We start from the raw sequence: 55873 nt of genomic DNA, 5'->3' as shown, positions 1-55873 counted from the left end.
TTCGGAACGAGGGGGTCGATCAACGTCAAGGCGGCCGGTTGGAGCGTCTCAGCAGGCGGCCTCGGCGTGATCGTCGTCGCAGCGATCAGGGAGGGATCGCGCCTGCTGGCGTTTGCCGGGCAGGTCCCCGCGGGAAGGACGCTTCTGTCCTATGCCGATCCTTCGACCATCGCAGGAGCGGGCGCAGCACTGCTCGTGACACTCTTCGCGCTGCGTGTTGCGAGAATGGGCAATGCCGCGTTTACACGAAGCGAGCCGCGACGCATTCGTGGCAAGCGCGCCTTGCACGGCGAGGCAGACTGGATGACGATGCAGGAGGCGGAGAAGCTCTTTGCCCGTACGGGCGGTATCGTCATCGGCGAGCGTTATCGTGTCGACCGGGACGATCCGGCGGCGACGTCGTTTCGACCGGGCGAGCCGACGACCTGGGGCAAGGGTGGCTCCGCGCCGCTCTTGTGTTTCGACGGCTCGTTCGGCTCGTCGCACGGGATCGTCTTCGCCGGTTCGGGTGGTTTCAAGACGACGTCGGTGACAGTCCCGACCGCTCTCAAATGGGGCGGCTCGCTCATCGTGCTTGATCCGTCCAATGAGGTGGCGCCGATGGTGGTGGAGCACCGGCGCAAAGCGCGCCGGCACGTCATCGTCCTCGACCCGAAGAACGCTGGTTCTGGCTTCAACGCCCTCGACTGGATCGGTCGTCATGGCGCCACCAAAGAAGAGGACATCGCGGCCGTCGCATCATGGATCATGAGCGATAGCGGTCGTGCGACCGGCGTCCGCGATGACTTTTTTCGTTCATCCGGTCTACAGCTACTGACCGCGATGATCGCCGACGTTTGCCTCTCCGGCCACACGGACGCTAAACACCAGACTTTAAGGCAGGTTCGCGCGAACCTGTCGGAGCCAGAGCCAAAGCTTCGCGCGCGCCTGCAGGAGATCTACGACAACTCCGCGTCCGCCTTCGTGAAGGAGAATGTCGCCGCCTTCGTCAACATGACGCCGGAGACATTCTCCGGCGTCTACGCCAATGCGATCAAGGAAACGCATTGGCTAAGCTATGCGAACTACGGCGCCCTGGTGTCGGGCTCGAGCTTCTCCACCGAAGCGCTGGCCGACGGCGAGACCGACGTCTTCATCAACATCGACCTCAAGACATTGGAGACGCATTCCGGCCTCGCGCGCGTCATCATCGGCTCCTTCCTCAACGCAATCTACAATCGGGATGGAGCGATCAAAGGCCGTGCACTGTTTCTCCTCGACGAGGTCGCAAGACTTGGCTACATGCGGGTGCTGGAGACGGCGCGTGATGCCGGACGAAAATATGGCATCACGCTGACGATGATCTACCAGTCAATCGGCCAGCTGCGGGAAACCTATGGCGGACGTGATGCGTCCAGCAAATGGTTCGAGAGCGCCAGCTGGATCTCTTTTGCCGCCATCAACGACCCGGAAACCGCCGACTATATCTCGCGTCGATGCGGCACGACGACGGTCGAAATCGACCAGGTCAGCCGCAGTTTTCAATCGCGCGGATCGTCTCGGACACGTTCGAAACAGCTTGCCTCGAGGCAGCTCATCCAGCCGCATGAAGTCCTGCGCATGCGCGCCGACGAGCAGATCGTCTTCACGGCGGGCAATGCGCCATTGCGATGCGGCCGCGCGATCTGGTTTCGTCGGCCGGATATGACCTCTTGCGTCGGGCAAAACAGGTTTCAACAGCGTGGTGAGGGTGCTGAAGTTCCGGCTTCGCCTGAACCGAACTAGAAGCGGGAGGATCGATCAAATGCGATATTGGGAAGCGTGTGAGGCGCAGGTTACAACTGAAGACGCGATCGAGGTATGCCGGATCCACAAAGTCACGGCCACCGTCCGTGAAGATGACAGGGCATTGTTTGACGAAGCTACCGGCGAGGTCATCGCGCATGCCGACGAGGAGGGGGAATATTATGGCGCGCGGATATCCTGGGCTATCTCGGATACTGATCAATGCCTCCGCGCAGCGAGAGGATCGTGACCCGAATGGGCGGAGACCGTTTGCGGGCTTCGTTCGCCGTGGCGAATAGAGCCGTACGCCGAAGGCGGATCGCCCAAGACCTGACATTTCGAACGCTTCACCAGATTGAATCGATCACGCCAAACCGATTCATATTTGTCGTTGGACCGAGGACTTCGCACGCGCGATTCTCAGTCATGATCGCTCAGCCCTACCAGCTCTACGTCGAACGCACTGACCGCGCCAAGAATATGGCTCGCTACTATGCGATGTCGATCGACAGCAATCTGTTTGGTGAACTTTGCCTGACGCGACGATGGGGACGGATCGGCAGCAAGGGCCAGACATTGATCCACCACTTCGATCGGGAGAAAGATGCGGTATCCCTCTTCCTTGAACTGACCCGACAGAAGAGGGCGCGAGGCTACCGAACGAGGCCCGCGATCTCAGGCGAATCCGATAGATGCGCTCCATCTACCCGCATCGAGCTTGGAGCAATCCGCTGAAATCAATTCTGACAGGCGTCATATCCGCCGCTGTTCTGCTAGGGGCCATCTCCCCTGTTTCGTACGGTGAAGCCGCGCAATCCGCACAAACCTTGAGCTATCCCAAATGTGCATCTGGGGCTCGTTACAACTGCGTTGTCGATGGTGATACGCTTTGGATCAACGGTCAGAAGGTGAGGGTTGCTGATATCGATGCCCCCGAGATCAGCACGCCGAAATGCGGGTCGGAACTGGCACTTGGCAACAAGGCAACAGAGCGGCTGATCGAGCTCGTCAATGAGGGGCCATTCCAACTCCAGGCTTGGCCAGGCCGTGATACGGATCGTTACGGCCGCAAGCTCCGGGTACTCGTCCGAGACGGAAGAAGCCTCGGCGATCGGCTGGTCTCCGAGGGTCTGGCGCGGACCTGGTCGGGCCGGCGCGAACCCTGGTGCTGAGGAACCGGCCCGCTGGAGCGGGCCAGCTCCACTTTTCCGGGCGCCTTACGGGCGCCGGTTCCAGTCGGTCTCGAGGTTGACCTCGATGTCGACGAAGAAGGGGATCTTGATCGCGACCTTCAGACGGAGCTTTCCTTTGCGCAAGAAGTGACCGATGACCTTGCCGAGAGTGCGCAGGCGGCGGCCGGTGGCGGTGAGGTATTTTGCGACCTGTTGCATGATGGTTCTCCTGTGATTGCGTTTCATCGCGGGGATGAGATGCTGATCGGGAAGGAGTGCTGCATCGAAACGACCGCAGCGAAGCGGAGGCCTGAGGACGGCTGAATTTTGGCTGGCGAGGAAGCCGAAGGCTAAGGAAAATTCTGACGGCATCAGGTTGCGGCACGACGCTCGAGACGCACCATCCCTGATGTCGATGAATGGGATCACAGGAGCACCGCGACAGTCGACAATGGCGCCGCGCTATCGATTGCTCCTCAGTAAGGAGGCTCCCGATCAACGATCTCGTTCCGCAAGGCGACGGCCGCAAGCTCCGCCCGGGCGACTTCCAGTTCGGCCTGGATCTGGCGACGCTCGCCGGCGTCGCACGCGTTACGAAGTTCGGCCCGCAGTTCCTCGATCTGGATTTCAATGTTGTAGGTCATCGTCTGAGCTCCTTGAGTGTGAAAGACGACGACAGCGGCCGGGAGGGGATGGCGGGGTCAGGGATCGCGCAAGCGACCGGCAGGGCCGGGGAGTGGGGGAGCCGATTTGCGGAGGGCGCCATCGGCGGCCGGAGAAAATTGGGGGAACCGCCCATCCTTGAGGCCGGCATGCGCGAGCGGCACACTCCCGGTTTCTGAGCAGCTATCCCTCCCTCTCGTGTGCCACCAAAAAAGCCGGGCCAGGCTGGAAGCCTGATCCGGCTTTAGGTTTTTCGGGGATCATATGGCCCCGCCCTTTCGGGCGGGGCTTGGTTCCTCAGTCTCGGTTCGGGCGGGACCAGATCAGCTGGAGTTCCTTTTCGCCTTCGACTTCCGTCAGCGTTGCGTAGATGGGGGCGGGGAAGCTCGGGTCATCGAGCTTGACCGAGAGGTAGTCGCGGCCCGTCTGCTCCGAGTGCTTCTGCCAGGCGGCGCCGAGTTCGACGGCTCCGGCTGCGTAGATCCGGAAGTGCGGGCCCTTGTCGGAGGGGTTTTCGACGCGGTTAGAGGTGAAGGTGCCGATGGTAGCCATTGTCGTATTCCTTTTCGCTGTTTCGGGCCGCTCCATTGCGGCCTCGATGGCAGTCGCAAAGGCCGGGGACRRTCGGACCGCACCCCCCGGGGTCCCCGTTGCGCCTGCGCAATGGGGTGGGCCTCAGGGCCGGAACACAGTGGAGGGCGGCGTGGAGATGCTTTCTTGTTTCGCGAGGAATGACGGCGTAGCCGGCAGGGGATGAAAGTCTCGGAACGCCGTTGCGGGAATACGAGCGAGGCGTAGCCGTTCTCCGGCCAGACATGCCTCATCGAGCCCGCGGATGGAGCCCTGTCGGCAAGGGAAAGGGATATGGCAATGGCGGCCCGCACCGGGGAACACTATGAACGGCCGCAGCTGATCAGCAATCTGCCAGGGCCACGTCAAAGATACGCACAATACTCGACGACATCCGACCAAGGTCCGCTTACGAGAGAAACTCGCCGCGATAGAGTTGCCCCGCGAATCATCGCCTGGAGGACATATGGCAACGCAGACGAAACCGTTTATCGTCGAAATCAAGCAGTCCCGGAAGCTGAAGCCTTCCGCTCCTAAGCCTTCGATCTGGGCAAAGTTGGATTTGAGCAGCCCGGAAGATCTGGCCCAACTGACATGTTGGCAGAGCCGGCCACCGCCAAGAGCGGCGACCAACCATAAGCTCCCTGAACATTCAAGCGCTCAAGCAGCGTCCCGCCTACCGGCTGCCTCCGGCTGAAGCCCGTGAAGGAATGCCGTTGCGCGCTGCGCATGCGCGGCCGCCTGGAAAATTGCCCGCTTGTCGTCGGCCAATATCTTCAGCCACGACTGAAGGTACGACGCGTGGTCAGGCCTCGGTTCAAGTTCGGGGGCGATCCCAAGATCTGCGCACAGGAAACAACTGCCAAGCTCGGCAATGAGTTCTTCGCGAGCACGTTCGCTTCTATCCTTGGCATAGCGTGACAGGTCGCGGCCGACGCGGTTCTCATCTGCGGTCCAGTGGGTCGCTTCATGGCTTAGCGTGGCATAGTAGCTTGCCGCGTCCTTGAAGGTCTCGAAGGGTGGCATCTGGATGACGTCAGGACCGGGTGCATAAAAAGCCTGATTTCCGCCGTGGCGGATCACCGCGCCGGTGTTGCGGAAAAACCGATCCGCCTGCTCGATCCGTGCGACGGGATCGAGCACGATCTCTGGCCGGCTATAGTAATGCTCGGGCAATCCGTCGATCTGCTCGGCGTTGAACACGGAATAGGCTTTGAGGAACGGGATCTCTCGATCGACCTCCCCACCGTTTCCGTCCGCTTCGGATTTGGTGAACCGGCTTGCGAATACGACCGTCGATCCAGTCTCGCCCTTTCGAACAGCGGCGCCGAGTTCCAACGCCTGTTTGAAGGTCATCCACATCGATGAAGCGAAGCCACGCGACATCTGCTCTGACCAGAGCAGGAGAACGTTCATGCCGGAATACGGCTGGCCGTTGTGGCGGAGCGGGCGAGTGATCCGGCCATTGATATTCGTTGCGTTCCAGGGCTTCATCCACGGGCGGACCCCGCCGGCGAGTTCCTCGATGATCCGATCAGTGATCCGGGAATAGATGTCGATGCGCCGGCTTTCGGTCTTCCTGCTCATTTTTCTTCTCCACTATTTGGAGCCGCGCCAATCGCGGCCCCGTCGCGGAGGCCAAGGGTAGGAGCCATGAGCCAACGACTTGCACCGGAACGGCCGAAACGACGTGGAGGACGGCGAAGCCGTTGCCTGACGTGGGCGGCTCCTGCAGGTCCAACGCCCGAGACGGGCTGCAATGGCCCGATCGGTTTTCTTCTCCCCGTTCTCTCCAGCAAAGCCGGCATGAAAAAAGCCGCCCCAGGGAGGCGGCCCGTAAAGATGAAAGGCGGGGCGAGCCCCGCAGCAGTGTGTCAGTCGAACGCGGACATCTGGACCGCGGCCGCTTTGCGGTCGACGGAATGGCCGGGATTGTCGATCGGGCGATCGAACGGCTTCCAGTTCTCGCCGACGATCTGCTTGTAGGCAGCGACAGCACCTTCAGCTGCCATCCGTAGTGCGTGGGCCTGAATGCCCATGTCGGCGGCGAACTCCCGCTTGCGGTGGGCGGCGCTATCGTAGCCGACGGGACCGTCAAGATCTTCGTCTCGGGCGTCGTTTGCCGCCTTAGCGGTAGCATCGCGTGCCTGGGTGACGGCATTGCTGTAGAATTGACCTGCGCCGTGGGCGGAGCCGACATAGGCGCCGACGATCCGTTGCAGGTGGATCTGCATGGCCCGTTCGCCAAGGCCTTCGCTGAGCGCATCCGCGGTCTCGATGATGAGCCGTTCGTGAAGATCTCGGATCCCGTCGCTGTCGACAACAGCGTTCCCGAAGCTTTCGGCGATCTTGATCGCCTGGGCGCTGTCTGGGCAGGTAAGGCGGACCATTTCGACGGTGGCGCCCTTGCGGAGCTGAACGACCCGGGCGGTCTGGCGAGGATTGTTTGTGGGCTTGGCCATGTCTCTTCCTTTCGAGCCGAAGCGGTTCCGGCCCCGTGCCGGCTTGCCCTTCGGTGCGGTCGCCACGAACCGGCGGCAGACGGGCGCTTCAAGGCCCGGTCACGCCAGGCCAAGCGGAGCCGATCTGCGAGCGAGCAGGGAAATTGCCCTGCGAAGCCGAGCGGAGCTGCTCCGTGCAGGACGGCGGGTTCCGGCCGCCCCGCGGCGCGAGAGCGGCCTTGAAGCGGACGGACGCTGGTTCAGACCGCAGCAAAACCGAAGGACAAACCGTCACGGTGCCATCACCGGACACGATAGGAATATGGCTCCAGCCCGCTCTACTCCTCGCATTCGCCGGCGCCCAGGCGTGAGACCGCCGCGATACCGTCGGACTGGCCCCAGTGCTGCTTTCGGCAACCGGTAGGATTGAAGCCATGTGGGACCATGGGTGTTACGGAGACCGCGCAAGATCCCGCCATCGTCATGAGGCGGCACACCCATCCAGACTTCACTGAGGATGCTCTTCCAGCGTCGGCCATCCCTGTCGGCATATGCTTGTAAAGCAGCCTTCTGATCGTCGCTCAGAGCCGGCCATCGCTGACGCCGGGATTCGCCAGTACGCAACTCGGTCCCGTCGCGTTCTGTGATCATCCGCTTGAGCTCGGCCACGCCCGCATCGAGGCATGCTTTCCCGTCGAGATGATGAAACCGCAGCCAACACGCAGAACGGTCAGCATCGGCAGATCCAATCCCGGCCTTTTGCTCGAGGTCGCCTATCGTCGCCATCTCATCAGCCCTCCTGGCTCGCGTGTGGGCCGGCAGAAGACAAGCGATCGCGCAGCGCGGCTATCGCCGCGTCCTGTCGAGCAAGCTTCCTCGATAGCGCTTCGGCCTCCGGCTGACGCTCTGCGGTGAGCCCGGCACGGTTGACGCGATAGCGCTCCAGCAAGGTGCGGCCATCCGACGCCTTACCGCGATGGTATCCGGTCTGGCGCCGCGCAAGCTGCGGCAAGATTGCCGTCATCCGGCGGGTAATCTGCCTGTCAATGAGTTCGAGCTGCCTCTGGGTCTGACGGCGAGCGTCTTCCATGCGAGAGAGCTGGCTTTCGGGTGACATTGCCGGTGCCATCATGCCGCCCTCGTGCTCCAACCCACGAAACTCGACGGACCGTCATAAGCGGCGTGGCGCGCGAGATCGATGACAAATCCAAAACGCCCGCGTCCGCCGTACTCGTCATGACTGACGAGAAAACGGCGTTCCTCAATTTGGAAATCGCGATTGCCGCCTTTGGTGGCCACGACCTCGGTCATGCCAAAATGCTGAGTGGAGATGATCGCAGAGATGACGACCCAGTCGTCGGCATGTACGCGCTCGAACTCCGTTCGATCCTTCGACCAGGATTCGCCGACAATGAGCAGACGGCCGCGAAGCTTCTCCCAATAGTCCGGAAAGCTGTTGCGAGCAGCCTCGTCAGCACATCGGCGCTCGTAGCCTGTGAAGATATCCGGGAACGTCAAGGCGACGATCGCCCATTCGCAATCTTCCTCGTACCAACCGCCCGCCCTTCGAACCGATGCATCGACCTGACGATTTCTGACAGGTGATAGATGAAAGCCCCCATGCCCTGAGGTCGAGTGGCTAACTATTCCCTCGGCATAGACCGTCGCCAGCTGTGAGCCGCCCCATGGCGTGCTGGCAGACATGCGTGTCTGGACGCGAGCCAAGGCTGAAAGTTCCTGCATGTGCTCCGCGGTTTCGATCGCCCTCAGACGGAAGGCAGCTTCGTCCGCAACGCGACCATCATGGCCATAGAAATGGTGATGTCGCACCTCAGCGAGCGGTTTGGTGATGCGCCAAACACTGGCCAGAAAGAAGGCGCCGCCTTCGTTGGAAATCATACCGAGGAGGACTTCGCCGATGCGCGCGACGGGAAATCCGTCGGCGCCAACCCCGAATTCGACTCCATCGGTGGCTGGGGACATGGACACTGGATCTGTGGCGGTAGGAATTGTGGGTCCGTTCATGGCCGGGCTCCGTGTTTGAGGGTCCTGAAAAGCAAACCGCCGCCGGGATGACCGGCGGCGGTTTTGAAAATCTGGAAGGGTTGGTACAATTATTCGGCCGCGATACCGTAAGTCGTTTCGTGATCGTCGAGGGTGCCGGGCTCCTCATCGGAGCCGACTACATCGGAGGCGTCGACCTCCACATGCGCGCCATCAGAAACCGCCTCCTCTGTTTCGACTTCGTCTTGCTGGCCGGTGTCGTGATCAAGGTGCTTGAGGAGGGCGAGAACCTCTGTTTGCTCCGGCGCAAACAGACCAGATGCATGGACGAGGTTCGCATCGCCTTCGAAGTGGGTGACAAGAGCCGAGCGGGTCTCGCGAACGCGTGCTCGCGGCTCGAGACCGGCATCCTTGGCAACGCTTTCAAGCGCCTGACGCGACAGGGATGCGAGGAACTCCTCCCTGCCCATGTTCGGCAGGTACCTGTCCGCGCCGATTGCCTCGCCGGCGATACGCGACACGACGCCGCTGTTCGACATGCCGCGCCGGCACGAGAGCACATCGATCAGGGCCGCTCGCGCGGCGACGCGAACCGTATCCATGTCGAAGGACAGCCTGCCGTCCTCAGTAACGAGACGAGCCGCATGGCGGCCGAAGCGCGCTCCGCCATAGAGACCACCTTCTGCACCGGAGTCGACGCGAACATTCTGGCCGGCGAACGCCAGCACAAGCAGTGCCATCAGCATGTCGTCTTCGATTGGAGCACGACCGAGGGCATCGTGCAGGGCGTCGGTGCGGAAGTCGCCAATCATATCCTGACCCTTCTGCGTGACGTCAGGACGCGCCTTCGGTGTCGACCCGGTATCACTGTCGACGACACCGTCGGCACCAATCGCACCGCTGCTTTTCGGGTTGTCCGCTTCGGGCATGCGATAGTGAACAGTCTGAACCTTGCCGTCGCGATCGAGATAGAGGCCGGCTTGATCGGATTTCGAGGGCTTGCCGTAGACTTGGCTGGCCTTCTTCGGCAGCTCCGGTTGGCCCCAGTTGTTGACCTCGACGATCGCGCCGCGCTTCGGCAGATTGTTGGTCATCCATTCATGCTGGGCGCCGAGAAAGCCCTCAACGTTGGTTGTGTAGCGGCTGTCCTGATCAGCCGGTGCGAACAGATCCTCTGCCCACTCGATGCCGTAGGCCTCGCGCAGATCGTCGCCGAAACTCGCATCCTTGGCGTACATGCGCTTCTTGGTCAGCGCATTGGCGATCGTCCACCAAACTGCAGTGTCGCCCTTCTTCGGCTTATTGGCCTTCCAGACCTCCTTCTGCTCGCCTTCGCCGGCGGCTGCGATGATACGAAGCTGTTGCTCGGACGGCATGTCGCCCAGTGCCATCTGTTCCAGCATCGCCGGCAGGACGTTTGCAAGCAGCCGCAGCTTGCGAATCTGGCGAACGGGAAGTGCCAGCGCGACGGCGATCGCTTCTTCGGTCCAGCCGAGTGCGACCAGCCGCTCGATACCGCGCCATTGGTCGACCGGGTTCAGCGCTTCGCGCACACTGTTTTCGACCATCGAGCGCATGGCCCCATTGTCGTTTGCCGCATCCGCCACCAAGATCTCGATTTCCTCGAGGCCCGCGGCGATCGCGAGGCGCACCCGGCGATGGCCGGCATCGATGATGTAGCCATTGCCACCATCCGCTTCGGGCGCAACGATCGGCGGCTGGACGATACCGACGGCCTTGATCGTCGCCAGCATCAGCGCATCGGCCTGCGGCGATGATTTCGTCTGACGCATGCGGTCGGGGTTTTCCTTCAGAGCGCGGGGATCGATCGTCTTGATCTGCATGGGACTGTCCTTTCGGGAGATTTGCGAACCGGCGCCTTGCCAGCCTTTCCTGTCTTCATTCTTCTCGAAGACACCTCCAGGACCGCGGGGTCGGCCGGACTGCCGCAACTGCGGCCGAGCATCCCTGCTGGGCAGGACGAGCGGGGCATCTGCCCTGCGAAGGACAACCGGCCGGGATCGCGCAGGCGGCGGTTGAGCGAAAGCGGCGGCGGAGGACCGATCTGCGACCGGTTCCATTTCCACTTCCCTTACTTCACCATTCTCTACTATATTTTGCGGCGACTACCTGGCCAAATGGCGCGTAGGTTCATTATCGACCGCCAGAACCGCATATAGACGTGGCCCGATTCAAAGACTTAGACGCGCCGCTTCAGAAGCGAGAACGCATCGGCCATTATCCTCTTCAACGTCGCCTTTCGATCGGTCTCGGCGACGGACAATGGGGCAGGGGAAGTGGCCGGAATCTGCCCACTGGCATCAGGATGAGCAACCGGAGCTACGATAGAAATAGCCTGCTTCGCAGGAACGACGATGTGCGAGACGGTCGTTTCGTCGGACTTAACAGTGACGGCGACTTTGCTCCCGGATCGGATCTGGTCGACCGCAGTTTGAGCAGCGGCCTGCTCGTCGTCGGCTTCAATCAGAGAGGTTTGGGTTACAAGATAAAAAGGCATGGGTTCCCGCAATGTTTTTTCTTTAGATCTCATCGCGCTCGAGCACCGGTCAAGGTGTCGGAAGCGAAAAGGGCGCTCGACCCGTGAGGGGAGCGCCCTTCTCTTTGATCCCGGACGCTGTCGAAAGCCCCGGCGGTTGCCGGCGGCAGGACATCATCGAAACGGGAAGTGATGCTCAGATATTGTTGAAAGCGTCAGATTTCAAGTCGCGGCGCAAGCGACCCCCTGATAGATGTCGCCGCCCGTCCGATCACTTCCAAGTCGAGGCAAGATGAGTACGGACCCCACCACCCGGAAATTCATCCCGCAGCGGGCCATAGACAGGGCGAAGGCCCATGGCGTGCCCATCGATGAAGATCCAGCCTTCGTCGCGCTTCTCGACGAATGGGTTCGCGGCGAGATCGATATGAAGCAGATCCGCGAGCGCTACCTCGAAAGGCTCGCGCTGCAGGAGGCGGAGCAACGCGACCGCCTCGCGCGCAGGCGAGCACGACCGGAACCAGGCGGGACCTGACGGCCTCCGGTTCCGGCCGGACATTTAAGCGGCCTCCTGCGCGGCGTCCTCGACGGCGGCGGTCGCCAATTCGTCTTCGATCCCACGGAGAAGTCGGCGCTTCTCGGAGAGCTCATCGGCGAACTGGAAGGTTCCGCCCGTGCGGGATCGATAGGACGTCAGGCGGTGCTCGGCGTCGTCCAGGCGCTGGCGATAGCGGCGCTGTTCCTCCTCGAACCCATCAAGCCCATGCTCCAACCGTGATATCGCGCCGAGAGGGGTGACAGTGATGGCAAGCTCGATCTCGTAGTCGGCGCCGGTGCGCCGGATCACGGTCTCGTGGCGATAGCCATCACCCTTGCCGATCCGCTCGCCCTCATAGACAAGATCAAACCCGCCGATCGTCGCCAGATGAACCTCACCCTCTTGTTGCAGCTGCAGAAGTGTGAGGATCTCCTTCATCAGTGCGCGTCCGGCCTCTTTGCGCTCGGTATAGTCCTCACCCAGCACCGTCATGGTAAAGGCATCGCCTGACGTGGGCTGGAGCCGCTCGATGTCCTGGCCGATCTCACCGATGCGCCGGGTTGAGACTTCGATCTCACGCTCCGCGTCTCGCATCTGCCTGCGGATAGCGTACTGATCGTCCTCATGCGCGGCCCGGAGCCGTTCGAGACGGGCGATGTCGGCCTCCAGCCCAGCCTTCTGCATCAGCCGTTCGTCGCCGGACGCGATGGCCTTGGCCATGGCGAACTGGCTAGCAGCACCTTCGCCGACATCTTCGAGCCTGCGGATCGACGTGTCGCCTGAAAGGGCAGCGGCGATAAACCGCGCCTTGCGTTCGTTGTTCTGCCACATGGAAGCGTCGAGACTTCCCTCGGTTGCATAGGCGAAGATATCGACCTCGTCATGCTGGTTTCCCTGGCGAACGATGCGTCCCTCACGCTGTTCGATCTGCGATGGCAGCCACGGGACATCGAGGTGGTGGAGCGCTTTCAGCCGGAGCTGGGCATTCACGCCGGTGCCCATTGTTTCGGAGGACCCGATCAGGAAACGCACCTTGCCAGCCCTGATATCACCGAACAGCCGTTGCTTGGCTTCGGTCTTCTTGTAGTCCTGCATGAAGGCGATTTCCGCCGCGGGCACGCCGAGCCGGATCAGCTCGTCGCGGATGAACCGGTAGGCCGAGAAGCCCCGGGTCTTCTCGACATTGATCGTGCCGAGATCGGAGAAGATCATCTGCGCGGCCCCCGGCAGATCGAAGTCCTTGCCGTCAGGGCGGCGATAGATTGCCTTGCCGGTTTCCTTCCAGATCCGGTGCGCATTGAGAACCAGCAGATTGAGCTTGTTGTCTTCCTCATTGCCAGCCGCCGGCACAACGAAGCGCAAGTCGATCGCCGCGTGGCGGCCGTCGGTGATGACGGACAACAGGATGTCGTCGCCGGGTTTGGCCGGACCCTCGCGTTGTTCGATCAACTTGATCCTGCTGCCGAGGGTCTGCTGGTAGGTCTTGAACAGCGCCGTCGGCTTGGCGGTCAGGATCTGCCGCCGGCCAGTCGAGATCTCGGGCACCCTCACATACTGCCGAAGGTCATCCGGCATGACCACGTCGGCAAACGAGCGGAACATGGCGATCAATTCAGGCACATTCACGAAGGAGGCAAGGCGGCTGACCGGCTTGTATTTGCCCGATGGCTGGATTTCGAGTTCGGTTGTCGTATCGCCGAAGCACGATGCCCAGGCATCGAACTCGTGCAGTCCGCGCTCGGAAAGCGCCGCATGGCCGAGCAGGCGCTGGATCGAGAACATTTCGCCCAGCGTATTGGTGATTGGCGTGCCCGAAGCAAGCACCAGCGCCCGGCCCGGGTTCTTCGTCTCGATATAGCGAGACTTCACATAAAGATCCCAGGCCCGCTGCGAGCCATTCGGATCGATGCCCTTCAGCGTCGACATGTTGGTGGCGAAGGAGAGCTTGCGAAACTCCTGCGCCTCGTCGACGACGATCTGGTCGACGCCAATCTCCGAGATAGTCAGCAGATCGTCCTTGCGGGTCGCGAGCCCTTCGAGCCGTTCCTTCAATCCTTCCTTCAACCGCTCGAGCCGCTTGCGCGAAACGCGGTCCTCGCTATCGACCTTGGTCAGCAGCTCCTCGTAGAGCTGCAATTCGTCCTGGATCATCTGCTGTTCGAAGGCCGACGGCACGGCGATGAACCGAAACGCGGGATGGGTGATGATGATCGCATCCCAGGTGGCGGTGGCCGCCCGTGATAGGAGCCTCGCGCGCTTGTCCTTGGTGAAGTTCGTTTCGTCGGCGGCGAGAATGCGGGCGTTCGGATAGAGCGCCAGGAACTCGCGCGCGGCCTGGGCCAGGCAATGACCGGGCACGACCAGCATCGCCTTGGCGATCAGCCCGAGCCGGCGCTGTTCCATAATCGCGGCGGCCATCGTCATCGTCTTGCCGGCGCCGACGGCGTGGGCGAGGTAGGTCGAGCCATCGGCGATAATCCGCCAGATGCCGCGCTTCTGGTGCCCATAAAGAACAAAGGCGCCAGAGGCGCCGGGAAGTTTGAGATGAGAGCCGTCGAATTTGCGCGGAGCGATATTGTTGAAGCGGTCATTATAGTCCCGCGCCAAGCGGTCTGTGCGATTGGGGTCGGTCCAGACCCAGTCCTGAAACGCTTGTTTCATCCTCTGCAGCTTGTCGCGCGCCGCCTCTGTGTCGACGACATTGAGCACCCGCCGCTCGCCATCGCAGTCTTTGATGACGTCGAAGATCTGCGGGACGCGGCTGTTGAGCGCATCGGCGAGCAGCTCGCCGGCATGCCGGCGGCTCGTGCCCCATTTGGATGTGCCGGCGGCGGAATAGCCGAGTTGCCGCGCCTCCACCGTCCAGGAGCCAAGTTCCGGCATGTGATGGATCCGGATGTCGGCCTCCATCCTTTCCTTGACGAAGGCAACAACGTCGGCCGCCGGGATCCAAGGGGCGCCGAGACGTGCCGTGATATCCGACGGCCGCAGATCGGCCGGCTGGACCTCCTGAAGGGAACGGACATTGCGCTCGTAGACCGGATCAAGCTCCGCCGCTGCCTGTGCGGCCGCAAGCTTGGTGCGGACCGATCCGGAGAGATAGGCATCGGCAGTCTGCCAGGAACCATCAGTCGGATCCTGAAACACCGTGTCACCGAGCTCATCGATGACTGTGGAGATACCGCAATGCAGGAGCTCGGCGATATGTTCGAGATCGACATGGCCACGCTCGTTGAGTACGACGGCCAGCGCATCAGCCGCATTGGTGATGACAGGCGACATCGGCGGAGCGATTACACGGGTGGCGAAGATCGGACCCGGCTTCGCCGTGTCGGTCTCCAGATCATAATCCTCGATCAAGGCGACGAGCCAGCAATCGGGATCGTCGCGGAAGGGTAAGAGGTTCGGCTGGCGATGCGTCTCCTTCACTTCGCCGGTCTCCGGATCCTCCTGGACCGAAACGGTCGTGTGGTTGATCGGACCGAAGTCGCGCACGAATGCCGACCATGCGAGACGCAGATGCACCTGCAAATCGCGCCACGGCCTGTCTGTCTCTTGCGCCTTCAGCACCTCGCGAACAGCATCGCGGATCGGGATTAGCTTCGAGATGATCCGCATATGCTTCTCAGGAATCCCTTCACCGGTGCGGCCCTTGCGGACGCTCACGGGCACCGCCGCACCATCGAGCAGCTGCATCAGCCCCTTGGCCCTGTCGATGAAGAAGCTGCCTTCGCGAACCGGGCTGTCCTTGGGCCTGAGATCGACGATCTCTGCGAGCTCGTCTTCCAGATCGATATCAACGGGAGTGGGCTCGCCGTCATAGAGGCCGGTCGGAAGGAGATCGATCGCCGCGGCGAGGGCACCTTCGAGATCTACACCGACGCATGGCCGGCACGTATAGGTCTCGCCGAACGGGCCGGAGGCGAGCGCATGGGTGCCGAGCACAAAACGAGGATGGCGAGCGAACCAGCGGTTCACGCGGATCGCACCCTCGTCGCCGGCGGCGGCTTGCACCTGATCAACATCTAGCCAGGTCTGATCGCCTTCCGGCTCTCCCACCTTGCGTTTGCGGAAGAACAGGATGTCGACGACGACCTCGGTGCCGGCGTCACGGCGGAAGCTGCCTTCGGGCAGGCGGATCGCCGCGATCAGATCGGCGGATTTGGCGATATGCTCACGCGCGGTGATGTCGGCTTTGTCCATCGTCCCATGCGAGGTGACGAAGGCGGCCAGAGCGCCCGGCTTCAAAAGATCGATCGAGCGGGCAATGAAATAGTCGTGCAGGCGCAAGGCCAGCGATCGGTAGGCGCGGTCCGAGCGGACAGTGCGGTCGGAGAAGGGCGGGTTGCCGATGGCGAGATCGTAGATCGGCGCCAGATCCGTGCGGGCGAAGTCGCCCTCGATGATGCGAGACCGCGGCTGCAGCAGACGAACGATGCGCGATGTGACCGGATCTAGCTCAATCCCGGTGACATAGGCGCTGTCGCGGAAATCCTCCGGCATCAGCGCGGGAAATAGGCCGGTTCCGATACCCGGCTCAAGCACGCGACCACCTCGCCAGCCAAGACGCTGGATCCCGGCCCAGATCGCACGGATGATGAACTCCGGTGTGAAATGGGCATACTGGGTGCAGCGGGCCAGCGAGGCGTAGTCGGCCTCCGAGACGGAGCTTTCGAGTGAAGAGCCAAGGGCGTCCCATCCGTCGCGGAAATCGACCTCGCCCGGCCGGCGGAACATGCCATTGGCAAGCTCTCCGGCGCCGAAGCCCGTAAAGCGGATCAGCTGGGCCTGCTCCGCAGGCGTTGCGGGCCTCTCCTGCTTCGCGATGCAGTCGGCGACCAGGATCGCCGCGACATTGGCACGAGCCCGGTCCTTCCACGAAGCGCCGAGGTCGCGGTCGCCATCTAGATAGAAATTCTGGCGCTGTCCCCGCCGGCCCGTCGGGGCCACCGCGGCCGGCAACGCCGGGGCGAGGGGCGGCGGCGTGGGATCCGGTTCATCGTCATTGGCTGCTGTGGCGTCGAAACCGCCAAAGGCGGTAACGCCGAGGCCGAGACCAGAAGACAGTGTAGAGCTGCCGAACATGTCGAGCGTGAATGGATCGTTGCTCATCGGGAGTGTTCCTTTTTGGATGCGCGCCATCGCTCGCCCGCCGCGATAGCGGGCTGGAAGCGCTTGGAAGATTCGATGGGGTGGCGACGCCTAGGCCGCGATGTCAGGCAGATGCCGCATGTGAACGGGGAGTTTTGCGGCGATCTCATCATCGGTGAGATCGTCCAGCAGCTTCAGGAGCGTGCCGTCGGTGCCACTCCACAGCATGACCGTGCGCCTTCCCTGCATCGCCAGTGGAAAGCGATCGCCGGCATAGCCTCGATAGGCATCGGCGGTGCTGCTCCAGATATGCTCGAGACGTTCTTCGCGGGTCATGGTGCGCACCGGCTGTGTTTCGCGCTCGAAGAGCGCTGCTCGCATCTCCTCGACCGAGTTGTGATTGGAGAGGTCGCAGTAACCGTGAAAGTACCTGACTTGGCCGTCGATCCGCAGCGCGAAGAAGATGCTTGTGACCGAGTCGGTCAGGAATTCGCGCAGCGCGAAGATCGGTCCGCGCATCCACAATGGCGGCAGTATATCGAGCATGTAGTCGTAGAGAGCCTCGTCAATCTCGAACCACTCGCCGCTATAGAGAGGGGCAGCATCAGTCTGCCATGGGTTGGGGCGCTGGTTATGGCGGTCGAACAAGCGAAACATTTGCGGGCGCGTTGCGACGCCTTCGAAAATCTTGGAGATAGGGGCAGGGGTGTTCATCTCTGGCTCCTTCAGGGTTTGGGGACTTGGGTGTGGCCACTCCATCACCCTCGTTCAGTCCCTCATCACACCTTCCGGGCCGCCGGCATCCCGAACCGGCCGTGTCAAGGGCCGGCTTTAGCCGGGCGAAGCTTCCCTTGATGCGGTCGGTGGCGATGCGGCACGCCTCTCTCTTCCCTCGCTCTTCAATTTTTCTCTCCTTCTCTCCTGCAGGACTTCATTCCAATCCTCCGCCGGCGGCCGGAGACGGACCGAAGGACGATCGACCTGCGCGGCCAGTGCCTGAAGACGACGAGCGAAAGCATCGCCTTGGCTATTGGCATCGGTGGCACAGACCAGGTGAGTGCCGGGGCAAGCGAGAAGGTCGACCAGCGCGGCCTCGGTTCTGGGCGACCATCCGCCACCGGTACTGAGGTAAAGACTTCCGTCCTGCAGATCTTCGATCGCAGCCAGGCTCATTGCGTCGACCGCCGCCTCCGTCACGCAGAGACGAAGAGCATCCCTCGCACCCAAGCGAAACAGGATTTTGCTGCCCCCTGTGGAGAAGCCGCGCCAGTCGGGTCCGCGTTCTTCCCATCCGACCAGCAGCCCGGCGCCATCGGTGTGGCCGGCCCACATGCTGCCGAATGGCCCTTCTCGTACGATCCCTTGATTGATTGCCGAGCGCAGGATGGAGGCCGGGACCGCTCGCGTCCAGCAAAGATACCGCCAAGCACCGGATCCTGTGTTTGGAAGACGGCGGGCTTGCCATCGTGTCAGAATGTCCGCAGGCTCGACCTTGGACGAGGGCTTCTTCCAGAGGATAGTCTCAGCTTTGTAACCGATGAGAGCGCCGACACGGTCGACGGCGTCCGAAAACGCCAACTGTTCGAGCAGAGCGACAAGGGCGAAAATGTCACCTTTATCTTCGCTCAAAGGATCAAACCACCCACGGCCTTCATGAGTGACGATGATGATTTCCGCTCCTTTGCGAAACTTCACTGCCCGGCGCGTGCTCTCTTTGATATCGACCGCAAATCCAGCCTGCTCGAGGACGGCAGCGCAACTCACCGCTTCGCGTATTTTCTCGATTTCTTCTCTTTTCATGATTCTCCCGATCGCCTGCGATCGCTCCTTAATTTAACTCCCCGCATAAACGGGGGACATCTTCCGGCCGCCGCGAAGAGCAGAGGGGGCAAGGGCGCGGGAAGCAACGTGCAAGGTTGCACCGCCCGCGGCGAAGCTTCCCTTGCCGCCGACAGGTCGCCAGCGGCACGGCAATTGCCGGCTCAGTGAGCCGGCCAGGGATTGAATTCATGGATGACCGAAAGGTCATCGTCGGCGTCGATCTCGTCAGAGGGAAGCACGCCGTATTCACCGTCGACCTCGAAGACGGTAACCGGGACCATCAGGTCGCGGGAGAGTTGGAAGGCGTGGGACTGTGCGAGGGAAAGATCGTGCGACATGTGCGAGGCTCCATAAGGGAGCGGGCCAATTCCCGCTGATGGTTCCTCAAAAAGACCAGAGACGGTCGCGATCACCGCGCCGGCATAGCCAAGCGGCCGCAGCTTGCTAGCGGACCCCCTTGCGGGTTGATCGTGGAAGGCCCGGCTTTGGTCTAGGACACCATCACAGAAAGCGGGATTGGCATGCTTCCGATCGGAAGCCGACCAGCCGCAACCGAATTCGAACAGAGTTGGACGTTCCGCCGCGCACAAGGCAGGCATTCAGCCCGGTCGCAGATGTCCTTCACAGACGAAAGGGAGGGGCCTGCACGCCCACTCATGTGTTTGCAAACCGCTCGACGATAGGCCATGTCATGGAGGAGGTGAGAGCGAACAATGCTGGCATTCGGAAACTTGTTGAACCTGGCGGAGCGCGGTCCGGCTGCTTCGACATCAGGACAATCGGCATAGGGGGTTCCCGACACCGTTTGCTTATGGCATGACCATCGCGAACGCGAGGCATATCAGGCGACCCAGTCCTTTTCGAGCGAGCCGAAACTGGGCGACATTTGGGCCTCCTTCGTCGGAGGCCAGATGATGAGGCCACATCTTCACCGCAGGTAGACCAAGCCATTGGAGTCAAGCATGACACGAACACCACGCCGCCCCGCCAATCCGCTCGACGCCGCGGAGGCCTTATTCAAGCCGGCAAAGAAGGTGGCACCGCCCCCTGCTGTCGAACGGCGAGCGCTGCCGAATGTCAAGGAGCAGGTCTCCCTGAAACTCGACAGCGAGGTACTCGCCTATTTTCAGGCGGAGGGTCCAGGCTGGCAGGAGCGTATCAACGATGCGCTGCGTGCCGCCATGAAGGACGATGGTTGAACCTGGCTGCTCACGCGGCCGCCCGTTTAGGAACAGCGGTTCGACGAAGCAATTAGGCTATCGCACCACAGAAAAAGTTTCCCAACAACGAGCTAGTCAAAACGCGTCAACCCGAGGATATGCTGCCGGGTTCACTCAGCGCCGAAGCGGCGCAACATCATTCGAAGCTGCAGATTCTGTTGGCGAAGGCGATCAGCCAAAAGCGTCTTCAATAGCAGATTTTCGGCTTCGAGAGCGGGTAATTCATCAATGGGAGCTTCACTCGGAGCCAAGAGGGAAGATACGGAAATTCCGACCTTATCGCCGCCTTTGCGCATAGTTGTCGACTGACGGCCGATCAATCCCGATCGAGAGGGCTTTCCTTTCGCGACCACGGCTTTTGCAACGACTTCGACAGCGGGCAGATCTTGAGGCTCTGACCGCTCTTCTACCGTAGAAACGGAAGTCGCGACGATGGCATCGGAAGTCCGGGCCACCGGCGCGAGAACCGGCTCTTCGACTGGCGCATTTTCTACAGCAGGTGCTACGATAATGTCTTCGACCGTCGATTCAGCTTGCTGCCCGTCCTCTAACAGCTGCGGCGCCACGCTGGCTGCCTGAAGGGCAAATACCTTCAGATCTGTGCTGCCCCAGATGGATCCCTGCCGGACTGCCGATCGGCGGCCCTTCGACTTGATCTCGACAACGAAATTTCTCTGCGGGGTCTTCATGTCATTCCAATCATAACAGCCTGACCGGCAGGCTAGCGAATATCAAAGCGCTCGAGCATCTTTTTTAGTTGAGCGTTCTGCAGCTTCAGCTTGAGCGCCAGGCCGGCCTTCAGCGCCACGATTTCTTTGTCGAGAACCACAACCTCCTCAAGAAATGTCAGAGGCTGCGGCGGAGGAGATACGGCCCGTGGGTCATCGCTCGGCTTGGATCGAGACTGCGTCACGACTTGAACCGAACCGGGCTTTATACGCTTCGAGCGATTTTTGCCAGGGCTCGACAGTGCTTCCGCTTCGCCAAGGTTTGCCGGTGCTATTGTCACCGGAGTTGGATCTGGTCGCTCGATCGCGACTTCCGGGTCAACGTTGTCAACCGTTGGCTCCGACGTTAAACGGGAGTTGACTTCGCTCGCTTCGACTACAGTACCGGCCACCGATGATGACGTAACCGGCGAAGCGGCAGCGCTGTCTGTCGTTGCGAGCAGATGATCAGTCGGCTCCGCTATCGTTGCCGACAGCGACGGCGCTACGTTCTGATCACCTGCCTGGTCCTCGGCCGGTTTCTCCAGAGCGGGGGGAACCAACGGTGACACTTGCGTTTTAGGGCGCGACGCCAGGTCCGCGAGAAATCGCCATGGTGACTTCATAGTTCTTTACCCCCTGACTGAATGCGCAATAGCGCTGCGAGATCCTTGCAGATCCCGCTTGCCAAGTTTCTTGGATCGGTATGCGTGCCGCTGTCAAAAGGCAGAACGCAGTACTCTTCGCGTCAGACGCGATCGAGCCGCTTGCGCAGATCGGCATTTTCGTTGCGGAGCTTTTCCGCAAGCAACTTGCGAAGGCGCTGATTTTCTTCTTCCAGCTTGATCAGATCTTCAATCTCATCAAGCGCTGCGACAGGGGCCGTTTGCGGCTGAAGAGCCTTGGGCGTGCGCTTGGCTCTGGTGGCTTTGGCTGCAACCTCGGGCTTTGCAACGACCGCTTTGGCCTTCCTGCCACGGCCGCTGGCAACCTTCACGGACTCAACCGGTGCAGCAGCAGCTTGCGACGGGACGACCGCCGGCGCGGCAACACCCTTCTTCTGGCGAGGTGCCCGCGTTTTCTTTACAGCGGGTGTCTCCACCGGCGCCGCTACGCCCACGGCAACAGCAGGGGCGGTGATATTCTCTTCAGCCATCGATCATCTCCTTTACAGCCGATACCTTTTCGGCCGGGCGAGATACTCTGTCAACAGGCGCTTGCGCGGGCCTTTCATTGCTTTGGTCCGCGTGTCCCCGGACTATTGGGGTTGATATCAACAGCGGCGTGAATGCTCGAATGGCGGCCTCCGTAATCTAATCGTCTTAATACGTTATAACACATCGCATAATAGTATTTATGGAACAACGCGGGTAGAAAGCAGCGGCTTTCAGACTATCGGTGATTTCAGTCAATGTTAGATTTGGGCCGCTTCAACGCTCGTGAGCCGATGCCTTTGGGAACCAAAACGCGGTCTCACTGGACGATCTCCCCATCCATCTCGACCGCCTGAAGCCTTCGGCCTCAAGACCCTTTCCAACTTTCTTGTCATCCACCACTTCATTTTCTACGTGGAAAAAGGTACGCAGGACGCAATTTATAAGCCTCGAATTGCCGAAAGGCCTGCGTCATCTGACCGAAAAGACGCGATAGAGATCACTCGGCGAGCCCGGCGCATGTGTCCCAGCTTATACAATGCATTTCTCGGGAAAGACATATCGCGGTGATACTCAGCACCAAACGCGTCTCCCCAGCCCAGTTTAGGACAAACAAACGGAGAGCATATTTGGCAAGAGCGATAAGCAAATGCCATTTTAAGAAGATATCAAGAACGACGGTTGCTATCAATTCCCGCCGCGGGTTGTAAGCGGGTGCGCGATGCGACTTTAGTTGTTGGCCAACTCGATTGGCAATGTAAATTCGAAACGGCAGCCCGGCACAACGCCCTGCACGAGCCGGATCTGCCCTCCGTGGTTTTCGACAATGGTGCGGCAGATCGACAGGCCCATGCCCATCCCATTCGCCTTGCTGGTTTCGAACGGACGGAATACGCTTTCGACGCGGTCCTCGGCGATACCCGGTCCATTGTCACAGACCCCGATCGTGACCAATTCCTCGTCCTGCTTGATGTCGATGGTAAGCGCGGAGCCGCGGTCAGATGTTTCACGCATAGACTCGATAGCGTTCAGAATTAGGTTCACGAAAACCTGTTGAAGTTGGACGCGATCAACGGGGATTGCCGGGAGATCATCGGGGATATCGAGCTTGAGCGTGACTTTTGTTTTCTGGAGCTCGCCGCGTGTCAGCGAAATGACGTCGCCGATGAGCTCGGCCATCCCAATTGGCTCGACGGTGGACATTTCCTTCCTATACATCTTGCGGATTCTGGTGACGATTTCGCTTGCGCGCCTGCCGTCGTCTATGACGTTCTTGAGGCTTTCTCTGGCTCTGATCACATCTGGTGTCGCCCTGGACAACCAGCGCAACGCAGCGCCACCGCTGGCAACGATGCCCGTTAGCGGCTGATTGACTTCGTGCGCGATTGAGGCGGCCAGCTCGCCCATCGTAGTCGCACGCGCAACATGTGCCAGCTCCGCCTGCACTTCCCTGAGATGCGCAGCACTCTTGAGGAGTTCTGAGACCACCCTTTTGCGTTCGGTGATGTCCATGGTCGTTCCAACATATCCCGTTACCTCGCCCAACTCTCCTGTCGACGCGCGCCCGGTGCAGAGCAGTTGGATGACATTCCCGCTGGGAAGCGTCGCTTGATATTCGAACTCCAGATCCCTCTTCTCGGTGACCGCTCTCCGCATCGTTTCACTCACGAAGGCCGCCTCCTCGGGCAGCATTCTCTCAAGCATATTCTTGAGGTCTCCCCCGACGTCCGAGACATTGTAGCCGAAAATGTTGCCGTGTTCTTCCGACCATTCCAGCTTATCGGTTGCCACGTTCCAGGCCCAACTACCCGTGTGCGAGATACGCTGTCCTTCCGCAAGCATGGCCTCGCTCCTCTTTAACGCATCCTCGGAAATCTTGCGTTCGAGGACGAAGCTCGCCAGCTGGCTGAAGCGATCGATAGCCTTGCGCTCGCGATCTCCTATGGAGCGAATGGTGTTTGAGTAAATGGCGATTGTGCCAAACACAGATCCGCGTCCGGATATGATGGGAGTGGACCAGCAGGCCTTGAAACCGAAATGGTTGACTAGATCGCGCGCACAGTCCCATCGCGGATCTGTATCGACATCGTCGATCCAAACTGGCTCCTGCCGAAAGGCTGCGGTTCCACAGGAGCCGAAATCCGGCCCGACGGGAATTCCACCTACGGCGTCGCTGAAACCTTCCGGGAGGTTATGCCCCCCTCCCGGCTGCAATGTGCGCCGATCTTCGTCCTGCAGCATGATCGTGACGAAAGAAGCGTCTGTAAGGACGGACAGCGTCTGGCAGAGTGAATCCAGGATCTCTGTGAGCGGCTGCTCGGTCGTCATCATCTCAAATGAACGTTTTTCTCCTGCCAGAAGGATCTCTGCCCTCTTGAGGTCGTCGATGTCGCTCTCCGCACCGTAGCACCTGACGATACGTCCGGTGGCATCACAGTGGGGCTGCGCTCTGACTATAAACCATCGATACTCACCGTCATGCCGACGCAACCTTGCCTCGAGGCCACTCATCTCGCGCTTGGTGATGATGCGATGCCAGGTGGCCGCCGATTCCGCCCGGTCATCTGGATGGAAGACATACTTCCATCCGCCGTTACTGGCTTGTTCATGCGTAAGCCCAGTGTACTCGTACCACTCCTTGTTGAACCACTCGTTCGCCCCGTTGGCGTCTGCACTCCACGTCATGGACGGCATCGTGTCGTTCGCCATGCGAAACTCGCGCTCGCTTTCCGCTAGATCGGCTTTTTCCTTCTCCAGCTCGGCGAAGAGCTTTGCATTGTCGAGGGCAATAGCGGCGTGCGGTGCTGTCGCGAGTAGGATCGATATAGCTTCCTTGAAGATCGACGAAGTTCCCCATAACGGTAGGCTCGCTCTGATCGCAGTCCAGCGTCAGTATGATGCCTAAATCTCGCATATCGCTCACCACAAGGTCACATGTCTTTTGGACGAGTTGGGCGAGATTAAGTGGTGCTAATTCTTGATGAGTACTCGTTATACGATCGTGGGTTTGTCTTACGATAGTCGCAATGCGCTGCGTGGTAGTAGATACGCGCTCTAGAACCCGGATCGCTGCGTCCATGCTTCCAAGTGGGCGGCTCGCTTCTCGTAGGATATCAGGGCCAGATCAGTTGAAACGCTTGGTGCCGAGATGTCTAACCCGTCATTCCCGGCATAATTGAGCGATCAATTTTGGCGAACCTTTGAAGCGCAACTGATGAACGTTTTTGACATTTTTGACGAGAGTACACGCCCCAAGGCACCGCCAATTCCGGGAGCCACGCCGGCTCATCGTATGGCGGGTAGAAAATTGGCGATGATCCATGGCATGCATCTCGCTGCTCTCGACGAGACCGAAGCGATGATGGAGCGTGTCGTGGCTGGGGAGAGCCAAGTCGGCGAGTTGGCGACCCAAATCAACTCAATGCAGTTGATGAGCAACTACAGACAGTTCGGCAACCTCTGTGGGCGGGAGTGCCAGTTTCTCGATTTCCACCATATGTCCGAGGATAACGAAATTTTCCCGGTCATCTATGCAAATGGCGGCGATGGCCTGAAACGGGTCATCGCCCGCCTTACCGAAGAGCACTTGGTAATCCACGAGCTGCTGGAATCTCTCGCAACGAACGTGTCCGATTTGTTGACTCAGCCGGGACCCGACACCTCCGCCCGCACGCAGGAAACATTCACGCTTCTGTCCAGGATCGTTCGCTCACACTTCGATTACGAGCAGGCCGAACTTGAAGAAGCTCTCGGTTTCTACGCAGTGCCATTCTAATGCCACGCGTGTTGAGTTTCATCAGGATTTAGCCCATTTTTCCATTCCGCGTTAGCCCACCAGATCCGGTGTAGCGAATTTTCCGACAACAATTTTATCCGGCGTAAGTGGATCACGGAAAAACGGATCAAACTCACACGGAAACAGTCAACCGCTTCTCGCGGGTTCGATTCTAAATCGTCCCGTGGTGAATACCGACGCAATGGGACGCGCCTACCCACCATTTGGAAACGTCTTTCCTGTAGGCACGTCATAGTCGTATTCAGCGAGATTTGTGATGTTGGTTTATCAGCAGTCGGTGTTCTTAGGGCTCAAAGACCTCCCAGTCGCGAGCCGTATTGCGCGTATAGAAAAGGTTCTTAAGGAAAATGCCGAAACCCTTTTGGAAACCTTGAACCAAAAGCGCCTTGGCTTTGGGGCAATGAGGCGTGACAAGGATCTTGTGCCCGCCGGACCCTTCTTGGATCTATTGAAGCACACTTTTCGAGAGCATTCGCCGTTCGACGACCCGAAGTCTCAGTTTGGACCGAATGGATGGCAGCTATTGGGGGATCGCCTTGCCAAGGTCCAAACATTTTCCACGTTTCGCGATCATGCGTTTTTCTGGAGCCTTATCGAGGCGGAAGGCGCTTTTCTGGAAGATTTTCTGCCGTTCTGCAGCCATGAGGAACGGGCGACAGGCGCACTCCTCAACTCCATGATCATGAGTGCCCGCAGCTATTCGTCGCTTTGCAGCCTGGGTGGTACGGGCAAAGTGGGTCCAGCCATATATTTCTACGATACTTCAACTGACTGCAACGAGAAACATACAGGGGCCGACGTTGGGCTGATCGTCCGATCCGGAGAAGCGAGCAACCCACTCATCAAAGTTGCTCGGCTTCAGGTCAAGATTTCAGAACAGTCCGGGACACGTCCCAGGCGGTTTTTAGTGGGCCTAACTAACAAGTCAGAGCAAGCGCCGACGAAGGGTTTTCCTCGCAATCATGAGAACTTCGTTCAGCTCAGAACTTTGGCCGATACCCCTCAACTTGGTTACTACCTGCTCATCAATGAGAAGGGCGAGGGTGGCGACAATGTGGTTCAACCTTGTTTGATCGCGCCGGCTATGGCCGTGTCGTACGCCATAGCTCAGTCGCTCGGAACCCCGCCAAAGGTGACCCCGCTTGTGGACCTGAGCGAAAAAATCAATCCGATTCCGCTCTTCGCGTTTCTCGGGATAGCAATGACAAGTCGCGGCTCGGGCTACGGTGTTGAGTTGCCGCAGGGAACGGATCGATCCGATGCACTAGAGCGAGCAGAGACGATCCTCTTTGGAAAAGACGCCCAAAAGCCGCGCTATCGGCTCATTGTTGATACGACCGCTGATCCGCTGAAGCTGAATTTGGTGTCCAAGGGTGTACCCGGTAAACCCGCGTTGGCGGACATCGAGCCGATCTGGGAAGTTCCTTCCATGGCGCTTGACGCAACGCCGCCGAGCAGATCGGCTCCCGATACAGACCTCAATCAGGAGCAGCACAACAGCGGTTCGGGTGGCATAAGGATCCGATAACCGACGGGTTGGCTCCGAAAACCGAACTGGTGGGCTGTGGAGATGGGTTGCAGATCCACCCTGCGGGTCCAATCGAGAATGCTGCCTGCCTGAACATAGGCGATCATGACCGCCTGTTCGTGAGAAGCTCCGTGCAGCCCTGCCTTGAACCGCTGTACACCGCCGGTGCTTCCGCTTGCAACGCGAGCCACGACGATATTGCTGCTCTGAAAGCGATGCTCAATGACCGCAGTCGGCCCCTTCGAGATATGGCGCTCGCGGATGGGAACACATCAACCTTACCGGCGTTTACACCTGGGATGCGGAACATCAGATGCCGAACGGATTTAGATCGCTATTCATATCTTTCGGAAACGGGACCATGCACCGGCACCTAAATCGCGAGCCGCATTGAGAATGTCGTCGCCGATTGCCTGAACGGCACCTGTAAGAATGAGAAGGGCGAACGGCATTTGCTTCCAGATCTGCAGAATGACTACGCCGATAAGGATTGCGCGCGCAAGCACTCGGTGAGGCCGCGACGAACGCTGGCTGGAAAAACATCCCGTCGTGGTCTGTCTTCGGCTCCGCCGACAAGAACATTCCTCCTGAGGTAATGAAATGGGTGGCGACGCGGGCAAGAGCCAAGGAGACGGCCGAAGTCAAGGGCGCATCCCACGTTGATGGTATCTCATCCCGACCGAGTGGCTAAGGTGATCGAAGACGCTGCCACGGCCAACTAAGAATCCTAGTGCCGGGCCATGTTGTGACCCGGCACGAAATCAATCATGAGATGCTGAATCGCTCATCTCATGAGGAGCGAAGAGGTATTGCAAAACCCCAGTCCATAGAGCGGTAGCCAGGGTGTCGCTGAAATATTTGGAAGAGCCATCTTCGGCTGCGAGCGGAACATCAAATCCTAATCGAAAGTCACAGGCCTTTGGTAAGGCTCGTCCGCGTGGCATCGTGTTTCACGTTGTCGATGGCACTCGTGGCGCAATGCTCAGGTTTGCCTTTCAGCAGAAGCAAAGCACGCACTAAACCCGGCCGCCATCGCGGACCGGGTTTAGGCTTTCTGACCGTGACTAGCGTTGGCCCTTCGCGACGTGCGCACTTCCCCATAACGACCCTGGGTTGATCCTGTTTGGGTAGATGCTCAGCATTTTTTCGTAAAGCTCTTCGGCGGTCGTTGTCTCGCGGTCGAGGCGATCGAACGCCTGGATGTAGCGGCGTGTTGCCTCGATGTGCACCGGGCTGTTATCCGGGTTGAGTGGGCCGTGCCCCACGATAACGATCTTGGGGTGCAGTGCTTCGACCATGTCCAGCGCCGCCAGCCATGCCTGTCGTCCTGCCGCGTCGGTTTCGACAAGAAAAGCGTGTGCTTCGTTGTACACTACGTCGCCCGCAACTAGGAGTTCGAGAGACGGAACGTAGAGACCCGTCGTGTCGTCCGTATCCGTGTGTCCCATCTCAACAACGCGAAGTTCATTGCCTTCGAGCTCGAAGCTCGCTCCGTCCAAGACCTGCGCGACAGTGAGATGCTCCGGGACCAGACCCGGGAATCGAACCTTCCAGTTGGTCTCGACAACTTCGGAGGACAGCGTCTTTCTCATGGCGTCTACAACGTTTGGAGTTGCGAGAGCCGTGGCATCTGGGAAACGCTTGAGAAGAAGCGTGAGGCCGAAAATGTGGTCCGGATGTGCGTGCGTCAGATAGATCGTGCGCAATTTGCGACCTTTGGTCTCGATCCAGTCTGCCAGCTCTTCGTTCTGGGCATCGCTAAGGAGGGTATCCACCAAGACGGCGTCATGCTCGCCCCAAAGCAGTGTCACCGTGTTTGCGACCCAAGTGAGGTCTTCCTTTCCCGGCGGCACTCCCTGGGTGGCGCTGGCACGCTTCTTGATGAAAAGCTCCCACTGTAGTTTCGTTGCTGTGGCGTTTTCGTCCATGATCGATCTCCGATCCTAAAGATGCTTGCTGAAAACCGAAAGACGCGGCTATCGCTTCTCGGATTGATTGAGTTAAACCCGGGATTACGCCCTGACAGGAGCAAGAGATCCTTATGCAGCGAAAGCCAATTTCTTCCGGAGAAATTGCAGAAAGAGCGTAAGTATGAAGTCGAACGCGTCTTTCGAGGTCATCCCTGGGAAGGGCTTCTCCGAAAAGCGGAAATGTTGTCGGCCAGCCAGGCGGCAACGGACCGGGGAGTTTTTCCGGTCAGTTCGGCGACTGTGGTTGTAGTCTCGGCCTGAACCGACTGCTCGAAAAGGCGATCGAGCCCCACGAGCAGATCGGCAACCATCTCGCTCGTTCCAGACCGGATCAGTACATCGCGCTGCTCTGATGGAGAGCGATGATGATACGTGACATCATAGCCTAACTGTCTCGATAGTTCAGCGGCAACTTCCGGCATGCTGACTGAAGCCGGGCCTGTAAGATGGTAGGCTCGTTGGGCCTTAGCAAACCGATTGTCGAGGAGCGCCACCCGCGCCGCATCTGCGATGTCGCGAGTATCGATCAGATTGACACGGCCTTCTCCGGCCGCTCCGCCCCAAGAACTTTCCGAGACGGGTACGGTTGCGCGGCTCAGGATATCAACGAATGCGGAAGGGCGAAGTACGGTGTAGCCCACATCACATGTGGCGAGGTGCGCCTCAATTTTCATATGCCAGTCGAATGGATGCAGTTTGACGGGGGGCCCCATGACCGAGACTTTAACGATATGCCGGACGCCAGCCGCGACAGCAGCGTCTATCAGCGAGATTTCGTTTTCCACCTGCCTTGCGGACGTTCCGTGGGCGATGAACAGTCTCTCCACCCCTTCGACGGCCCGGGATAGTGAACCTGGCGCGTCGAAATCGACAACGGTCGGCACTAGGCCGCTAGGCAAGCGGTCCGCGGATGGGTTGCGGGAAAACGCCACCACATCAGCATTGTCGTTGGCGAGGCTCGAGAGCAGGGCGGAGCCAATTCGACCAGTCGCGCCTGCGATAGCGATGCGACCGCCGAAATGTGAAGAACCGTTGGACATTTTTGACCCTTTGCGCAGTTGGCAACGACAGCCCTCCGGTATGGATGGCTCATCGCGTGATCGGACCCGAAGTCGGAAACTTCCAAGGACCTCGCCCCCAAAGCCACTGCGCTCGATTGGAGAGTGCGGCTTTAGGGCCTTACGAACATCTTCGGATCTAGAGCACTTCCGCGATTGTAGGATTCGATCCTCGTCGCTCGTCACTGTCAGGGAGTTTTAGAAATTGAGGCTTGTTTAGCAACGAAGCCAAAAAGAAGTGCTATGCTGATCAATTCGGCGAGCGCTGCGGCGATGCCAACTTGACCAATATGTCCTTGAGCGAGAATGAGGGAACCGATCGCGCTTCCGATCGCGAAGCCGCTGTACATAAATGAGACGTTTAGCGAGAGAACGACCGGAGCGGAGCCCTGCCCGCCGCTGTGAATGAGGTTCGATATCTGGGCTGGCAGGAAGCCCCAGGCAGCTACGCCCCATACGGCGACGGAAATTACGATCGGGGCAACGGCTTGCGACGGTGTCAGCAAGAAGGCAGTGAGAGACAGGCCGATGAAGGCGGCTGCGAGAATAATAAGGCTAATGGCCATGACGGCCTTCGCGCCGTATTTGTCAGTAAGGACACCGCCACCAAACACACCGACAGCCGACCCGATTCCCAACAGACAGACGACAAAGCTAATACCATTGGGGCCGAAGTTTGCGACCGACGACAGGTAGGGGGCGATGTATGTCCACATGGTGTACAAACCGATCGCCCAAAAAAGCGTCACTGAGACCCCAGCCAGAACTGAAGGCCGTTTAGCAACCGCGATCCTGCCGGAGAGACTTGGTACCGGAAGCCCTACTCCGGCCGACCGATCAAGCCCCACAATCAAACCGACCACCGCGATTAACGAGAGTATAGCAACGCCGAGGAAGGTGACCCGCCACCCCAGCGCATTGCCAACTAGAGATCCGATCGGTAGTTCTAGCGCGATGGCTATCGTCATACCGCCGTTTACAATGGCAAGCGCTTTGCCTCGTCTTTCGGGCAAAACTGCCTTATTTCATCGCTCGACTCGTCGTCCTATAAGTCCGTATTCGCGGCCCCATAGTAGCAACCTGTGACTGAAATGGGCGCCTTGAACCAAATTGAACCGCCCACCCGGCCATTAAAGGAAGGGGTTGCAAAGGGAAGTTATGCACTGCAGACGTACTCAGCTACTCGCCGCCGGCCAGTCATTTGCTGGCTATTCGATGGCGTTTTCCGACACATCGTCTGCAGGATCGGGATCGCGATCATTCGCAATCCGCAAACGCTCTATTTCGTCGATCGCGGCTTTAAAGACATCGGCTTGCTTGGCTCCGGAAACAACCGCTTGATCGACCAAGTTCGCTAAACCGCTCCGAAATTCGTCGCGCCAGTCATTGCTCATTTCGCTTCCTCCGTTTGATCTGCTTGTAGGACAGTTCGATCCACACCGGCGCGTGATCGCTGGTGTGCTCCCAGCCGCGCACATGCTTGTCGACCTCAGCTTTTTTCAATCGCTCGGCAAGGTCGGGACTGAGCAGGAAATGGTCGAGCCTCAAACCCGCGTCGCGCCCATAGGCATTTCGGAAATAGTCCCCAAAACGAGTAAATGCGCTCTCCCGGATGCATCTCACGTAGCGCATCCGTCCAGCCCTGAGAGACAAGATTTCAATAGGCTTCCCGGACTTCGGTGCGGAACAGCGCGTCGTCAGTCCAACGCTCCGGCTTATAGACATCCAACTCCGTCGGCATGACGTTATAGTCACCCACGAGCACGACAGGCACTTCAAGCTCCAGCAACTCGGCGGCATAGTCGTGTAGACGCTGAAACCAACGGAGCTTGTAGTCGAACTTCGGGCCAGGATAGGGATTGCCGTTTGGGAGATAGAGGCCGCCAATCACCACCCCGTCCACGATGGCTTCGATAAAGCGGCTCTGCTCGTCCTCCGGCTCCCCCGGAAGACCTTTGCGCGTCAGGCGCGGCTCCTGTCCTCGCGCCAGGATGGCGACGCCATTCCAGGATTTCTGGCCATGCCAGACCGCACCATAACCGGCGGCTTCGATAGCTTTCGCGGGAAACTTCGCATCCGGCGCCTTCAGCTCCTGCAGAACGACAACGTCCGGCTTCGCCTCGTCCAGCCAACGAAGCAGGACTTCGAGACGACCGTTTACGCCATTGACGTTGTAGGTGGCGATTTTCACTTGGACTTGTGGTCGCCCTTGTCGCCCTCCCCGGGCTTGGCATCGCTCTTCGCCTGATGGCGCTTGTCAGCCGAGAGGGATCGGCCGACGTCGACAGATTCCTTGAACTTACCGTCTTCGTCGCGACGGACGTAGCGTTTGTCGGTGCCAGTATCGATGAGTTCGCGCTTCGACATGATGATCTCCCAATGGTTGCACAGCGGAAACCCACAAGACGTCGAAAAGTTTCAGATTGGTGCCAACCGACCTTGAACGCGTCTCAGCCGACTCTATTACATTAGGAATGGAGTACATTCCCGGTCCGAGAACCCTTTCCGAGCATCCCGATCACTTTCTGAACTGTCAGGAAGCAATTGCCGACGCATTCAGACAGTTAGCCGAGCAAGCGGTGATGGCCGGTTGGGGAGAGACCGAAATCGCCGGCGCACTGGTGGATATTGCCGACGGCCACATGCTTTCGCTGGCATCCAATCTGGAAACAGAGCGGATGTTAGACCGGGCGATCAAAGGCGGGCGCTAGGAGAATGTCGGACCGATATCCTGAGACGTCTGATGGGCGATATTTCGTCGTCCGCGGGCGGTTGTGGCGCAAGAGCGATCCCGCGCTTGACGAAGCCACACGGAATAGACTGGTCAAGGATTTGATGTCCGCAAGAAGGGCTGTTCGCGACGCCAAGGGCGACCCCGATGCGATGGCAAAGGCCCGACATCTGGTCGATGATGCCAAGGTTGCTCTCGGCGAGCGCGGTGCGCCCTGGTGGGAAGATGGCGCACCGGATTATAATCGGCACATGGCGAAGAACACGCCCTATGCCGAGTGGTTCGCTAACCTCGGAAAATAGACCGGCGTCAAAGCAGCAGCGGTGCCTCGGGTGCAGACTTCTTTTTCGCCCACAGCTCGCTGGTCCGCTCCATCGTCACCAGTTCAGGCGGCAATGTCCGTTTCTGGAATGCCAGCGCCTCATCGAAGCTCCCGTGAAGCCATTGTTCGTATTCGTCGGCAAGTAACAGGACAGGCATCCGGTTGTGCACGGGTTGGATCGCCTCATTGGCGTCCGTCATGACGCCGGAATAGACGGGACCCCACTCGTCGCTGATCCGCCACAGCCCTGCCCAGGCGAAGACCGGCTGGTCTTTCAGGGCAAACCAGGTGCGGGTCATCCTGCCCTTCTCACCCTCGGCTTCAGCAAAACCCGTCACGGGGATCAGGCAACGCCACTGCGGTTTACGCGCCAAGCCAATCCACATGCCTTTCGCCAGGTCGGCGATGTTGTTGACAGGCTTTGGCTTGGCTTCCGGCTTCATGCCTTTCAGGCGCAGCGGAAAACCCCAGATCATCGAGCGGAGCTCGCGAACGCCGTCGTTCTCCGTTACCACCATCCCGGGCGTGCCCGGATAGACTTCCTCGGGGGCGTTCGATTGCATCGGGTTCGGCACGCGGAAGTGTGCGGCCACTTCCGCGGCGGAAAGACGGACGGTGTACAAGTTGCACATATGGCAGACCTTTCGACACGAAACCTTGGCTACATAAGCATGTTGTCCCGACGGGGTGAAGCCTTGGAGGGTGAAACGCCGCTTTGCCAGCGGTCGTGGCTATGCAGGATTTCGAAGTCATCGACTGACGGCGGCTCGCGAAACTGGAAGGCGATGACATCTTCGATCGAACCATGAAGCCAGCGGTCGTATTCTTGCCGCTCGAGCAAAACGGGCATGCGATCGTTGAAAGGCCTGATCTTCTCGTTTGCGGTCATGGTCATGCCGGCGAACACAGGGCCGAAGTCTGGGGTGTTCTTGGCAAACCCAGCCCAGGCCATCAAAGGCTGGCGGTTCTTCGAAAACCATGATCGGGTTTTCTCGCCTTTGGCACCATCGGGGTTCGCAAAATGCTTGAGCGGGATCAGACAGCGATATTTTGGATCAACGACGATGCGGTCCCAGAGTGGATTGGTAAGATCCGCAACGAGGCCGATGCGGCTCGGTGGCTCGCCTTCACGCCGCATGTCGCGTGTCTGTCGCGGAAAACCCCATGGGACCGACTTCAACAGCCGCAATCCGTCCTTCTCAAGGACGATCAGCCCCGGGGTGCCATCGACAGTTTCGCTAGGCACCTCAAGCGCCGGCGCGATGTCGACCGCGAAATGGGCGACAATCTCCTCCAGGCTTTTGGTGACTCCAAACAGACGCGACACGCCGGCCTCCTCAGTGGAAGTTTCTGGATTTGATCTTCAGATTATCGATATGAAGGTCGGGAATATAGATCTCGCGCGCCTGCACGACGGGTTTGGGATTGTCCCGTGGATCAGGGCCCCCTCCATGCTTGACCTGGTCGCCGCGACCGTGCGGAAGCGGGAAGTCGCCGTCCCGATTACCAACGCTCGACAGGTCGGCGGAGAAATCGAACAGGCGCTGGGCAACGAGGTGAACGACCTCGCCTTCCCGCTGAATGCGGCCATTGATGGCCATCATGCTCGCGGTCATTAAGACCCGCCGCTGGCGTTCGAACAGCGATGGCCAGACCACGGCGTTGACGATGCCCGACTCATCTTCCAGCGTCAGGAACATGACGCCTTTTGCCGATCCCGGCCGCTGTCGCACGAGCACAAGGCCGGCAGTCCAAAGCCACTTCCCGTCGCGTTGCGCCATCGCCTCGGCGCAGGTGACGATGCCTTTGCGGTCGAGGTCTTTTCGGAGAAACGATACCGGATGCGCTCGCAAGGTGAGACCCGTGTGCGAGTAATCCTCGACGACCTCCCTGCCCTCCGTCATCGATTTCAGCGCCACTTCAGGCTCCTGCATCTCGGCGATCACCTTGGCTTCGCGCTCAGCGGCGGCCGCCCAAAGCTCCAGAGGTTCATCTCTTAGCGCCCTGATATCCCAGAGTGCCTGCCGCCGTTCCAGTTGCAGCGACGGAAGGAAGGCGTCAGCTTCGGCCAGCTTGACCAGCGACGACGGCGATACGCCGGAACGCCGCCACATGTCATCGGCCGAGACAAACGGCTGCTCTGCCCGAGCCAGGATGATCCGTGCGGCATCGTTGGTCGACAGTCCCTTGACGACGCGCATGCCGAGACGAACAGCGAAGCGGTCGGAATTGCCGATCCGTTCCATGGTGCAGTCCCAGCGGGAGCCGTTGACGCAGACCGGCCGGACTTCGACACCGTGGTTTCTGGCATCCTGGACAATCTGGGCAACGCTGTAGAAACCCATCGGTTGGCTGTTGAGTAGGGACGCGCAGAAGACGTCGGGATGGTGGCATTTCATCCAGCTGGAGGCATAGGCGATCAGCGCAAAGCTCGCGGCGTGGCTTTCTGGGAAGCCGTAGCTTCCGAAGCCTTCGAGCTGCGTAAATGTCTTCTCGGCAAATTCGCGTGTGTAGCCGTTCTTGACCATGCCTTCGACGAGCTTGTCCTTGAACTTCGACACCCCGCCCGTGAACTTGAACGTCGCCATCGCACGTCGCAACTGATCGGCTTCTCCCGCGGTAAATCCGGCGCAGGTCATCGCGACTTTCATCGCACTTTCCTGAAACAGCGGGACGCCGAGTGTTTTTCCCAGAACCGCTTCGAGCTCGGGCGTCGGGTACTCGACTTTCTCCTTGCCCTCGCGCCGCCGCAGATACGGGTGCACCATGTCGCCCTGGATGGGTCCCGGCCGAACGATGGCCACCTGCACGACGAGATCATAAAATGTCCGTGGCTTCAGGCGCGGCAGCATTGCCATCTGGGCGCGGCTTTCGATCTGGAACGTGCCGAGCGTATCGGCCTTGCGGATCATCGCGTAGGTGGCCGGGTCCTCCTGTTCGACATCGGACAGGCCCATGGGAATGTCCTTGTGGTCGCGCAGCAGCTCGAACGACTTTGCCATGCAGGTCAGCATCCCGAGCGCCAGCACGTCGACCTTCATGAATTTCAGCGCCTCGATATCGTCCTTGTCCCATTCCACCACCTGGCGGTCTTTCATGGTCGCCGGCTCGATCGGCACCAGATCGTCCAGCCTGTCCTGCGTCAGAACGAAGCCGCCCGGATGCTGACCAAGATGGCGGGGGGCGCCCATCAGCTGGGCGCTAAGGTCCAGTGCCAGCTTGAGGCGGTAGTCGGCGGTGTTCATGTTATTCTCTTTGAGCTGCTTTTCGCCGACGCCTTCCGACCAGCCCCAGACGCCGGAAGACAGCTGCGTGATCAGATCTTCAGGCAGCCCCAGCGCCTTGCCGACATCACGCAGCGCGCCTTTGGCGCGGTAGCGTGTGACGGTGGAGCAGAGCGCCGAGCGTGAGCGGCCATAGGTCTCGTATATCCACTGGATGACCTCCTCGCGGCGGGCGTGCTCGAAGTCAACGTCGATATCCGGCGGCTCGTCGCGTTCCATCGAGACGAACCGCTCGAATAGCAGGTCACCCGTCTCCGGGTTGATGCTGGTGATACCGAGGCAGTAGCAGACAGCCGAATTGGCCGCCGATCCTCGCCCCTGGCAGAGGATTGATTGCGACCGGGCAAACCGGACGATGCTGTAGACGGTGAGAAAGTAGGGTGCGTATTTCATCACCCGGATGAGCTCGAGTTCGTGCAGGATCGCCTTGCGGACCTTATCGGGAATTCCCTCGGGGTATCGGGTGGCAGCCCCTTCCCAGGCAAACTTGGTCAGCGACTGCTGCGCGTCGAGGCCCGGCACAAGCGCCTCTTCCGGGTACTGATATTGGAGCTCGCTCATGTCGAAACGACAGCGTTCAACGATTTCCCGCGTTCGCGCCAGCGCTTCAGGATATTCCGAAAACAGCCGATGCATCTCCTCCGGTGCTTTTAAGAACCGATCGGCATGCCGCTCGCGATCGAAGCCGACGCTATCGATGGTGGTCCGGTTGCGGATGCAGGTGACAATGTCCTGCAGCTGCCGGCGACCGGGATCGTGAAACAGGACGTCATTGGTGATGACCGTCTTGACCTTGTGGCGTGCGGCCATGTTCGACAGGTTATGGAGCCGCAGGCGATCGTTGGGGCGACGGCGCAGGCAGAGTGAAACGTAGGCCCTGTCTCCAAAGATCGCAGCGAGCTTCCTGATCTGGCCGGCAGTGGTCTCGTCGGCCTCATCAGGGATAAGGATGGCAATCAGTCCGCCGTTGTAGGCTTCCACATCGGAGACATCGAGAATGCACTTGCCCTTGCCGCCCCGGCTCTTTCCGAGCGAAAGCAGCCGCGTCAGTCTCGAGTAGGCCGGCCGGTCGGTCGGGTAAACCAGGATCGACATGCCGTCAGAAAGATCGAGACGACAACCGACAACCAGTCTCACGCCCGTGGTCTTCGCCGCCTCCCAGGCGCGCACGATGCCGGCCAGCGAGTTGCGATCGACAACACCCACGGCGTCAATCCCAAGCGCTGCCGCAGTGGCGAACAGTTCCTCCGAAGAACTGGCGCCCCGCAGGAACGAGAAATGTGTGGTGACCTGAAGTTCGGCATACCTCATCCGAACACCCCATGTAGAAACCAGAGGTGCGAGCCCGTGTCGGTATCCACGCCATCGCCGGCACGGTAGACCCAGTAGCGTTCACCCGCCTCATCCTCCACGACGAAGTAGTCCCGTACGGCAGCGTGCTCTCTCGGGCGAACCCACCATTCCCCAAAGATGCGCTCCGGCCCGTCTGCTCGCTTTACCCTCCGACGCTTGCCGCGCCAGGTGAAAACGGCAGGTGGCTGGTCGGGGAGCAAAGCGGTCACGTCGATCCGCTCCGGGTTCGCCAGCAGCCGCGATGGCCTTGGCCATTTGGCGGCCCATGTCGCTCCGGTTTCGTCGGCCGTCGGACCGATGCGCATCACCGACCGTTCCGGAACGTCGGAGGCGACCGGCGTGACCCGGTAGAGACGTTGGCCGCGGTTGCCGAGAATGTCGACGAGCGGCGTGACATCGACAACCAGCTCCTCGATGAGTGACGACGCGACCTGTCGCTCCTCCAATGGCTCCACGATCAAGGCAACAAGGACGAGCCGTTCGATCCCGAAGCCCGGGTCGATCTTTTCGATGCGGTCGCAAAGCAGCTTTGACAGCCGAGCGGGATCCCTGACCGGTTTTGCAAGCCCCGCTCGAACACACTGCCGCGTGTTGTCGACGCGGTGGATGACAAGATCGGAACGTCTGACGCCGAGACCGCGTGTCTCCAGTTTGGATGTCAGTTCGCCAACCAGTCGGCGTACATATTTGGCGATTGTCTCCGCGGCGCCGATCGGCTCCTGAAAGTTCTTGGCCACCTCGACCAGCTCTGGTGTCCGCAGAGGCTCGATGGGTTCTGCCATCCGCCCGAACAGCTGATCTAGCCGCCTACCGACCTCCGGGCCGTATCGCAGCGTCAACGGCGCGCGAGGCATCGCGGAGAGTTCACCGACCGTCTCGACGCCCATCACCCGCAAACCGTGGATCGTGTCCGGGGCGAGCCGGAGACAGTGGATCGGCAGGCGAGTGACTGCTTTCGCCACGCCGCCTAGCGGAACAACGGTCGTTTCCGCCGACGTCAGGCGGGTGATCGCGTGCGCTGCTCCCCACGTATCGGCGACCGCAGCACGAGCGGTCAGGCCTCGACCTCTCAAGCCGTTGACCAGCCCGGAAATCAGCAGGGCTTCGCCGCCCTGAAGATGATCGGCGCCTTCGGTGTCCATGACGATACCGTCCGTGCCGTCGACGGCAACGACAGGGCTGTATTGCCGGAGCGCCCACAGCGCCAGGCGTTCAAGGGCAGCCGCGTCGGCGGCAGGATCTGCATCGATCATCGTAAGGTTAGAGACCACAGCCTGCGCTTTGCTTGCAGGCATCCCGACCTTGAGGCCGAGTATGCGCGCGGCGGTGTCGGCAGCCGAGACCCAGCGTTTCGAGCCCGATTTCGAAATGACGACAAGCGGCTGGTTAGCTGGCACGGTTCCCTCTCCATGCCGACGTATCCGGTCTGTTGGCAGATAGGGGAAGTAGACACAAACGACCCTTGGCATCACAGGCTCCTAATTCGAACTCAGCACACTCGCCTGCTTTCACGCGCATCAACTCTGCCAGCCATCGTGGGCGGCCAACGCCCGCGACTGGCAACTCCTCCGACGGCAGCACGCTCACCCTCCATCTTGTCGTCGAGGCTGTCGGATTGCCGAAGTCCGACGCCTCCGTCTGTCGCCGCCATCTGCGGACAACGAGCCCCATGGTTCCGGTTTTCTCGGCAGCCAACTGCAGCCGCCGGGATGCCACCATCGGCAGACGCACAAGTTCACCCACGACAGCAGCCAGCCCCCCGAAGGAAAGCCCCTCTTCCATGGAGGCAAGGACGTCCTCCTCCTTGTCGCCTTCACAAAAAATCACGCGGTCGGGATGCAGGCCTGCTTGGGCGATAGCGGGAAAGAAGAGATCGGGTCTCGTCAGGCACCAAAGGACCTTGCCCTTCGAGCGCGCGGCAATTCCGGCGGCGAACAGTGCTGCCGCTGCTCCATCCACCGTGCCGGCTCCGCCGCCGGCGATCTCATGAAGAGCTCCATAGGGCAGGCCACCACCTGGTAGACGCTCGTCCATCTCGCGAACGCCAAAGGGCAGTACGATGGCCTTTTTCGCCGCACTCCCCTCAAGGTGGGCGATACGGTCTCTGAGTTCCTCGATGACCCGAGGGCTGGTGGTGCGCGACATCGTTCACGGACCTCCCCGGGTCGCGTTGCATGGACTTCACGTCCCCGAAAATTGTTGACGTTCCTCTTTTGTTCCGCTCCGTTGAAAGAGTCAAGCCGGTCTCAGGGCGTTAATTTAGGTTCCGCTAAAGCGATGTCACGCAAATGATGAGACGAATCAGAGGTCTAGGCGGATTTCAGCCAAGTAACTCCATCGACTCATTTAATCACAATACCCCCGGTTTCCTTGCGGACCGAAACGCGGGGTTGCGACACGACAAGCGCATCGTCCCAATGATGCAGATACAGTTGCTTCGAACTCAGCTCTCCCTCAAATTTTGTGTGACTGGCGATCGGCGCTTTATCGATTTAGGCTCCATCGGCGACGCCCAAGAACGGTCCGCTACCAATCTCTTCCTGAATGGCTGATTGGGCCGAAGAGGGCCAAGACCTCAGTCTCTGAAGAGCTAGGAGCGGACACAGCGACGCCGTCAACGACGATTTCCGGTGTTGTCGTAGTGTTGCGTGGCCGCCTCGACCTTGTCGGCATTGGCTGCTGCCCACGCACACAGTGCTTCAAACGGCTCACGCAGGGAATGGCCTAGCGGAGTGATTGCATATTCCACGCCGATCGGCTGCGTTGGGAGCACCGTCCTCGTGACAAGACCGTTCCGCTCAAGTCTCTTCAGGGCATCGGCCAGAGCCTTGTGCGTGATTCCGTCGAGACGACGCTTGAGTTCGTTGAAGCGCGCAGGTTTCGGACAGATCACAGTCAGTATCATGATCGTCCATTTATCAGCAATCTTGTCCAGTACCGGGCGAACCTGCGGCATGTTGCAGAGTGCGCGATGAGAGAGCTCTTCGAGGTCAGTATACTCGTCCATATCTAGGCTAATCCAAGTGCGTAATTGATATCAGATATCCACCGTATATCATTGAGAGACCATTCAGTGAAAGGATTTACGATGGCTCGAATGAACAACAAAGTGGCTCTGGTTGTTGGCGGCGCGAAGGGTATCGGGCTGGCTATTGCCGAGCGGCTCTCTGCCGAAGGCGCAACTGTCTTCATCACCAGTCGTAGAGCTAAAGATGCTGACAAGGCGGCCAAACGCATCGGCAATGGCACGGTCGGCATTCTCGCTGACGCAAGCTCTCCGGAAGACATGATCGTCGTTGTCGAAAAAGTGCGCAAAGCCTACGGTCGTATCGACGCCCTTGTTTTGAATGCAGGTCTTTCCGAGCCTTCGCAGATCGCCGAGATAACGCCGGAGCACTTCGACCGCCACTTCGACGTCAACGTTCGAGGAATGGTGTTTGGCTTCCAGGCCGCTCTCCCCGCCATGACAGAAGGCGGCTCGGTCGTCCTCGTCGGCTCCATAGCGGGGAACGCGGGCTACTCGGGTTACGGAACCTACTGCGCAACCAAAGCAGCTGTCCGTTCCTACGCCAGAACCTGGACGGCAGAACTCGCACCAAAAGGTATTCGGGTCAACGTCGTTGCACCCGGCCCCACGGATACGGACATGATGGCTGCTGTCGCGGAAGACACTCGCGCGGCAATTGTCGCTCCGATTCCGATGGGTCGTATGGCACGGCCATCAGAAGTGGCTGCGGCCGCCTTGTTCTTGCTGAGCGATGACGCGAGCTACATTGCCGGCGCTGAGCTATGCGTTGACGGCGGCTTGCGGCAAGTCTAGGGAGCAGCCGAAACGGGGTACCCGATCTCAAATAGGTCGGGTACAACCAAGAGGCGGATGCCAGGGAGGTGATCGACCTTATCGAAGCCGAGGATCGCAAGCCGGTTGCGCTCAGAGTTATCGCGGGGCGGGAAAGCTCACAGGCGGAAGGCACTCGTCATCGGCGTCGATTCAGGCATCGGCCGTGCCGCAGCAATCGCTTTTCTGCGCGAGGGCGCCGATGCCGCCATCGCCTATCTTCCGGATGAATCGCTGATAGCGCCGCGGGGGACGGACAGTCGAATCGAGAGCCCATTCGGCATCCACTCGCGCGAGATATCGACCCCGAGACTCTTTCCGATTATCTGCTCAAGCCGGCTTCCAAAACCGATCGAACGTGTCTCCGACGTGGAGTGTTGAGGACCGTTGCTCTCGAGCCAGACTATCTCCAGGATCTCGCCTTTCGCCGTCACTGCGATATCCAGCTTCCCCTCTTCGACGGACAGCGCACCATATTTCGCGGCGTTGGTTGCGAATTCATGGAACAGCAGCGCGAAATTTGTGATCTTGTTGCCGCTGACATCGATGTCATCTCCGGTCAGCTTCCAACGAGTGGCACCCTCCCGCTCATAGGGTGCGAGAATATTGGACAAAAGCCGGAACAGGGTCGTCTGTGGAGTGCCGGTCGCGGCCTCAGCGTTCAAGCTCGGCAATGTCATCTCATGCGCCCGGGACAGGGCCATCAACCTGCCCTTCAACCCCGAGGCGAGATCGGTAGTCGTTTTTGCCGTCCTAGCCGCAAGAGTGATGATGCTGCCCGTAATGGCGAATAGGTTTTTTACCCGGTGATGCATTTCCCGAAGCAAAAGTTCCTGATGCTCGGCAGCTCGCTTGCGCTCTGAGATATCGCGGGCGATCTTCGATGCGCCGATGATCTCTCCGTTGCCGTCCCGAATAGGCGAGATGGTGAGAGAAATATCGATCAGGCTACCGTCTTTGCGTCGTCGTATCGTCTCGAAGTGATCGACGCGCTCGCCGGCCTGGATGCGGGCGAGAATGGCTGGTTCCTCGTCGAGGCGATCCGGTGGAATGACGATCGTGATTGGCTTTCCGATGGCCTCATTCGCCGCATAGCCGAAAAGACGCTCGGCGCCTTTATTCCAGGTCGTGATAACGCCGCTGAGGCTCTTGCTGACGATCGCATCGTCGGAGGATTCGACGATCGCTGCAAGAAAAGCTGCAGCAATATGTCCCGCCTGCGCAGCTTCTATGTCAGCCTCTAGTTGTCGCGGGCCCTTCGCCTGGTCCTCGCATTGCTGATCATCGGAAATAGACATCTACGCCCCGTCAATCAAAGTATTTTTGGACGCCTGACGGTCAAGCCACCTGGCGTAGCGCCGATCATATTCGGCAAACGTCACCAATAACAGCACGAAGTCTCGTAAGGGGGAAACCCATCCGAATAGATTCCCTAAAGATTTTGATAGTGATGTCAGGACCGATGGTTCATCTACGTCCTGGAAGAAAATCGGTGCGAAAACCGGAGGAGGCCGACATGGCGGTAAAGCGATTGGACAACATCGGGATCGTCGTTGAAGATCTTGGAGCGGCGATAGACTTTTTTCAGGAGCTGGGCCTCGAACTCGAAGGTCGCGCGACGATCGAGGGCGAATGGGCCGGTCGCGTCACTGGTCTGGGCGACCAGCACGTCGAGATCGCCATGATGCGCACACCGGACGGCCACAGCCGGCTGGAGCTCTCACGCTTCCTCAGACCGGAGGTCGTCGCGGATCATCGGAACGCTCCGGTGAACGCCCTCGGTTATCTGCGAGCCATGTTCACAGTCGATAACGTCGAAGAGACCGTTGAGAGATTGCGCACGCACGGCGCCCAGCTTGTCGGCGATGTCGTCCGATATGAGAACGCCTACAAGCTCTGCTACATCCGCGGACCCGAAGGTCTTCTCATCGGCCTTGCCGAGGAACTCGGATAAGCAGAGATGTGTTTGGAAAGCCACTGTCCGGGGGCCGTTGAGACCGCGCGCCAACAGGTAGCCTCGATCTCATGCAACTTACAATTGAGTTTGCGAATGCGCCATATGATCATTTGGAAAAAGTGCGAGGAAGCCCAGCAAACCTCGCAAATGACCTTAAGTCGGGATGCCTGTGTCGAAACGTCTCGCGTATTCCTATGTCAACTCTTAGACGCGAACATATCAACGATATGTGCAACTCGCTCTTTGCGAAACGCCGTCCTGATCCGTCCATGGCGCTCAAGCTCCGCTAGACCATGAAGGGTAGCCCAGAAAGCCTCGGTAGCGAGTTCAGCGTTTGCGCAAAATGGCTCAACGACAGCCATCATGGCTCCGAATGTATCGCGCAAGGACTGAGGTGTATCGGACTTTGCAAACCGCAGACCGCTCGGAAGGACGAACATGGCTTCGTACAAAGCCGGCCGCTCAATGGCGAATTCCAGGTAGGCCATAGCAACGTCTTCCATTGCTTGCGCCGCACTCGCGCCGCGGCGAACCGATGACCGCAGCACCGGCCCTAACTCCCCAAATCCTTCCAGAGCGACCGCCCCGACAATCGCGTCGCGGTTTTCGAAATGGGCGTACAGGACGGGCTGACTGTATTCAATCTCCTGAGCAAGTCGACGAACAGTCACCGAAGCCCATCCGTCTTTTTCGGCAAGCATCTTTGCCGCGCCGATGATCCGCTGCTCTCGCTCGGCCTTCTCCCGCTCTTTGCGTTCACTTATGCCCACAACTTCACCTTCATTCGTTTCAAAGCATTATAGCGGCACAAATAATCTTAAGCAACGATTGACATTCTAGCAGTGCTATAGTTATTTATGACGCTATTGACGCCGCATCGCTCGCGGGTGTCACCGTTAGGATCGTCCAATGTTCAACTTCATATCGCTGTCAGTCGGCAATGCGGCGACGCTCCTGGCCGCCGCCGCATTCCTTCTCGGTGCGGTCATCAACGCGTCCGGCAGCAAGGCTGTTCGGGAAGAGTTCGTTCGTTACGGATTTCCATCGTGGTGGTGTTGGATCACCGCAATCTTGGAATTCCTGACGACAGTTCTGTTGGTCTTGCGGCCAACCTTCGCATTCGGCGTGGCGCTTGGAGCCTGCATCATGGTCGCGGCCGTTATCGCTATCATCAGGGCCCGCGATTTCCGCCATATCCCGCCGCCATCGGTGTTCCTGCTGCTACTAATCATCGCAGCTCTCGTCCAGTTCTCATCTTAGCTGCGCGGAAACCGCCGGCCTCAATCACAGCAACGACTAATCCGAACCGCGCTGAGTTCCATCAGCGAGGCGCATAACCATGGCATAAGGAGCCAATCATGACCACATCGAGTTCCGTCCCAAGCACTGTTATCGTCTACCATTCCGGCTACGGCCATACGCACCGCATGGCTGAATCCGTCGCGGAAGGTGCTGGCGCAAAGCTCCTTGCGATTGACGTCGAGGGCAACCTTTCTGACGACGGATGGGCCGCGTTGGATGCCGCCGACGCGATCATCTTCGGCTCGCCGACTTACATGGGCGGACCGAGCTGGCAATTTAAGAAATTCGCTGATGCATCTTCCAAGCCGTGGTTTTCCGCGAAGTGGCAGGACAAAGTCTTTGGCGGCTTCACCAACAGCGCCAGCCTCAATGGCGACAAGCTAAACACGCTGCAATACTTTGTCCTTCTTTCCGGGCAGCATGGTGGCCTATGGGTGAGCCTCGGCATCAAACCATCGAACGTGAAAGCGTCTAAGCGCGATGACGCGAACCGCATGGGGTCATATATTGGCCCGATGGCGCAGTCGGACGCTGACGCCGCCCCGGATGAAATGTCCTCGGGCGATCTCGAAACAGCACGTCTCTATGGCGCGCGAGTTATGAGCGTCGCTCGGCAGTACAAAGCAACGCAGGCTGAATAACAAGGAGGCTTTCGGGTCAATGTCGTTGCACCCGGGCCCCACGGATGCGGGTATGCCGGCGGCTCGCGACAAGTCTAAAGAGCCGCCGAAACGGTGTAGCCGATCTCGAATACGTCGGGTACATCAAAACGCTTTCGATGACAGAACGACTTCATATTGAAGTTAGCTGGCGGCAATGCAAAGACACAATCTGTCGTTGATCGAAAGAGGCAAAAGCCAATGAAATCTGCTCTGCGTGTTACGCCTATTCTGGTTTTCCTCGGCACGCTCCCGGCTTTGGTGGCTTGCTCCGCAGGCTCTGCAGTCCCCAGTGGTCGGTGCGATCCCGTAGCTGCACGGGCACTTAATGGGCAACCAAAGCCGACCGACGAGGAAGCCAAGCGAAGAACTGGAGTGACCATCGTACGCCAGATCGCCCCCGGCCAACCCGTCACCCATGATTACCGAGACAACAGGGTAACCTTAGAGACCGATCCCACCTCAGGCCGCGTGTTGGGGGCGATCTGTGGATAGAAATCGGATGAGAGAAACATAACTAAAGCGGTTGGCGCGGGTTATCGACCTTTGCGTCTTTTCAGCATCCTGAAGGTCGAGCAGGTCAGTTGACGCGCGGCGTGTTTCCGTCGCGGCGTCTTAACACGCTGAATTGGAACAAAATGCGGGCTGGATGCTTCTCAGTTCCGAGGTCGCGTGCCGTGTCAACCGGACGTGATAGGGATGATGAACGCGAGGATTTTTCCGGTTTCTCCTTGCGGCCAACGAAATGGCAGTCGAGCGTCCTACCTGTCCGGCCGCGCCTCAACTCTCTCGTCATTCGACGTTGGAGGCGGATTTGTACCGGGGACTGCCATGGCCAACGACAAGCTCTCAACTTACAAGCAGAAGCGCGATTTTCAGAAGACGCAGGAGCCGAGCGGCCAGGCAACGCTGAAAGCCTCGAACCGTCGGCGCTTTGTGATCCAGAAACATGACGCGACCCGATTGCATTATGATCTTCGGCTTGAGCTTGATGGCGTGTTCAAATCCTGGGCGGTGACCAAAGGGCCGTCGCTCGATCCACACGACAAGCGTCTTGCCGTCGAGGTCGAGGATCATCCGCTCGACTACGGCGATTTCGAAGGCACGATCCCGAAGGGCCAGTATGGCGGCGGCACGGTCATGCTTTGGGACCGTGGCTACTGGGAGCCGGAGGGCAATAAAAGTCCGGAACAGGCTCTCGCCAAAGGCGACTTCAAGTTCACTCTGGAGGGCGAGCGTCTGCATGGCAGCTTTGTGCTGGTGCGGATGCGCAATGATCGTGACGCTACCAATGCAGGTCCTCGCCCAGCAGCCGAATTGACGCGCTCGCTTTCCAAGGTTCTCCTCCATGGGGGCGGATACTCGAATCATCCGCAGGACCCCGGTGGATCGACCATGCGCAGCGTAACGCAGCGCGTCTATGACGAGTACCGCCGCTCGATCGGCCTCGATCCGCTACCGGTCAAAAACATCAGCACGACAGAATTTACCGCAAGCGCTACTGGGATCTGGCCAAGTACGACAAGCTCGCTCCGGGTGTCTCATATGTCGTCTTCGACGGTGCGATGAATTCGCGACGTTGCCCAGTCGGTGAAATGGCTACAGCGCGCTTTTCTGGCGATAGGATTTTGTCAGGGCGCAATTGACGGCATAATCGGTCAAGGCACGCTTCTGGCAGCCGCTGGCGTCGATGACAACGACGCATTGATTGCCCCGGATCTGTGAACGCCGCATGGCCTTCCTGAAGGCACTGAAGACATTCAAGACTTTCGGTAAAGGCTGGACGGCTCGCGTTACCGGCGTTCGCGTGGTGGGTTAGGCATGGCGTCGAGCTCAGTAGGGCCGGAAGTGTAGCATGTGGCCGATGCCAACTCCGCGCCGACGATGGGTGCTGCAGATGCCTCCACCGGTGGCGGGGTGGGCTCCGGTGGTATCGCGGTGACGCTTGAACAGGTCCGCGACCAGTTGGCTCCATACAGCTGCGGCAGCGAGTTGGTTGAGAAGCTGGTGGCAGGCCTGCGGTGCTGACAATTGGCGGTCTTGCCTATCGCTGGTGGGCAAATCGTCGGAAGCAGGAGCGGCTCGACGCTCTGGACATCCAGACGACCGCGTGATGTTCGGGCTCGGTATCTGCGACGCGGCCAAGATCGGGGCCGGAATGGCTCTGGTTGTCCACTCCGCAATCCTCGTCGGGCGCTCTGAGGGACGGCAACAGCAGCTACGCAAGCCCTTTCCAATTCGGTCAACGTCCTTCGCAAGAGGAACGAAATTAAGACCAAGTCTCCACTTCTGATGCTTCCGATCTGTGCGTTTCTATGGGGCTGTCAGACGACGACCAGGCAGAATGCGTGCGGCGGGTTCTCACGCCCAACACCGAGCCTGGAAACGTCGGAGCGATGCTGAAAACTGATCGGCCATTCGCCAATTAGGTGGCAGCACACAACAATTTAGGCACGTCGCAGGGCTGCTGGTAGCGAGAGCCCGGCCTCCTCGTAAGGCCGGACCCTCCTATCGCCGCCTCAATCGAAACGAGCGCGGCGGCGTCGGCAGTAGTCGATTGGGTTTTCCCGGTCAAGTATAGCATATGCAGTGAAAGGGCACGGGGCGGCAGGGGATATGGATATGAACACGGTAACCAGTTCGACCCAATGGCATCATGGGCTCGCCTCAGTGAGCGAGTGGAGAACCAGACCTTCGCTCGAACATCAACACGGGTTGGGGATCAGAGACGCGGAACAGGCATGGGCGGCGTTTGTGGCCGACCTCAGGCCGCTGAGATGCTGATGGTCAAGGAGGAATACGTTGAGATGCGGAGCCGCAACCTCCAGAAGAAGACAAAAGGAGGGATCAGCCGTTGGCGAATTAAAGCGCAGCCTGGTCTTTCGTTGGGCGACTACCGCATGAATTGAAATCCCGCACAAAAATGTCTCGCAATACAAATCTAAAAAGAAAGCCCCGCGTTGGCGGCGGGGCAGGAACCGGTACGGAGCCGCTGGGCCGGACTAACAAGGCCTATTTGCAAGCATTGGCTGCGTCTGTTGAACTCGTCTTAGTATTCTTGGATGGATTATCAGTTCCCCCCGCATTGCGACGGGCACAATCGTTGGCATCACCTCCTGATTGACCGGTTTGATCAGGATTGCCGCTTATGCCGCCACCGCTGTTCGGCCCTGAACCGTTGTCCCCAGAAGTGCCTGTGCCGGTGGAATTATTGCCCCCGGAACCGCCTGATGCTTGAGCCATGGCGGACGTGGAGGCAAGTCCGAGAGACAACAACGAAATTGCTAGAATCTTGGTAAGCATGGGTATTCCTCCTTTTTGTTTCTTTACCTCAGGTGAACTTCCAGCAACCGAGGATGTTCCGTTGCTGTCGTCGAAGGGTAATGAGACGGGAAAGGTGGGTCGCATCGATCACAAGTAACTGTGGGAACACTTGCGGGAGTTCCTGACGATGCGACCCACGTCCCAAACTTCAGTGCTGGTCGCTGGTTCCCCACAAATGAAAAAGCCCCACTGGCTGATGGCGGGGCGAGGTGGTTGCTAGATAGGAGTGCACCGGGAAACAGTGCGTTGAGATAACGTCCTTCCCGTACCATTGTTCCACTCGGGATCACCCTGCCAGCTAGTCGCCAGCGATCAATGCCCGGTGCTCTTGCCCGTTGTCGGAACTTGCCTCATTCTGATTGAGTTCGGAGGGGATAGAATGCGTTCCATAGTCGTAATCGCAGTGGGCTTGGCGCTTGTCGGCTGCAACAGCACGACGACTTCAAACGGATGGGATGCAGTGAAAGCCCCCAACAATACAAGCCGTTTCGAAAACGCCAAGGAACGCTGCCGCAGCGGGGCAGATAGATCGCACGTGATGGTGGGGCAGTATTGGATCGCGGGGACCGCGGCAGCTAACAATAGGTTCAGGGCCTGCATGGCGGATCAAGGCTTCGTTCTCCGTGCCTGAACCTAAAATCCCCCAACTGATTTTCGCGCTGGATGTGGCCCGCGAGATGGCGGAGCGCGAGGGACCGCAGGCTGACATGCTGGTCTTCCTCATCGAGCAGGCGTTGCAAGAAGCCAAGGAGGAAGCGCTGCGGCGCGGCATTGTGGTCGATGTCGAGACGGATAGAGATGGAGCAAGAAGCCACTAGGCCCTCGCCAATCAAAGCGAGTTGTCTGGAATGATGAAGTCACCGTCAAGCCGATTGAGATTTTCGCAGAACAAGACCCGACATGAAGGGTTATCGCGCGTAGGAATCCGTTTCCATTCGGCATACTCGTTGGCATCGCAAAAGCGGCTGTCGCGAACAAAGCGATCGTATAGCGGCAAACCCCGTGGCGACGTCCACCGGAAAATGACGGCTCCCTGACTGTGAACCGCGGCCCTCGCCTGCGCACAAGTCATCTTTAGTGGGCTTAGTCGCGAGATTGCGAAGGCGGGGGACGCTGCCAGAACCACGGCGACGACAACGACGAACTTCTTCATGATGGCACTCCCAGTTCCAGTTCTTCACGGCGGGAAGGTCTTCGGCTAGATCATTGTTGGTCCTGGATCGGGACATAAATCGGCACAAGCGGTGCCTAAAGCTCTTCTCGCTTTTGGCTGCACATGCCGGTGCACAAACCGCAGCGTGAGCAATCCCCCATCGGCCTCCGCAGTGTCTGGAGAATATCGTTGACTACTAAGGGAGGCGTGGCGTTTGCACCTTCCGTCCGCATCTTCTTTCCCATCGCCGCCGACTTCCTTGACGCGGCCTTCACACGATCAATGCCTTTGAGGATTGCAAGCATGTGCTTGGCTTCGTCCACTCTCATTTCCGCAAGTGGGATTCCGTCGAGCCGCGCGGGTTCGTGCGTGGCTTGATCGATGATGGACCAGAGTTCGCCTTCCGAGCAGAGACAATATTCGTACGCCATGGCCCACCCCATTTTCGGGCGAGCTTGTTACAAAAGAAGAGCATTCGCCATTCGGCAATCGGTTGGAATTCCCCACCCGAAAGTTGTATATAATAGAAAACTAATAAGTCCCCTCGGGGAGCCAAGTCGGAATCCGCTTATTCCTGCAAAGCTACGTAGGCGTTCTCGACTCAGTCGCACCAATCGTTCTTGTGCCCCGGACGCCATTCCCTCGCGAAGCGTTCTTCCAAGAGCTCACCTCGTCGCCGTTCCTGTCGTAGATGTTCACCAGCGAGCGGTGTGATTGCGTCTTGTCACGCACTCCACAGGACTCGATCTTGAGGCCACCCTCGGCCAAGATTTCTGTCAGTCGCCCCTTGGCCAGTAGCGCCAGCTTTCGTTCCTTCATGCACTTGGCATGACTTCCGATCTCCGGTGTATCGATGCCCGAGACGAACGGAAAGCCTTCCCCCAGCAGTCTCAGGTTCTGGCCATCACATTTGACTGTGTCCCCATCGACGGCCGTCAGCGTTGCACACACTAGAAGGGTAGTGATCATCTTCGGCCCCGCTATGTTACCGTGTCTTCCACGCGCGGTCAGCACTCAGGCTTTGGACGCACCCAGGTTCTTGTTCGAATATGCACGAAGTAGACATTCGCATACCTTCCGTTCGAAATGTCGCAAGAACCGCCAACCGACGCGGTAAAGCGTGAATCTAGGCTGGAGCGGCAGAACACCCGCACACGGCCACGCTGATGATCGGCACTGCTACCGGTGCGATCGTAGGCGGCGCTGTGACCAACGATGTCCGCGGCGCGGCCGTCGGGGCGGCCATCGGAGGCGCTTCTGGTGCTGTGATTGGTAACGTGGCCGGTCGGCCGGGCCAATGCGAATTCCGGGATCGCAATGGCCGGCGATACATTGCGGCCTGCCCGCGCTGAGTGCCCGTCAGTGCGGGTAGCTAGCGGACACTCATCTTAGCCCCTTTAGGACGCCGGACAAATATGGCGGCGGAGAGACTCCGCCTGGTAACCGCGCTTCTAAAAGGGGCCCAGTCGCGCGGATCACCGCGAAATTAACGTGGATTTTCCTGCGCGGTTCCCATGTTTTTGTACTTCCGCGCTCGTTCTCGACGGATTTGGATCCCGCATCCCTCGACGCAGCAGAGTGATTCACATGGATGCTGTCGGCTGGCTTGGTCTGGTCGTCCAGGCCCATAGTGCGCTTCCTTGTTCAGTGCCCAACTGAGAGCCTGCGCCTCGCTTCCAAAAGTAAGCATTCGCATACCTTCCGGACCCTTCGGGAACTTTCTTGCCCAGCCTGAGTTTTCACTATGCAGCGCAAGCGTACACGCTGCTGGACCGCTTTGACCCTTAACGGTCCACCCCAAAGGCCCGGCGTCCGCCCCCAAGCGCGCCGGGCTTTGGTTTAAGTAAGAGGAGATCGTTATGGCTAAGGAAGAGTTGAAGACGGGGTTCACGGGAACACCTGCCGACCAGCCTGAAGGCGTTCGAAAAGTCGCGAGTACTGCCACCGACGCGGTAAAGCGGGAATCTAGCGCTCTTGTGGCTGGAGCCGCAGACCACCCGCACACGGCCACCACGGTCGCGCTCGTGATCGGCGCTCTTGCTTTCGGACTTGGTTATATGATGGGGCAATCAGCCGGACGGTCTGAAAGTCGCTACTGGCGATAGGGTACCTTTCTCTGAGCCCGAAAGCAACGCCGCACGTTGCAAAACTATGCACCATCCGCACGAAAGGCCCGGTGAAGTCACCGGGCTTTTGCTTGGGAACAATCGATTAAGCTGGATGTTTGCTCTAGGGAGGTGTTGTTGCATTTTCCGCTCGGCCGGCGAAAACCTCAAATCGCCAGCTTGAACAACGCCCGGTGCCAGGCCTCCTGCATCGGGCTTCTTTGTCCCGTGAAATTAGGTCCGCCATCGGCGGATGACGGACCTGAGTTACATGAGTGTTGCCTGTTAAAACGACTTCTAGCGCTTGGTAAAAACTTCAGGACCTTTCCAGTTTCGGAAGTTTAGCCATGCAACGGCCTCGTTGCACAAAAACTGGTACTCAATCACAGTCGAAAGGCCTGATGGCAGACCTTCGATAGGGCTTGGTGTTCACGCTAAAACCTTGGCTTCATCGGCTGCAGCGATAAAAGCTTCCCGCGCAGTTTCCGGATGTTCAAGTTGGTTGATCGCCTCGACACAACGCCTCCGTGCGACCTCGAATTGCGCGCCTTTATTACACGGCCATCTGTGCTCGAGAAAAAAGATCGCCTCATCCGGGCCATGGACGAATTCAGACGATCGCTTTCCGATGCGAATTGCGACTGGGGCTGTCCACCTCATTTTAGCTGTGACATTCACTGGCGCCTCCCGGGTGTACTGGCGCCAACACGCCCGCTTCGATGTGGCCAGAACAAATTTATGTCGAGAGACAAACGGCGCGACTTTGCTGAACAGCGTGTCAAAGCAGGCAGTTTGGGCTGAGAAAAATTGATCACCACGAAGTGGCGGCCAACGCCGTTTCAAGCACAATAACGCTGCGCCGGGTCCATTAATACATTCCCACTTTCCATCGCGGATGCACACGAAAACTGGAATGTCCCAGGCGATGCCGAATTCTACCTTCAACAGGTTTCCCATGGAGGGCCTCCATCCACTCAAACAAGTTGATGGGCCAAAAGTTCCGTGATGCGGCCTTTCGCGCGGGGCCACGCACCTTCGTTCAGCTCGCGTGCGAGGACCGGGCTGTCTTCCGTTGCCAAGACCCAGGCCGCTACCCGTCGATGTGCGCTTACAACGGATAACCCAAACATCTTATGCATATCCGCAGCCGGGACCTACCAATAAAAAAGCCCAACTGCCGAGAGTGGCAGGGGCCTTCTCAAAGGTGCTGGTCATCGCGTCAGAGCGTCGCTGATTTGCCAAGCCTAGTGTTTACCGGGTCGGATGTCGACCAATTCCGGGTTTGCAGGCCACATTCAATCAGTAACATGCGTTCTGGAAGGTATCCACGTAGCGTCCCAGCCACCAACCGGGATAACAGGTATCCCATCCATTGTCGCGGAAGCGGCCAAACCCGGGATGGAATCCGCGATGGTGGTATCCGGCAAAGGAGTGACCTTCTCTCCAGCCAAAACCATGATTGTGCCCAGCGAAACTTCCATGAAAGCCGCCGTGCCCACCTCCTCCATGACCTCCTCCGCCGTGGCCGTGTGCCATCGCGGGGGTGGAGGCTACGATGGTCGCGACTGTCAGGGTAGCTGCGATCAATCCCGTAGCTGCGGTTTTTCTGAATGACATAGCATTCTCCTTTTCAAGACGATCTGCACCATCGAAACGGTACAGAGTGTCGAAGAAGAGTAGCTCAGCGCATGTCAGGCGGAATCATACACAGGTGTTGTGCGACTGACACGAACGCTTCCGTCTAGGTTTGGACGTCGATGCTCTAAGTGCTGGAACAGTTTTCCGTGCCAGCTTTTGCCACTGCCCGCGCCTCACAGGGAAAGCAATGCGCCGGCGGGAACCTTCGCTTCATGGTTACTCCTCTAAAGACGCCTGCTTCGCGCCCTTCCTCTCCAGCACGTTTCCGGGCATTGGAGGCGACCGTAGCTGAGAGCCTCCTCCATGCTCGCGAGGAAGTTCTCTTCCTTGTCCGCTTCAACGAAGGTCACCCGATCCGGATGAAGGCCGGCTGCGCGAGCGCCGGCATAAAAAGATCGGGTTTCGTCAGGCACCAGACGACCTTCCATTTCGTGCGCGCGACACCCGCGGCAAACAGGGCTGAGGCCGCGCCATCGACGGTGCCGGACGCCACCTGCGAACTCATGCAGCCCGCCGTAGGCAACCCGCCGCCCGGAAGGACGGCGTCGATCTCTGACACGCCGAACGGCATGCAGACCTTCCGCTTCGCGACGCCGTGATCCCGACTGGGCACCAACAGATGCATCTGAAGGCGACCGACCTGCCGACGACCGGTTGTCGCAGGGCCAGTCGGTCGACGACCTGCGGCAGAGCCAGACAGTGTCGGGCAACCGCTGAGCAGGGACGTAGGCCGCGCGTAGAGGCGCGCCCGAAATGGGATTGTAAGCTTCGCTAGTTTCGGAGAGATGGGAGCCTGGAGAGACGGGGCCTATCACGAACTGTCCCCGGCGCACCCCATTACTGGGGTTGGACTTGCGTAGCGTTCGTGCCTGGTCGGGTTTGAGAACTGCCCGGCGTCGATCGCCAACTGTTGAACACAAGAAGGCCGATCATCATGAGGAACAGGGCGAGTCCGGCAGTTGCCCAGATCGAAATCCCTCGCTTCTTGCCGGAGCCGGGCGTCCTCCCACCCTGATACGGGGTACGCTCCGGCTCGCGGTCGAACTTCGGAGGCTCGGTCATTTCGCTGTGAAGAAGGTGAGAAGCACTTTGCCCTTCTCGCCGAGAAGGCACACGAAGCGGTCAGGCTTTCCGGTGTTGTCATTTCGGGCGATGTAGGCTTCACCCATGACTACCATCTTCACGGGGACGTCGCCTACCTTCGTATCGGCCTTGGTGACGGCAAGGCTTTCCATGTCCATGACAAGATCGGTAATGTCGGGAGACCGTTCCCGAAGGGCAAGAAGTCCCGTCGACTTGCAGGCGTCGACCGCCGGATCGGCGGCGGCCTGCGCGAACGCAGTCCCTGCCCCGAGTGTAAAGGCCATCCAAGCAAGGGATGTCGCTAAAATCTTCATATCGGTTCCCCAATCGAAAAAGCCCGCGCACGCGGACTCCACCTACTGCTCATGCTTGTCGACGACCTTCCTAACGGCGTCCTTTGCTTCGCCCTTCGCCACTTGGGCCTTGCCCCTGGCTTCCTGGACGCTTCCCTTCGCCTGCTCTTCATGATTATCTGCCGCCTTGCCGACGGCCTGTCGCGCTTTACCCACGACTTCGTTGGTCTTGCCTTTGATCTTGTCGGACGTGCTTCCCATGGTCGTGATCTCCTCGGAGGTTTGGTCCGGGAGAAAGATCTGGACGAGCATTTCGTTCCGCCGTCGCCGCCCTTAAATTCTGGATCTGCGAACCGTTCGAAACGATGTCGATCGGCAGGCCGGGGGAATGCGTCCGTGGTCGAAGGTCGAGCGGTACAGGATTGCGAGTATAGTATCTCGCGGAGCTTCGCAGATTCGGTCTCTCGGGCTCGAAACCACTTGAGGAGGGAGATGACTAGCAGCCTGCTGCGCCTCGTGCGACCCGTTCTCCATATTCCGCTGGCGGCAGTCGTCGGCGACGAGGCGGTGAAACATCGAAACCTCGTCGGGACCGAGCGGCTGTCCCCCGCTCCAGAAGGCCTGAAAACATTATTTTTCTCCTCAATGCTCGAAGGCATCGTATTCCTCATCATGGCGGAGAGAAGCGACGCGTGCGAGAGGTGCGACATCGAGGGCCTTGCGTCAGCCAGCCGTACCGACCACTTTCGCAAGGCAGGTTTCGGTCAGTGCGTATCGTTTATGGTTCGATGCGAAGGGCGGCGGAATTTTTCCAAAGGCCCCGACGGAGCGCCGGCA

At 59.3% G+C, this 55873-nt stretch carries 55 protein-coding genes and 7 pseudogenes (1 of these 62 running past the window's edge); 22 read left to right on the top strand and 40 right to left on the bottom strand.

All coding sequences use genetic code 11. The features are described from left to right. From traG to ASC90_RS05435, 3 genes are all read left to right on the top strand, one after another. Window positions 1-1764, top strand: the 3' portion of a protein-coding gene (traG, locus tag ASC90_RS05450; RefSeq protein ID WP_056536449.1) for a Ti-type conjugative transfer system protein TraG. 186 nt of this gene lie to the left of the window's left edge; the window shows 1764 of its 1950 coding nt (coding positions 187-1950); its start codon lies beyond the left edge, outside the window; the stop codon is at window positions 1762-1764. 426 nt (window positions 1765-2190) lie between these two features. Beyond that, window positions 2191-2499, top strand: coding sequence for a WGR domain-containing protein (locus tag ASC90_RS05440; RefSeq protein ID WP_056536641.1), 309 nt, complete (start codon window positions 2191-2193; stop codon window positions 2497-2499). Continuing rightward, window positions 2457-2936, top strand: coding sequence for a thermonuclease family protein (locus tag ASC90_RS05435; protein ID WP_244480309.1), 480 nt, complete (start codon window positions 2457-2459; stop codon window positions 2934-2936). Before ASC90_RS05440 ends, ASC90_RS05435 begins: the two co-directional genes overlap by 43 nt. Before the next feature lie 45 nt (window positions 2937-2981). Here ASC90_RS05435 and ASC90_RS29230 read toward each other — a convergent pair whose 3' ends face one another. From ASC90_RS29230 to ASC90_RS05385, 9 genes are all read right to left on the bottom strand, one after another. Further along, window positions 2982-3155 carry a hypothetical protein gene (locus ASC90_RS29230; protein WP_200950846.1) on the bottom strand — a complete coding sequence of 58 codons (174 nt, stop codon included), beginning with the start codon at window positions 3153-3155 and terminating at the stop codon, window positions 2982-2984. 257 nt (window positions 3156-3412) lie between these two features. After that, entirely contained in the window at window positions 3413-3580 is a 168-nt protein-coding gene (locus ASC90_RS29225) for a hypothetical protein (protein ID WP_200950845.1), read from the bottom strand. 316 nt (window positions 3581-3896) lie between these two features. Then, a complete protein-coding gene (locus ASC90_RS05420) occupies window positions 3897-4151 on the bottom strand; it encodes a DUF736 family protein (protein ID WP_056536440.1) in 255 nt (84 codons plus the stop codon). A gap of 678 nt (window positions 4152-4829) precedes the next feature. Next, window positions 4830-5756, bottom strand: a complete 927-nt coding sequence (locus tag ASC90_RS05415) for a zincin-like metallopeptidase domain-containing protein (protein ID WP_056536437.1) — start codon at window positions 5754-5756, stop codon at window positions 4830-4832. 287 nt (window positions 5757-6043) lie between these two features. Next, window positions 6044-6631, bottom strand: a complete 588-nt coding sequence (locus ASC90_RS05410) for a hypothetical protein (protein ID WP_056536426.1) — start codon at window positions 6629-6631, stop codon at window positions 6044-6046. Window positions 6632-7400: 769 nt separating this feature from the next. Continuing rightward, window positions 7401-7742: a hypothetical protein gene (locus tag ASC90_RS05400; RefSeq protein ID WP_244480308.1), complete on the bottom strand. Its 342-nt coding sequence runs from the start codon at window positions 7740-7742 to the stop codon at window positions 7401-7403. After that, the gene (locus tag ASC90_RS05395; RefSeq protein ID WP_056536423.1) at window positions 7739-8635 is read right to left on the bottom strand and encodes a hypothetical protein; all 897 of its coding nucleotides are present in this window, start codon (window positions 8633-8635) and stop codon (window positions 7739-7741) included. The genes ASC90_RS05400 and ASC90_RS05395 overlap by 4 nt, the downstream gene beginning before the upstream one ends. A gap of 89 nt (window positions 8636-8724) precedes the next feature. Then, window positions 8725-10458 carry a ParB/RepB/Spo0J family partition protein gene (locus ASC90_RS05390; RefSeq protein WP_056536632.1) on the bottom strand — a complete coding sequence of 578 codons (1734 nt, stop codon included), beginning with the start codon at window positions 10456-10458 and terminating at the stop codon, window positions 8725-8727. A gap of 356 nt (window positions 10459-10814) precedes the next feature. Continuing rightward, window positions 10815-11165 (bottom strand): hypothetical protein, encoded by a 351-nt coding sequence (locus ASC90_RS05385; RefSeq protein ID WP_244480307.1) that lies wholly within the window; start codon window positions 11163-11165, stop codon window positions 10815-10817. 238 nt (window positions 11166-11403) lie between these two features. Here ASC90_RS05385 and ASC90_RS27760 point away from each other — a divergent pair, with 238 nt between their 5' ends. Continuing rightward, on the top strand, window positions 11404-11646 hold the full coding sequence (locus tag ASC90_RS27760; protein ID WP_082519821.1) for a hypothetical protein: 243 nt from the start codon (window positions 11404-11406) through the stop codon (window positions 11644-11646). Between the two features lie 24 nt (window positions 11647-11670). Here ASC90_RS27760 and ASC90_RS05375 read toward each other — a convergent pair whose 3' ends face one another. From ASC90_RS05375 to ASC90_RS29220, 4 genes are all read right to left on the bottom strand, one after another. Beyond that, window positions 11671-16761: a DEAD/DEAH box helicase family protein gene (locus ASC90_RS05375; protein ID WP_056536414.1), complete on the bottom strand. Its 5091-nt coding sequence runs from the start codon at window positions 16759-16761 to the stop codon at window positions 11671-11673. Between the two features lie 90 nt (window positions 16762-16851). Beyond that, window positions 16852-17454: a DUF1419 domain-containing protein gene (locus ASC90_RS05370; RefSeq protein WP_056536411.1), complete on the bottom strand. Its 603-nt coding sequence runs from the start codon at window positions 17452-17454 to the stop codon at window positions 16852-16854. 117 nt (window positions 17455-17571) lie between these two features. Continuing rightward, window positions 17572-18540, bottom strand: coding sequence for a DUF3991 and toprim domain-containing protein (locus tag ASC90_RS05365; protein ID WP_056536408.1), 969 nt, complete (start codon window positions 18538-18540; stop codon window positions 17572-17574). Window positions 18541-18722: 182 nt separating this feature from the next. After that, window positions 18723-18899: a hypothetical protein gene (locus ASC90_RS29220; RefSeq protein WP_056536629.1), complete on the bottom strand. Its 177-nt coding sequence runs from the start codon at window positions 18897-18899 to the stop codon at window positions 18723-18725. 624 nt (window positions 18900-19523) lie between these two features. Between ASC90_RS29220 and ASC90_RS05355 the strand changes: the two genes are divergently transcribed. Further along, on the top strand, window positions 19524-19760 hold the full coding sequence (locus ASC90_RS05355) for a BrnA antitoxin family protein (protein ID WP_056536405.1): 237 nt from the start codon (window positions 19524-19526) through the stop codon (window positions 19758-19760). A 131-nt stretch (window positions 19761-19891) separates the two neighbouring features. Here the strand turns inward: ASC90_RS05355 and ASC90_RS05350 are convergent, their stop codons facing one another. The 4 genes from ASC90_RS05350 to ASC90_RS05335 form a co-directional block, all read right to left on the bottom strand. Next, the gene (locus ASC90_RS05350; RefSeq protein ID WP_056536402.1) at window positions 19892-20470 is read right to left on the bottom strand and encodes a hypothetical protein; all 579 of its coding nucleotides are present in this window, start codon (window positions 20468-20470) and stop codon (window positions 19892-19894) included. Between the two features lie 32 nt (window positions 20471-20502). Next, window positions 20503-21051 (bottom strand): hypothetical protein, encoded by a 549-nt coding sequence (locus tag ASC90_RS05345; protein WP_056536399.1) that lies wholly within the window; start codon window positions 21049-21051, stop codon window positions 20503-20505. A 185-nt stretch (window positions 21052-21236) separates the two neighbouring features. Continuing rightward, window positions 21237-21644 carry a hypothetical protein gene (locus ASC90_RS05340; protein WP_056536396.1) on the bottom strand — a complete coding sequence of 136 codons (408 nt, stop codon included), beginning with the start codon at window positions 21642-21644 and terminating at the stop codon, window positions 21237-21239. Between the two features lie 727 nt (window positions 21645-22371). Beyond that, complete coding sequence (locus tag ASC90_RS05335; protein WP_280138310.1) at window positions 22372-24399, bottom strand: PAS domain S-box protein; 2028 nt, start codon at window positions 24397-24399, stop codon at window positions 22372-22374. 418 nt (window positions 24400-24817) lie between these two features. Between ASC90_RS05335 and ASC90_RS05330 the strand changes: the two genes are divergently transcribed. Both ASC90_RS05330 and ASC90_RS05325 read left to right on the top strand, forming a co-directional pair. Next, the gene (locus ASC90_RS05330) at window positions 24818-25417 is read left to right on the top strand and encodes a hemerythrin domain-containing protein (protein ID WP_244480306.1); all 600 of its coding nucleotides are present in this window, start codon (window positions 24818-24820) and stop codon (window positions 25415-25417) included. Between the two features lie 277 nt (window positions 25418-25694). Further along, window positions 25695-26966, top strand: coding sequence for a hypothetical protein (locus ASC90_RS05325; RefSeq protein ID WP_056536387.1), 1272 nt, complete (start codon window positions 25695-25697; stop codon window positions 26964-26966). Between the two features lie 338 nt (window positions 26967-27304). Here the strand turns inward: ASC90_RS05325 and ASC90_RS27750 are convergent, their stop codons facing one another. After that, window positions 27305-27418 carry a hypothetical protein gene (locus ASC90_RS27750; RefSeq protein WP_082519819.1) on the bottom strand — a complete coding sequence of 38 codons (114 nt, stop codon included), beginning with the start codon at window positions 27416-27418 and terminating at the stop codon, window positions 27305-27307. 47 nt (window positions 27419-27465) lie between these two features. On the opposite strand from ASC90_RS27750, the pseudogene ASC90_RS29640 reads away from it, so the two are divergent. After that, window positions 27466-27688, top strand: a pseudogene (locus tag ASC90_RS29640) (alpha/beta hydrolase); the annotation flags it as partial. 342 nt (window positions 27689-28030) lie between these two features. On the opposite strand, the gene ASC90_RS05320 reads toward ASC90_RS29640, so the two are convergent. The 6 genes and pseudogenes from ASC90_RS05320 to ASC90_RS05295 form a co-directional block, all read right to left on the bottom strand. After that, window positions 28031-28894, bottom strand: a complete 864-nt coding sequence (locus tag ASC90_RS05320; protein ID WP_082519818.1) for an MBL fold metallo-hydrolase — start codon at window positions 28892-28894, stop codon at window positions 28031-28033. A 188-nt stretch (window positions 28895-29082) separates the two neighbouring features. After that, window positions 29083-29976 carry an NAD(P)H-binding protein gene (locus ASC90_RS05315; protein WP_056536384.1) on the bottom strand — a complete coding sequence of 298 codons (894 nt, stop codon included), beginning with the start codon at window positions 29974-29976 and terminating at the stop codon, window positions 29083-29085. A 206-nt stretch (window positions 29977-30182) separates the two neighbouring features. After that, the gene (locus ASC90_RS05310; protein ID WP_162246956.1) at window positions 30183-31007 is read right to left on the bottom strand and encodes an MFS transporter; all 825 of its coding nucleotides are present in this window, start codon (window positions 31005-31007) and stop codon (window positions 30183-30185) included. Between the two features lie 195 nt (window positions 31008-31202). After that, window positions 31203-31388 (bottom strand): hypothetical protein, encoded by a 186-nt coding sequence (locus ASC90_RS05305; protein ID WP_056536380.1) that lies wholly within the window; start codon window positions 31386-31388, stop codon window positions 31203-31205. Continuing rightward, window positions 31378-32185: pseudogene (xth, locus tag ASC90_RS05300) on the bottom strand (exodeoxyribonuclease III). Before xth ends, ASC90_RS05305 begins: the two are co-directional and overlap by 11 nt. Continuing rightward, window positions 32182-32361, bottom strand: coding sequence for a hypothetical protein (locus tag ASC90_RS05295; protein ID WP_006310245.1), 180 nt, complete (start codon window positions 32359-32361; stop codon window positions 32182-32184). The pseudogene xth and the gene ASC90_RS05295 overlap by 4 nt, the downstream one beginning before the upstream one ends. Window positions 32362-32417: 56 nt before the next feature. Between ASC90_RS05295 and ASC90_RS05290 the strand changes: the two genes are divergently transcribed. Beyond that, window positions 32418-32705, top strand: a complete 288-nt coding sequence (locus ASC90_RS05290; RefSeq protein ID WP_156392842.1) for a hypothetical protein — start codon at window positions 32418-32420, stop codon at window positions 32703-32705. Between the two features lie 124 nt (window positions 32706-32829). After that, on the top strand, window positions 32830-33027 hold the full coding sequence (locus ASC90_RS30365; RefSeq protein ID WP_348270862.1) for a hypothetical protein: 198 nt from the start codon (window positions 32830-32832) through the stop codon (window positions 33025-33027). A gap of 7 nt (window positions 33028-33034) precedes the next feature. On the opposite strand, the gene ASC90_RS05280 is transcribed toward ASC90_RS30365, so the two are convergent. The 6 genes from ASC90_RS05280 to ASC90_RS05250 form a co-directional block, all read right to left on the bottom strand. Continuing rightward, on the bottom strand, window positions 33035-33679 hold the full coding sequence (locus ASC90_RS05280) for an SOS response-associated peptidase family protein (RefSeq protein ID WP_082519817.1): 645 nt from the start codon (window positions 33677-33679) through the stop codon (window positions 33035-33037). Between the two features lie 29 nt (window positions 33680-33708). Next, complete coding sequence (locus tag ASC90_RS05275; RefSeq protein ID WP_056536371.1) at window positions 33709-34374, bottom strand: SOS response-associated peptidase family protein; 666 nt, start codon at window positions 34372-34374, stop codon at window positions 33709-33711. Window positions 34375-34384: 10 nt separating this feature from the next. Then, window positions 34385-37642 carry an error-prone DNA polymerase gene (locus ASC90_RS05270; protein WP_056536368.1) on the bottom strand — a complete coding sequence of 1086 codons (3258 nt, stop codon included), beginning with the start codon at window positions 37640-37642 and terminating at the stop codon, window positions 34385-34387. Next, window positions 37639-39153 carry a DNA polymerase Y family protein gene (locus ASC90_RS05265; protein WP_200950844.1) on the bottom strand — a complete coding sequence of 505 codons (1515 nt, stop codon included), beginning with the start codon at window positions 39151-39153 and terminating at the stop codon, window positions 37639-37641. Before ASC90_RS05265 ends, ASC90_RS05270 begins: the two co-directional genes overlap by 4 nt. Then, window positions 39071-39829, bottom strand: a complete 759-nt coding sequence (locus tag ASC90_RS05260) for an ImuA family protein (protein WP_056536362.1) — start codon at window positions 39827-39829, stop codon at window positions 39071-39073. The genes ASC90_RS05265 and ASC90_RS05260 overlap by 83 nt, the downstream gene beginning before the upstream one ends. Window positions 39830-40298: 469 nt before the next feature. Beyond that, window positions 40299-40691: a helix-turn-helix domain-containing protein gene (locus tag ASC90_RS05250; RefSeq protein WP_056536357.1), complete on the bottom strand. Its 393-nt coding sequence runs from the start codon at window positions 40689-40691 to the stop codon at window positions 40299-40301. Between the two features lie 81 nt (window positions 40692-40772). On the opposite strand from ASC90_RS05250, the gene ASC90_RS05245 reads away from it, so the two are divergent. After that, on the top strand, window positions 40773-41504 hold the full coding sequence (locus ASC90_RS05245) for an SDR family oxidoreductase (protein WP_056536354.1): 732 nt from the start codon (window positions 40773-40775) through the stop codon (window positions 41502-41504). A gap of 144 nt (window positions 41505-41648) precedes the next feature. Then, window positions 41649-41753: pseudogene (locus ASC90_RS30360) on the top strand (NAD(P)-dependent dehydrogenase); the annotation flags it as partial. On the opposite strand, the gene ASC90_RS05240 reads toward ASC90_RS30360, so the two are convergent. After that, complete coding sequence (locus ASC90_RS05240) at window positions 41738-42820, bottom strand: PAS domain S-box protein (protein WP_056536351.1); 1083 nt, start codon at window positions 42818-42820, stop codon at window positions 41738-41740. The pseudogene ASC90_RS30360 and the gene ASC90_RS05240 overlap by 16 nt on opposite strands. Window positions 42821-43038: 218 nt before the next feature. Between ASC90_RS05240 and ASC90_RS05235 the strand changes: the two genes are divergently transcribed. Then, the gene (locus tag ASC90_RS05235) at window positions 43039-43476 is read left to right on the top strand and encodes a VOC family protein (protein ID WP_056536348.1); all 438 of its coding nucleotides are present in this window, start codon (window positions 43039-43041) and stop codon (window positions 43474-43476) included. A gap of 200 nt (window positions 43477-43676) precedes the next feature. Here ASC90_RS05235 and ASC90_RS05230 read toward each other — a convergent pair whose 3' ends face one another. Beyond that, on the bottom strand, window positions 43677-44249 hold the full coding sequence (locus tag ASC90_RS05230) for a TetR/AcrR family transcriptional regulator (protein ID WP_056536345.1): 573 nt from the start codon (window positions 44247-44249) through the stop codon (window positions 43677-43679). Window positions 44250-44388: 139 nt separating this feature from the next. Between ASC90_RS05230 and ASC90_RS05225 the strand changes: the two genes are divergently transcribed. The 6 genes and pseudogenes from ASC90_RS05225 to ASC90_RS30230 all read left to right on the top strand — a co-directional run bounded on the left by ASC90_RS05225 (window position 44389) and on the right by ASC90_RS30230 (window position 47086). Beyond that, window positions 44389-44739, top strand: a complete 351-nt coding sequence (locus ASC90_RS05225) for a DoxX family protein (protein ID WP_056536341.1) — start codon at window positions 44389-44391, stop codon at window positions 44737-44739. Window positions 44740-44837: 98 nt separating this feature from the next. Further along, window positions 44838-45422: a flavodoxin family protein gene (locus ASC90_RS05220; protein ID WP_056536338.1), complete on the top strand. Its 585-nt coding sequence runs from the start codon at window positions 44838-44840 to the stop codon at window positions 45420-45422. Window positions 45423-45641: 219 nt separating this feature from the next. Then, entirely contained in the window at window positions 45642-45935 is a 294-nt protein-coding gene (locus ASC90_RS27735; protein WP_082519816.1) for an I78 family peptidase inhibitor, read from the top strand. Window positions 45936-46271: 336 nt separating this feature from the next. Next, window positions 46272-46724, top strand: a pseudogene (locus ASC90_RS29055) (DNA polymerase ligase N-terminal domain-containing protein); the annotation flags it as partial. Beyond that, window positions 46707-47009, top strand: a complete 303-nt coding sequence (locus ASC90_RS30235) for a glycosyl hydrolase 108 family protein (RefSeq protein WP_280138309.1) — start codon at window positions 46707-46709, stop codon at window positions 47007-47009. The pseudogene ASC90_RS29055 and the gene ASC90_RS30235, both read left to right, overlap by 18 nt. Next, the gene (locus ASC90_RS30230; RefSeq protein WP_280138308.1) at window positions 46949-47086 is read left to right on the top strand and encodes a hypothetical protein; all 138 of its coding nucleotides are present in this window, start codon (window positions 46949-46951) and stop codon (window positions 47084-47086) included. Before ASC90_RS30235 ends, ASC90_RS30230 begins: the two co-directional genes overlap by 61 nt. Here the strand turns inward: ASC90_RS30230 and ASC90_RS30225 are convergent. Next, entirely contained in the window at window positions 47040-47174 is a 135-nt protein-coding gene (locus tag ASC90_RS30225; protein WP_280138307.1) for a hypothetical protein, read from the bottom strand. The genes ASC90_RS30230 and ASC90_RS30225 overlap by 47 nt on opposite strands. Before the next feature lie 2213 nt (window positions 47175-49387). Between ASC90_RS30225 and ASC90_RS05205 the strand changes: the two genes are divergently transcribed. Continuing rightward, entirely contained in the window at window positions 49388-49582 is a 195-nt protein-coding gene (locus tag ASC90_RS05205; RefSeq protein WP_056536329.1) for a hypothetical protein, read from the top strand. Window positions 49583-49593: 11 nt separating this feature from the next. On the opposite strand, the gene ASC90_RS05200 is transcribed toward ASC90_RS05205, so the two are convergent. Continuing rightward, complete coding sequence (locus tag ASC90_RS05200; RefSeq protein ID WP_056536326.1) at window positions 49594-49917, bottom strand: hypothetical protein; 324 nt, start codon at window positions 49915-49917, stop codon at window positions 49594-49596. Between the two features lie 601 nt (window positions 49918-50518). Further along, window positions 50519-50886, bottom strand: a pseudogene (locus ASC90_RS05190) (thermonuclease family protein). Between the two features lie 200 nt (window positions 50887-51086). Here ASC90_RS05190 and ASC90_RS05185 point away from each other — a divergent pair. Together ASC90_RS05185 and ASC90_RS05180 are read left to right on the top strand one after the other, a co-directional pair. Continuing rightward, window positions 51087-51269: pseudogene (locus ASC90_RS05185) on the top strand (glycine zipper domain-containing protein); the annotation flags it as partial. 507 nt (window positions 51270-51776) lie between these two features. Continuing rightward, complete coding sequence (locus tag ASC90_RS05180; protein ID WP_056536323.1) at window positions 51777-52022, top strand: hypothetical protein; 246 nt, start codon at window positions 51777-51779, stop codon at window positions 52020-52022. A 429-nt stretch (window positions 52023-52451) separates the two neighbouring features. On the opposite strand, the gene ASC90_RS27715 is transcribed toward ASC90_RS05180, so the two are convergent. The 5 genes and pseudogenes from ASC90_RS27715 to ASC90_RS05150 all read right to left on the bottom strand — a co-directional run bounded on the left by ASC90_RS27715 (window position 52452) and on the right by ASC90_RS05150 (window position 55297). Then, window positions 52452-52979 (bottom strand): DUF982 domain-containing protein, encoded by a 528-nt coding sequence (locus ASC90_RS27715; RefSeq protein WP_082519813.1) that lies wholly within the window; start codon window positions 52977-52979, stop codon window positions 52452-52454. Between the two features lie 342 nt (window positions 52980-53321). Beyond that, window positions 53322-53639: a hypothetical protein gene (locus ASC90_RS05170; RefSeq protein WP_082519812.1), complete on the bottom strand. Its 318-nt coding sequence runs from the start codon at window positions 53637-53639 to the stop codon at window positions 53322-53324. A 296-nt stretch (window positions 53640-53935) separates the two neighbouring features. Then, a pseudogene (locus ASC90_RS29630) lies at window positions 53936-54285 on the bottom strand (damage-inducible mutagenesis protein); the annotation flags it as partial. Between the two features lie 433 nt (window positions 54286-54718). Beyond that, window positions 54719-55057, bottom strand: a complete 339-nt coding sequence (locus tag ASC90_RS05155) for a hypothetical protein (RefSeq protein WP_056536613.1) — start codon at window positions 55055-55057, stop codon at window positions 54719-54721. Between the two features lie 42 nt (window positions 55058-55099). Beyond that, on the bottom strand, window positions 55100-55297 hold the full coding sequence (locus ASC90_RS05150; RefSeq protein ID WP_056536610.1) for a CsbD family protein: 198 nt from the start codon (window positions 55295-55297) through the stop codon (window positions 55100-55102). Window positions 55298-55873: the final 576 nt, after the last annotated feature.

This window comes from Rhizobium sp. Root1220, assembly GCF_001426265.1.
In the GTDB taxonomy this organism is placed as follows: domain Bacteria; phylum Pseudomonadota; class Alphaproteobacteria; order Rhizobiales; family Rhizobiaceae; genus Rhizobium.
This window is presented reverse-complemented; position numbering and strand designations above follow the sequence as displayed.

Bases quoted from the DNA above. Each gene is read 5' to 3' on its own strand.
- ASC90_RS05440 (WP_056536641.1), top strand. From the start codon at position 2,191: ATGATCGCTCAGCCCTACCAGCTCTACGTCGAACGCACTGACCGCGCC.
- ASC90_RS05435 (WP_244480309.1), top strand. From the start codon at position 2,457: ATGCGCTCCATCTACCCGCATCGAGCTTGGAGCAATCCGCTGAAATCA.
- ASC90_RS29230 (WP_200950846.1), bottom strand. From the start codon at position 3,155: ATGCAACAGGTCGCAAAATACCTCACCGCCACCGGCCGCCGCCTGCGC.
- ASC90_RS29225 (WP_200950845.1), bottom strand. From the start codon at position 3,580: ATGACCTACAACATTGAAATCCAGATCGAGGAACTGCGGGCCGAACTT.
- ASC90_RS05420 (WP_056536440.1), bottom strand. From the start codon at position 4,151: ATGGCTACCATCGGCACCTTCACCTCTAACCGCGTCGAAAACCCCTCC.
- ASC90_RS05415 (WP_056536437.1), bottom strand. From the start codon at position 5,756: ATGAGCAGGAAGACCGAAAGCCGGCGCATCGACATCTATTCCCGGATC.
- ASC90_RS05410 (WP_056536426.1), bottom strand. From the start codon at position 6,631: ATGGCCAAGCCCACAAACAATCCTCGCCAGACCGCCCGGGTCGTTCAG.
- ASC90_RS05400 (WP_244480308.1), bottom strand. From the start codon at position 7,742: ATGATGGCACCGGCAATGTCACCCGAAAGCCAGCTCTCTCGCATGGAA.
- ASC90_RS05395 (WP_056536423.1), bottom strand. From the start codon at position 8,635: ATGAACGGACCCACAATTCCTACCGCCACAGATCCAGTGTCCATGTCC.
- ASC90_RS05390 (WP_056536632.1), bottom strand. From the start codon at position 10,458: ATGCAGATCAAGACGATCGATCCCCGCGCTCTGAAGGAAAACCCCGAC.
- ASC90_RS05385 (WP_244480307.1), bottom strand. From the start codon at position 11,165: ATGAGATCTAAAGAAAAAACATTGCGGGAACCCATGCCTTTTTATCTT.
- ASC90_RS27760 (WP_082519821.1), top strand. From the start codon at position 11,404: ATGAGTACGGACCCCACCACCCGGAAATTCATCCCGCAGCGGGCCATA.
- ASC90_RS05375 (WP_056536414.1), bottom strand. From the start codon at position 16,761: ATGAGCAACGATCCATTCACGCTCGACATGTTCGGCAGCTCTACACTG.
- ASC90_RS05370 (WP_056536411.1), bottom strand. From the start codon at position 17,454: ATGAACACCCCTGCCCCTATCTCCAAGATTTTCGAAGGCGTCGCAACG.
- ASC90_RS05365 (WP_056536408.1), bottom strand. From the start codon at position 18,540: ATGAAAAGAGAAGAAATCGAGAAAATACGCGAAGCGGTGAGTTGCGCT.
- ASC90_RS29220 (WP_056536629.1), bottom strand. From the start codon at position 18,899: ATGTCGCACGATCTTTCCCTCGCACAGTCCCACGCCTTCCAACTCTCC.
- ASC90_RS05355 (WP_056536405.1), top strand. From the start codon at position 19,524: ATGACACGAACACCACGCCGCCCCGCCAATCCGCTCGACGCCGCGGAG.
- ASC90_RS05350 (WP_056536402.1), bottom strand. From the start codon at position 20,470: ATGAAGACCCCGCAGAGAAATTTCGTTGTCGAGATCAAGTCGAAGGGC.
- ASC90_RS05340 (WP_056536396.1), bottom strand. From the start codon at position 21,644: ATGGCTGAAGAGAATATCACCGCCCCTGCTGTTGCCGTGGGCGTAGCG.
- ASC90_RS05325 (WP_056536387.1), top strand. From the start codon at position 25,695: ATGTTGGTTTATCAGCAGTCGGTGTTCTTAGGGCTCAAAGACCTCCCA.
- ASC90_RS27750 (WP_082519819.1), bottom strand. From the start codon at position 27,418: ATGCCGTTCGCCCTTCTCATTCTTACAGGTGCCGTTCAGGCAATCGGC.
- ASC90_RS05320 (WP_082519818.1), bottom strand. From the start codon at position 28,894: ATGGACGAAAACGCCACAGCAACGAAACTACAGTGGGAGCTTTTCATC.
- ASC90_RS05315 (WP_056536384.1), bottom strand. From the start codon at position 29,976: ATGTCCAACGGTTCTTCACATTTCGGCGGTCGCATCGCTATCGCAGGC.
- ASC90_RS05305 (WP_056536380.1), bottom strand. From the start codon at position 31,388: ATGAGCAATGACTGGCGCGACGAATTTCGGAGCGGTTTAGCGAACTTG.
- ASC90_RS05295 (WP_006310245.1), bottom strand. From the start codon at position 32,361: ATGTCGAAGCGCGAACTCATCGATACTGGCACCGACAAACGCTACGTC.
- ASC90_RS30365 (WP_348270862.1), top strand. From the start codon at position 32,830: ATGTCCGCAAGAAGGGCTGTTCGCGACGCCAAGGGCGACCCCGATGCG.
- ASC90_RS05280 (WP_082519817.1), bottom strand. From the start codon at position 33,679: ATGTGCAACTTGTACACCGTCCGTCTTTCCGCCGCGGAAGTGGCCGCA.
- ASC90_RS05270 (WP_056536368.1), bottom strand. From the start codon at position 37,642: ATGAGGTATGCCGAACTTCAGGTCACCACACATTTCTCGTTCCTGCGG.
- ASC90_RS05265 (WP_200950844.1), bottom strand. From the start codon at position 39,153: ATGCCAAGGGTCGTTTGTGTCTACTTCCCCTATCTGCCAACAGACCGG.
- ASC90_RS05260 (WP_056536362.1), bottom strand. From the start codon at position 39,829: ATGTCGCGCACCACCAGCCCTCGGGTCATCGAGGAACTCAGAGACCGT.
- ASC90_RS05250 (WP_056536357.1), bottom strand. From the start codon at position 40,691: ATGGACGAGTATACTGACCTCGAAGAGCTCTCTCATCGCGCACTCTGC.
- ASC90_RS05245 (WP_056536354.1), top strand. From the start codon at position 40,773: ATGGCTCGAATGAACAACAAAGTGGCTCTGGTTGTTGGCGGCGCGAAG.
- ASC90_RS05240 (WP_056536351.1), bottom strand. From the start codon at position 42,820: ATGTCTATTTCCGATGATCAGCAATGCGAGGACCAGGCGAAGGGCCCG.
- ASC90_RS05235 (WP_056536348.1), top strand. From the start codon at position 43,039: ATGGCGGTAAAGCGATTGGACAACATCGGGATCGTCGTTGAAGATCTT.
- ASC90_RS05225 (WP_056536341.1), top strand. From the start codon at position 44,389: ATGTTCAACTTCATATCGCTGTCAGTCGGCAATGCGGCGACGCTCCTG.
- ASC90_RS05220 (WP_056536338.1), top strand. From the start codon at position 44,838: ATGACCACATCGAGTTCCGTCCCAAGCACTGTTATCGTCTACCATTCC.
- ASC90_RS27735 (WP_082519816.1), top strand. From the start codon at position 45,642: ATGAAATCTGCTCTGCGTGTTACGCCTATTCTGGTTTTCCTCGGCACG.
- ASC90_RS30235 (WP_280138309.1), top strand. From the start codon at position 46,707: ATGCGCAATGATCGTGACGCTACCAATGCAGGTCCTCGCCCAGCAGCC.
- ASC90_RS30225 (WP_280138307.1), bottom strand. From the start codon at position 47,174: ATGCGGCGTTCACAGATCCGGGGCAATCAATGCGTCGTTGTCATCGAC.
- ASC90_RS05200 (WP_056536326.1), bottom strand. From the start codon at position 49,917: ATGAAGAAGTTCGTCGTTGTCGTCGCCGTGGTTCTGGCAGCGTCCCCC.
- ASC90_RS05180 (WP_056536323.1), top strand. From the start codon at position 51,777: ATGGCTAAGGAAGAGTTGAAGACGGGGTTCACGGGAACACCTGCCGAC.
- ASC90_RS27715 (WP_082519813.1), bottom strand. From the start codon at position 52,979: ATGGGAAACCTGTTGAAGGTAGAATTCGGCATCGCCTGGGACATTCCA.
- ASC90_RS05170 (WP_082519812.1), bottom strand. From the start codon at position 53,639: ATGTCATTCAGAAAAACCGCAGCTACGGGATTGATCGCAGCTACCCTG.
- ASC90_RS05155 (WP_056536613.1), bottom strand. From the start codon at position 55,057: ATGAAGATTTTAGCGACATCCCTTGCTTGGATGGCCTTTACACTCGGG.
- ASC90_RS05150 (WP_056536610.1), bottom strand. From the start codon at position 55,297: ATGGGAAGCACGTCCGACAAGATCAAAGGCAAGACCAACGAAGTCGTG.